The sequence below is a fragment of the Nocardia inohanensis NBRC 100128 genome (assembly GCF_001612945.1).
In the GTDB taxonomy this organism is placed as follows: domain Bacteria; phylum Actinomycetota; class Actinomycetes; order Mycobacteriales; family Mycobacteriaceae; genus Nocardia; species Nocardia inohanensis.
Genome location: NZ_BDBK01000010.1, coordinates 113,927 through 171,597 on the forward strand (window position 1 = coordinate 113,927; position 57,671 = coordinate 171,597).

Here is a 57,671-nt window from a genome sequence, read left to right on the forward strand (position 1 = left end):
GTTCGGCGGCTACCATCGAGGGATCATGAATGCGCATGTCACGATCCACGGTGAGGTGGAATCCGGATTCGGGCCGGTGGCCGATGCTTTCCGGCGGAATTTCGACCGGCACGGCGAGATCGGCGCGGCGGTGGCCGTGTTCGACGGGAACCGGCCCGTCGTGGATCTGTGGGCGGGGCACCGGGATCGGAAGCGGCGGGTGGCGTGGGAGCGCGACACCATGGCCCCGGTGTGGTCGTCCACGAAGGGCATGACGGCGTTCGTGTTCGCGGCGGCGGTGTCGCGGGGGCTGCTGGATTACGAGGCTCCGGTGGCGAAGTACTGGCCGCAGTTCGCCGCGCACGGCAAGGAATCGATCACGGTCCGGCAGTTGCTGGATCATCAGGCGGGGCTGGCGGCGCTGGATCGGCCGGTGCGGCTCGCCGATATGGCGGATCTGGATCGCCTCGCCGGGATCCTGGCGGAGCAGAAACCGTTGTGGCAGCCGGGAACCCGGCACGGGTATCACCCGATCACGGCCGGGCTGTATCAGGGTGAGCTGATCCGGCGGGTGGATCCGGCACAGCGCACCTTGGGCCGAGTATTCGCCGAGGACTTCGCCGCGCCGTTGCACCTGGATTTCTATATCGGCCTGCCGGAGGAGATTCCGCTGGATCGCGTGGCGACCCTGTCCGCCACCGCGGGCCTGGACATTCTGCGCTACGAGCGAGATCTGCCGCTGCGCATCGGAATTCAGCTGTACAGCAAGCAGGGGCTGTCGTTCCGCGCGTTGAACAGCCCGCAGGTCGGCGCACCGGCCCGCGCCGCCCGCCGGGAATTCCTGGAGGTGGAGAGCCCGGCGGCGGGCGGTGTGGGCACGGCGCGGGCACTGGCCCGGGTGTACGGGGCAGCGGCCGGGGAGACCGGCGAATTGCCGATCGACCGAGACCTGCTGCAACGCTTGGCCAGTGCCGATACCGCCGACGACGTCCCGGCCGAGGACCTGGTGCTCCTCACCCCCAGCCGCTACCACCTGGGCTTCCGGAAGTCGCGCGGCAGCTTCCGATTCGGCACCGACAAACGCGCCTACGGCACCACCGGCTACGGCGGCTCGTTCGGATTCGCCGATCCGGCAACGGGTCTCGGCTTCGGCTACGTCATGAACCGCCTCGGCATGGCCGTGCTCGACGACGTGCGCTCGCGCAATCTCCGCGAGGCCCTGCTGCGCTGCGGCTGAAACGCGCTACGCCTGCTCGACGTCGTGCACGTGGTGCACCAGATCGTGCACGAAGTACCGCGCCATGGAATCGATGGTGAATGCCGAACCGTTGCCGCGCAGCGCCGCCCGCTCGCGCTCGGCCTCCGGCACGGATTCGAAGGCGGCCGCTGCGATTTCGGCCACATCCGCGAGTTCCGCCGCGACGGCGCCGGGCTGCTGCGCCGCATAGTTCTCGGCGACGGCGGTGACGTCCTGATCCCAGTTGGAGAACATGGGCACCCCGGATTCGGTCACCGTGACCGCGGCGTCGTATCCGCCGATCTGCGGCCCGGGGCGCGCCGCCGCGGTGCGGGCGATATCGAGGCGATGGGTGAAGATGCGGCACACGTCGCGAACATGGGCGGCGTACTCCAGATCCGACCAGGTCGAATCATCCGGCCGGAGCGCGGCATCCGGTCGTCGCAGGGCCGCGCCCAAGCGCACGGCGCTGTCGCGGACCAGGCCCGGCACCGCCGCGTAGGCGATGGCATCCGGGTCGAATCCGCATTCGGCGCAGGCGCGTTCCAGCACCCAGGTCCAGTCTTTGGTATCGGCGACGATCGGCATGCCACCCACCGTAGGGTGGCAGAAGATTAACTTCCACCGATATCCTGCCAACAGACACCAAGATCGCGACAGGTTTGCCGGGTACGAAAAATCCCTTTCGCACCCGGCCGCCGATTGGCTACCGTCGCAGCCGCAATATTCCCGACGAAAGGACACTCCGGTGAACACGCACACGGCCCTCCGCCGACGACTGCGTTCGCTGCGCGCGGCCGTCGCGCGCGGCGTGCTGCGGACGATCACTGCATGAGTTGATGCGCCTTCTCGAACAATTCGAGCGTGATGGCGTGCAGGAAGTCACCGACCTGCTTGGGCGCCTTGCCCGCGAACGCGCGGGCATGGGTGCCCTCGAGCACGATGCCGAGCTTGAAGCAGGCCAGCACCGTATACCAGGTGACATTGCTCAGATCCCGGTCGGAGAACTTGCCGTAGTGCTCGATCATCTCGGCCGGGGTGGGCAGCCCGCCGGCCGCGCCGAGCGAACCGACCAGCGCCGCACCGGTGGTGCCGGGTTCCGGACGGGTGGCGATCTGCCAGCCCAGATCCAGTAGCGGGTCGCCGATGGTGGACATCTCCCAGTCGACCATGGCCACCACTTCGGGGCCGTCGAAGGAGAACATCATGTTCGCCAGATGGCAATCACCGTGCAGGATGCCGGGTTTCCAGTCGGCGGGGCGATTGCGATCGAGCCACTCCCCCACCCGCTCGACGCCCGGGATCTCCGGTCCGGGGTAGCCCTCGTTACCGCGGTACGAGTCGAGTTCCTTGAGCCAGCGCGGCACCTGACGCTCCAGGAAGCCGGCCGGTTTGCCGTAATCGGCCAGGCCGAGGGCTTCGTGGTCGAGCGACCCGAGCCGCGCGATGGCCTCCACCGCGGACAGTCCCATCTGCCGCCGCACCTCCGGGTCACCGGCATGCAGCTCGGGCAGTTCGTTCTGCGGGTTGAAGCCGATCACCGGCTCCATGAGATAGAACGACGCGCCGAGCACCGACTCGTCCGGGCAGGCCGCGATCACCTTGGGCGCGCGGACGCCGGTGCCGTCGAGCGCGCCGAGGATCCGCGATTCCCGGCTGATCACCGTATTGCTGGCGGCGCGCAGATGCTTGGGCCCGCGCCGCAGCACATAGTCCTGTCCGCCGCGGGTGAACCGCAGCATGATGTTCTGGGTGCCGCCGCCGAGCGGCTGCACCTTCTCGAACTCGCCGCCGGGCAAGCCCTGCTCTTCCATCCATTTGCCGACGATGGCGAAATCGACGACGTCACGATCCACTTCGACCGGCTGCGCTACAGACATGCCTCACATTGTGCCGTAGACCACCCAGCAAACTGAAGGCATATGCCAGCAGTAGTGGCGGCGGCCTCGTTCACGCAGGTCGGAGCGGGGTGTGCGGGCGGGGTTGGCGTAATGTGCGGGATTGAAATGCGCACCCTGCTGATCGACAACTACGACTCGTTCACCTACAACCTGTATCAGCTGATCAGTGAGGTGAACGGGGTCGAACCCGTGGTCGTGCGCAATGACGAGGTGCGCGATATCGACGGGCTGGGGCTCGCGGAATTCGACAATATCGTCGTCTCGCCCGGGCCCGGGCGACCGGATGTGGTGCGGGATTTCGGGATCTCGGCGGCGGTGATCGCGGAGTCGGAATTGCCGTTGCTGGGTGTGTGCCTCGGGCATCAGGGGATCGTGATCGCGGCCGGGGGCGGGGTGGTTGCCGCGCCGCGGGCTCGGCATGGATATCCGGATCGGATCACGCATGACGGGCGGGAGCTGTTCGACGGGCTGCCGCAGGATTTCCCGGCGGTTCGATATCACTCGCTGTGTGCGGCAATGCCGTTGCCGGACAGCCTGGAGGCGACGGCCACCGCGCCGGATGGTGTGATCATGGCGGTACGGCATCGGACGCGGCCGCAGTGGGGGGTGCAGTTCCATCCGGAATCCATTGCCAGCGAACACGGTTCGTCCCTGCTGCGCAATTTCGCCAGGCTGACGGCGAAGCACTGGGCGCGGCGGGATCGACTCGGACCCGCACCTCGTCATCCCGGCGTGCCCTTGGCCGGGATCCACAGTGAGCGTGTGGATTCCGGCCGAAAGCATGCCGGAATGACGGTGGCGGGGGTCGAGTACCGCGTCGAGCAGACGGTGATCGAGCGGGCCGTGGATGCCGAGGCCGTGTTCCTGCGCCTGTACCGGGATTCACCGACCGCGTTCTGGCTGGACAGCGAGCATGTGGAGCCGGGGCTGGATCGCTTCTCCTTCCTGGGTGACGCCTCCGGGCCGCTGGCCGAGGTGGTGCGATATCGGGTGGGCGACGGACAGGTGTCGGTCACCTCCGCCGCGGGGGAACGCACGGTGCCGGGCACCGTACTCGACTATCTATCCGGCGAACTATCCCGTCGCGACATCGAATTCCCGGATGTGCCTTTCGATTTCGCCGGTGGCTATGTCGGCTACCTGGGCTATGAGATGAAGGCCGACTGCGGGGCCGCGACCGCGCATCGGGCCCCGGCTCCGGACGCGCAGTGGGTGTTCGCCGATCGCCTGGTCGTGGTCGATCACGAAGCGGGCCGCACGCACCTGCTGGCGCTGGCCGAGCCGAGCGCGGATTCCCTTGCCGCCGCACAGGATTGGCTGAACACCACGCGCTCGGCGGTGCAGGCCCTGCGGACCTGGGAGAATCCACCGGACCTGTATCTGCGCGCCGAGGAGAGCGCGGTCGCACCGCTGCTGACGCGGGGCCGGGAGCGGTATCTCGCGGATGTGGCGGCCTGCCGCGCGCAGTTGAACGCGGGCGAATCCTACGAAATCTGTATCACCGACAGCGCGTATCTGCCCGCCGACAGCGATGGGCTGAGCGTCTACCGGACCCTGCGCCGCTGCAATCCCGCACCGTACGCGGCCTTTCTGCGTTTCGACGAGCTGGAAGTGGCGTGCTCGTCACCGGAGCGGTTCCTCAAGCTGGACCGGGCGCGCACGGTGGAGAGCAAGCCCATCAAGGGCACCGCGCCGCGCGGGCAGACCCCGGACGAGGACGAGCGGCTGGCGGCGGAGCTGGCCCGCGACCCCAAAACCCGCGCCGAGAACCTGATGATCGTGGATCTGCTGCGCAATGATCTCGGCCGGGTGTGCGAGATCGGCACGGTGCATGTCCCGAAGCTGATGGCGGTGGAGTCGTATACGACACTGCACCAGCTGGTTTCGACCGTGCGCGGGACGCTGCGCCCGGAACTGGACGTCATCGACTGCCTGCGCGCCTGCTTCCCCGGCGGTTCCATGACGGGTGCGCCCAAGCTGCGCACCATGGAGATCATCGACGAACTGGAGACCGAAGCGCGCGGAATCTACTCCGGCACCATCGGCTTCCTGGGATTGGGCGGGACCGCGGACCTGAACATCGTCATCCGCACCGCCGTCCGCTACGACGGCCGCTGGCGGGTCGGGGCGGGCGGCGCGATCGTGCTCGACTCCGATCCCACGCAGGAGTACCACGAGATGGTCTGGAAGGCCGCCGCCGCCCTGCGCGCCCTGCCCGGCGTGGGCGTCGCACCGCTCCCCTCCCCCTGACTCCCTGCCCGCTTCATAAGCAGCATCCTTCCGCGCGGGACGGGCGCGACGCCTACTTGCGGCGGTCGCGGCGCGAGTTCGAGGCGGGCGGTTCGGGTTCCGGTTGCGGGCGGGTGGTGAAGCGCCCGAGCAGCGAGATGCCGGGGAGTTTGTCCAGGCGGGCGAAGACCTCCTCGCCGAGGGCGGTGACCGCTTCGAGCCGGGTGAGCAGCTTGTCGTAGGCGACGAACGCCGGCTCGGCCAGGGCCAGGGTGCGGTCGAGGCGGTCGATGGTGGAGTTGAGCCGCTCCACCGCGGTGGTGAGGTTCTCGATGAGATCGGGGAGCTGGGCGGCCAGCTGGATCGAGGCGGGCGGGAGCCGGACCGCGGTGTCGAAGGCGGTGGTGGCGGTGAACTGGGCGGAATCCAGGGCCTGACCGGCCGCGTTCTGGGCGGCTTCGACGGCGGCCTGCGCGGCGGCGAGGATATCGCCCGCGGTGGGCACGCGGGACGGCTGCGGTTTGCCGCGCGACGGCTCGGGTTTGCGGCTCGGCCCCTTCGGGTTGGTCATGCCTCCACTGTGCCGCAGACCGGACAGTATGCAACCTCCGCACCGACTCGGACGCATATCGATTCGAGCCGGACTCCCCCACCCGCCCCCGGATGCTCGCGGAATGCTGGTTGTCGGAGCCCCGTGGTATAGGTCGAGCACAATGAAACTCACCAAGGGTGGCCATGCGCCGGTTCCGACATCGCTTCTGACGGTTGTCCTTTCGTGGCAGTCCGATCACGAGGTGGACGCGCACGCCTTGCTGCTGACCGGCGACGGGAGAGTCCGGTCGGACCGTGACTTCGTGTTCTTCAACGCACCCCGGCACATATCGCAGGCCGTGACCTTGGATCAGGACCCCGCGCCCGGCACCGCGCGCCTGTCGGTGTCCCTCCCCCGCACCGAGGCCGAGGTGACCCGGATCGTGCTCACCGGCTCGCTCGACGACGGCGCTTTCGCGGAGATCCCGGGGCTGGTGCTCACGGTCTTCGACAATCACCGCCCGGTGGCGTGGTTCGAGCTCGCCGACGCGGAATCGGTGCGGGCCATGATGTTCGGCGAGTTCTACCGCCGCGACGGGGAATGGCGATTCCGGGCCGTCGGACAGGGCTGGGCGAGCGGGCTGGCCGGGATCGTGACGGAATTCGGCGTGCGCGTGGACGATCCGGGACCGGCCGGGACCGCAGGCGCATCGCCGGTCGGGCGCTCCGGAGCAACCGGGCCGGCGGCGGCCGGACGGTCGGAGGCAGCGGGAACCCGCGAGGCAACCGCACCGGGGCGGGCCGGGGCGACCGGGCAACCCGAAGCCGGTGCGCCGGGCGAGGATTCCGGGTCCGAACCGGTGCGGCGGCGCGGGTTCACCCTCGCCCGGCCGGCGCGCGAGCTGCCGCTGCCGCCACCCCCGCGCGCCGAACTCGCGGATTGGCATCCGGATCCGGAGCAGCCGGGCCGGCTGCGATGGTGGGACGGAACCGAGTGGACGGCCGCCGCCCGGGCGATGCCGCCGGCCGACGCCCGGCATTGCCCACGGTGCGGGCGGCCGCGCCGGTTGCGGTTCTTCGGCCGCCCCGCGCCCTGCCGGGAGTGCGCGGCGGAGATCGAGGAGTATCTGGCGGGCTGGCGCGGACGGGCCGAGCGGGTGCTGCGGACGGTCGGCGTGCGCGGCGACGATTGGGCCGGATTGTGGACGGCGCTGCGCTATCAGCGGATCGAGCGCGGGGCCGGGCTGGCGGTGTTGCGGGCGGCCGGGCACGACCATGTCGAGCGGCGGGTGGCGTTCGCGTTCGCGGACGGCGCGATCGAGCAGGCCGAGCTGGACGGGTTCGAGGAGACGGTGGCCGAGCTGGCGCTGTCCGGGCCGTTGATCGAGGATCTGCGGCGGCGAATGGGGCGCGGGCGCATGCTGACTCGATTGCGGGCCGGGGAGCTGCCGGTGGTGCCGACGCCCGGTTTGCATCTGGATCCGGGGGAACAGGTGCATCTGAATGTGCCCGCCATCCACATCCGGCAGCTGGCGCGCGGGCCGAAGCTCACCGAGGGCCGGCTGATCCTGAGCAATAAGAAGCTGCGCTTCACCGGAGCCGATACCGGCACCGAAATGCCTTGGGCGCGAGTGGTTTCGGTGGCCTCCGAGAACGGGAAGGTCGCGATCGCCGCCACCTCGGCGCGCGGCGGGGCCAGCTTCGAAGTGGCGGACCCCGATCATGTCGCCGCCACGGTGGAGGGCGCGCTGCGCGTGGCCAAACGCCTCGCGTTGTCCCCCGGCCGCCGCGACACCCGCTCCATCTCCCAGGAGATCAAAGCCCAGGTCTGGCAGCGCGACGGCGGCAAATGCGTGGAGTGCGGCGAGAGCCACTACCTGGAATTCGACCACATCATCCCGATCAGCCGCGGCGGCGCCACCAGTGCGGCCAACCTCCAGATCCTGTGCCGGGCCTGCAATCGCGTGAAGGGGGCGCGCATCTGAGGCGCGTTACCGGAATCGGTCGCCCGCCGGTACCACCTGTCGCCCATCGCACACCATGCGATGAATCATGTTGAGTAACAATGACCGCGGTTCTACCGTCCCAGAAAAGCGCATCGGGAAAGGGGCTCGGCATGCAGGTGGCGGTAGTGGGCGGAACGGGAACGCTGGGCAGGCCGGTGGTGCGGGAACTGGCGGCGCGCGGGCATACCGTGCGGGTGCTCTCGCGCACCGCGCCCGCCGAACCGGTGCCGGGCGCCACCCATCACGCGGTGGATCTGGTCACCGGAGCCGGGCTCGACGAGGCGCTGGAAGGCGTGCACACGGTGGTGAACGCCGCCAGCCATCGCGGATTGCGCAGCGGCAAGGTCCTGGTCGCGGGGGTGCGGGCGCTGCTGGCGGCCGAGCAGCGGGCGCGCGCCGGGCATCACGTGGACATCTCCATCGTGGGCTGTGAGCGGGTGCCGTTCTCCTACTACCGCACCAAGACCGCGCAGGAACGGGTGGTGACGCAGGGGCAGATTCCCTGGACCCTGTTGCGCGCCACCCAATTCCACGAACTCATCGACGAGACCCTGGCGGCCGCGGCCAAGGCGCGCCTGGAACCCCATGGCGGCCTGCGCTTTCAGCCGGTCGATGTGAACGCGGTGGCGGCGAAGCTGGCCGACGCGGTCGAGGCGGGCCCGTCCGGCCGGGTGCCCGATGTGGGCGGCCCGGCCGTGCACACCCTCACCGAATTGGCGCGGGCCCGCCGCGCGGTGGTCGGCGAATCCCTGCTGGCCCTGCCGATTCCACCGCTCGGCCGGGTGGCCCGACGCGTGCGCGGCGCTGCGCTGTGCCTCGGCGACGACGGCGAGGCGGTGTCGTTCGACTACCCGGAGTGGCTGCGGCGGCGGTACCCGAAGCCGGGCCGCTGACCTGGCTCCAGCTTGCCGCGGCGGCCGTCTCGCGGGTATCGGGAATCACCCCGGGATTCCCCGGATTCGCGGGGTCAGCGCATCAGGCTCAGCACCGCGGGTTCGGCGCAGAAGTGCTCGCGTGCCTGCTCGAGGGTGAGTCCGCTGCCGGACAGGCCGCCGGAATCCTTGACGGTGCACTGGGATCCGGTGACGTGACCGGCGGAGCCGAACAGCTCCACCTCGGCGGTGACGACGGGTTTCAGGCTGTCGCCGCTGAAGGTGAGGAAGTCGACGTAGAAGGTCTTCGCGCTGCCGCGGCCCCAGACCGTGAGATAGCCGGATTCCGATCTGTCGATACCGATTCCGGCGACTTCCCCGGCGCGCTGGAAGTGCTGGGTGTCGCCGCCGGCGTGGTAGATGACCGATCGGGAATTGGCGGTGGCCAGGTAGACCGGCACGATCAACTCGTCGCGATTGTCGCCGTCGAGATCGCGCAGGATGGGCTGCGACGGTGAGCGAGCGTCCTTTTCGACAATGGTCTGGAGCTGGTCGCCGCCGGAATCGAGCACGGTGATGGTCGCGGAGTAACCCTGCGCCTTGCTGCCGGTGTAGCGCACCTCGAAGGACAGGCCGAGGCTGTCGCGGGAGGTCAGCACGCAGGACGGGGGCGGTTCGGCGGCTCCGGGCGTACCGCATTCGGGGAGGTCGGAGGCGGGCGTGGTGACGGGCGGCTCGGTGGTGGCGGTGGTCGCTGGCGGCGGGGTGGTCTCGCCGCCGACGCCGGGCGCGGCGCTGCCGTGCCGGGTGCAGGCCGAGATGGCCAGTGCCGCGAGTACGGCCGCACCGCAGACCGCGAGGTTCCTCCCCATACCGGCGAAGATAGCAGCGGATCGGCGACCTGCCCGAAATTTCCGATCTGGCGGCTAACGGACATCATGTGCATAGCTGCGCACATATTGGCTTATAGTGGTGACGTGATCGACGTTCTGCGCAATCGGGGATTCCGGCGGCTGTTCACCGCACAGGTGGTGGCACTGGTCGGCACCGGACTACTGACCGTGGCACTGGGACTGCTCGCGTACGACCTGGCCGGAAGCGACGCGGGAGTCGTGCTGGGCACCGCGCTGGCCATCAAGATGGTGGCGTATGTGGCTGTGGCGCCGGTCATTTCGGCATCGACCGAGCGGGTACCGCGACGGGTGCTACTGGTCTCGGCGGACGCGGTGCGCGCCGGGGTCGCGCTGCTGCTGCCGTTCGTCGACGCGACCTGGCAGATCTATCTGCTGATCGCGGTATTGCAGGCGGCGTCGGCGACGTTCACGCCCGCCTTCCAGTCGATCATCCCGGCGGTACTGGTGGACGAGGAGCAGTACACCCGCGGGCTCTCGTTGTCGCGGCTGGCATACGACCTGGAGTCGCTGCTGAGTCCGATGCTGGCGGCGGCGCTGCTCACGGTGATCAGCTATCACGCGCTGTTCGCCGGTACCGCAATGGGTTTCGTGGTTTCGGCGGCCATGGTCGTCAGCACCCGGCTGCCTCGCATCGACGCCCCGGAGCGCTCCGCACCGCTGTGGCAGCGCATCACGCTCGGCGCCCGCTCCATGACCGCGCAACCGGTGCTGCGCAGCCTGCTGGCCATGAATCTCGTTGTGGCGGCGGCGACTTCGCTGGTGATCGTGAACACCGTGGTGTATGTGCGCGATCGCCTGGGCGGCTCCAACACCGGCGTCGCGCTCGCGCTGGGCTGCTACGGACTCGGCTCCATGCTGGTCGCGCTGATCGCGCCGCGCGTGCTCGCGCCGGGACCCCGGGCGGCGGGCGAGGCTGGTTCCCGAGCGGCAGGCGAGCACGAATTCACCCCGCCCGCCGACCCCCGGCGCACCCCGCGATCCGACCGCCGGTTCATGCTGCTGGGCTGCCGCGTACTGCCTTTCGGCCTGCTGGCGGCCGCGGCCATCCCGCTGCTGCCGCCCGCCGCGGGAGCCGTGCTGCTCGCAGCGACCTGGGCGCTGCTCGGCGCGGGCACCTCCACCATCAACACCCCGGCGGCGCGATTGCTGCGCGCGCACTCCGACACTCGCACGCGCACGGCGGTTTTCACCGCGCAGTTCTCCCTCTCCCACGCCTGTTTCCTGCTCACCTACCCCATCGCCGGTGTGCTCGGCGCGGCCGCGGGGCTGCCGATCACCGCGATGGTGCTGGCCGGGATCGCTACACTTGCGGGTACGACAGCCGCCCGTTGGTGGCCGGCGACCACCGCGCTCGACGCGGGCGCCGAGGTGGTGGCGGCAGGAAGGTGAGTCATGGCGAGCAAGGGCGACGCGAAGGCCTTGCGCTCCCCCAGCCTCACCCACCCCGCGCAGCCGGATCAGCCGCGATTGGATGCGGCCACCGAAACCTTCCGCATGCTGGCCGACCCCACCCGCCTGCACATTCTCTGGATGCTGACCGAGGGTGAAGCCGACGTCACCGCGCTCACCGAAGCCTGCGGCGCGTCGCGCACCGCGGTCAGCCAGCACCTGGCCAAGCTGCGGTTCACCGGTTTGGTCGAGACCCGCCGGGACGGTCGGCGCATCATCTACAGCATTCGGGACGGGCATCTGGCGCGCCTGGTCCGCGAAGGGCTCAATCACGCCGACCACGTGGTGACCGGCGAACCCCGGCACGGATAACCACCCCCGCACTCCGGTGCTGCCGCGATGACGGCGGGTCCCTCCTCCTGGTCAGTGGGACCAACTCTCGCGGGCTCTCGCATACCCCCTGACGATATGCCTATTCGAAATATCGCTGGACGAATGTTGAGAGGTCACGCATGAGCACCGGGCAGGACAGTCCCCACGATGTGATCATCATTGGCGCCGGTTTCGCCGGGCTCTACGGCGTCCATCACGCGGCGCGGGCCGGGCTGGACGTGCTCGGGCTGGAGACCGGTTCGGATGTGGGCGGCACCTGGTTCTGGAACAAGTACCCGGGCGCGCGCTGCGATGTGGAAAGCGTCGACTACTCCTACTCCTTCGATGAGGAGTTGCAGCAGAACTGGACCTGGACCGAGCGTTTCGCCGCGCAACCGGAGATCCTGGCCTACCTGAACCATGTGGCCGATCGCTTCGATCTGCGCTCGCGCTACCGCTTCGAGCAGACCGTCACCGCCGCGCACTTCGACGACGCGGAATCGATCTGGACACTGCGCACCGAGCAGGGTGGCGAATACCGTTCCCGCTTCGTGGTTTTCGCCACCGGCTGCCTCTCCGCGCCGATCAAGCCGAACCTGCCGGGCGTGGATACCTTCGCGGGCGAGGAGATCTTCACCGCGCGCTGGCCCGAGCAGGGCGTCTCGGTGGCGGGCAAGCGCGTCGGCGTCATCGGCACCGGCTCCTCCGGCATCCAGGTCTCCCCGATCCTGGCCCGGGAAGCGCTGTCGCTCACCGTCTTCCAGCGCTCCCCCAACTTCAGCGTGCCCATCCCGAACCGGCCGTGGACCGACGAGGAGCAGGGCCAGATCCGCGCCACCTACCGGCAGCGGCGCGAGAAGTCCTACTACGCCCCCGCCGCCACCCCGCACGCCTCGATCCAGACCAAGGCCCTGGAGCTGAGCGCGCAGGAGCGCGAAGCCGCCATGGAGGACCGCTGGAATCAGGGCGGGGTGCTGTTCAACAAGGTGTTCCCGGACCAGAACAGCGATATCGCGGCCAATGAGCTGGTGCGCGAGTTCGCGGTCGCCAAAATCCGCGCCAAGGTCGAGGATCCGGCGGTGGCCGACGACCTGATCCCCACCGATCACCCCATCGGCACCAAGCGCATCTGCACCGACTCCGGCTACTACGAGATGTTCAACCGGCCCAATGTGTCGCTGGTGAACCTGCGCCGGGAGCCGATCGAAGAGGTCACGCCCACCGGCGTGCGCACCGCGGACAAGTTCATCGAACTCGACACCCTGGTCTACGCGACCGGTTTCGATGCCATGACCGGTGCGCTGCTGCGCATCGACATTCGCGGCGCGCACGGGGTCCGGCTGGCCGACACCTGGGCCGACGGTCCGGTCACCTATCTGGGCTTCGGCATCCCGGGATTCCCGAACATGTTCAGCATCAACAGCGTCGGCACCCCGTCGGTGATGGCGAACATGGCGCTGCACTCCGAACAGCAGCTGGATTGGGTGCTCGCGCTCGTACAGCACTGCCGCGCCAACGGAATTCGCCAGGCCGCCGCGCGCGAGGACGCCGCGGTGAAGTGGACCGATCACCTCATGGAGGTGGCCGAAGGCACGTTGTTCGTCAAGGCCAACTCCTGGTACCTGGGTGCGAATATCGAAGGCAAGAAGCGCGTATTCATGCCCTACATCGGCGGATTCGGCAACTACCGGCGCTTCTGCGACGAAGAGCGCGAAAACGGTTACCCGAGTTTCGAACTCGCGTGAATCAACACGGCCGCGGTCGGCATCCCCGCCGACCGCGGCCGCGTCTCGTCACCCGCCCGGATCAGGCGGGCAGACCGAGGCCGGCGGCCAGCACCGGCCAAGACTTCTTCAGGTCGTCCTCCCAGTAGCCCCAGGAGTGGGTGCCGGTGGGCTGGAAGTCGAAGGTGGCGGGAATGCCGAGCTGACCCAGCTTGGCCGCGAGATTGTGGCTGCAATAGTTGGTGGCCGCCTCCAGGCCGCCGCCGACCACCATCTGATTGGCCAGGCCGGGCGTGCCGGGCAGGGTGTGCGGGCCGTCGAGGGTGTCCCACCGGCCCGGCAGCCCGGAACCGCTGGAGATGTACAGGTTCAGCCCGCGCAGCTGATCGGCGTGCACGTAGGGATCGTTCTCGGCCCACATCGGATCGTTCTCCGGCCCGTACATATTGTCGGTGTCACCGCCGCCGGCCGCGACCACGGTGCGGACGAAGTTGTAGCCCAGCGGATCGCTGATCTGTGCGCACCCGCTGTAGGCGGCCACCGACCTGTACAGCCCGGGTGCGGCGATCGGCAGCTGGAGCACCGAAGTGCCCGCCATCGACAGACCCGCGATCGCGTTGCGCCCGTTGCTGTTCAGCGCCTTGTCCATCAGCGGCGGCAGCTCCTCGGTGAGGAAGGTCTTCCACATGTTCACCCCGAGCGTGGGATCCGGTGCGCGCCAATCGGTGTAGTAGCTCCACGCGCCGCCGACCGGCTGCACCACATTGACGTTCTTGTCCCGCAGGAACTTCAGCGCGTCGGTCTGCTTCTGCCAGGTGGCGGAGTCGGTGCCGCCGCCGGCGCCGTTGAGCAGGTACAGCACCGGCGTGGGCTGCGAGGTGTCGGCCGCGCGCTGCACATCGATCTCGATGTTCTTGTTCATGGCGGCCGAGAACACGTACACCTTCATGGTGCGATCGTCGATCTGCTTGGTCGAGGAAATATACGACCCGTCGGCCGAGGTGCCCGCCGGGCTCAGCGCGGGCACGGCCGAGGCGGTACCGGCCGCGATCGGTAGCAGGACGGTAGCCGTCAATGCCAGCACCGCACTGCCCCAGATCTTCTTCGAACGCACGCCGGATCTCCTTAGGCAGGTTGATTCAACTCGTAATAGCTAACGGTTCACCTTTACGGAACGCTCTGAACGTTTGCTGGCCCGCAGCTGAGGCTGGGCTGAGAGAGCGTGCTTGATGACCGTCAGCACACCGTGACCGCGCTCATGCGGCCGGTCGCCGACGGCAGCGGTCGGGATGCGGGCCGGGCATTACCCGGGAGGTAATCGACCGGGAGCCCACTGTCGGCCAGAGTCGATCGCATGACCGATATCGCAGCGAATCCCACCGGCGCGCAACTCTTCGCCACCATGCCGTTCACCGCGGGGCTCGGCGTCGAGGTGCTGGAGTGCGGCGCCGACCTGGTGCGCAGCCGACTGGCCTGGAACGAATCCAAGTGCACGCTCGGCGGGGCCATGCACGGCGGAGCGCTCATGTCGCTGGCCGATGCCACCGCGGCGGTGTGCGCGTACTTGAATCTGCCCGAGGGCAAACAGGGCACCACCACCGTGGAATCGAAGACGAATTTCGTGCGCGGGCTGCGCTCCGGGTACGCCACCGCGACCGCACAACCCCTGCACGCGGGCCGCAGTTTCATAGTGGTGGAGACCGAGATTCGCGATGATGCGGGCAAACTGGTGGCGAAGGTGACGCAGACGCAGGCGGTGCTCTAGACGTAGGGCTTGTCAATCACGGTTGGTAGCGAGCCGTGCGGCCACCTCTTCCGCCAGCGCGATGAAGGCTCGTGCCGCCGCACTGCGATAGCCGTTCTCGCGGACCAGAAGCACAATGCGGCGTGGCGGCAGCGGCGGATCCAAGGCGATCGGGACAAGATCACAGCGCGTACGGGTGATCGCGTCGGGCAGCACCGTCGCCAGCGCGGTGCGCCACACGATCTCGGTAAGGGCTTGAATTGAATTGGCCTGCACGATGATTCGCGGTGTCACAGCTTCCCGGGCGAAGTACGCGTCGATGTGGATGCGGGTGGCGAAATCGGCGGTGAGCAGCGCCAAGGGCAAGCGCTCGAGGTGCGCGACGGACATCGGTCGGGCGGTATCCAAACCGTCCCGACCCGGCTCGCCGACCACGAGGCTCAGGCTCTCGACGAACAGCGGCATCGGCGTGAGACCCGGCAGATGCTGGCCAGCGAAGGCGATCCCGATATCCAATTCATCTGCCAGCAGGGCGGATTCGATGTGATCCTGACTCATCTCGCGCACCGTCGCGTCGATGCCGGGGTGCCGTTCGTAGGCCTTTCGGTGGCCTTCGTGACCGCCGCGGTGCTCGGCCAGCACGCGCTGCCCGAACCCGCCGCCGTCGCGGTCGCCGAGCTGCTGGGGCTCGATGACGATGCGGCCCAGCTACTTCGGACCATTCCGACGCGCGGCTCCATCCCCGGCGGCATCCCCACCGATCCCACCATCTACCGCTTCTACGAAATGCTCCAGGTCTACGGCACCACCCTCAAAGCTCTCGTCCACGAAGAGTTCGGCGACGGCATCATCAGCGCCATCAATTTCAAGCTGGATGTCCGCAAGGTAGCCGACCCCGAGGGCGGTGAACGCGCCGTCATCACCCTCGACGGCAAGTACCTGCCGACGAAGCCTTTCTGAAATATGCTGCGCGCGAGCGGGTTCGGCCGGAGAACGACGTGACGGCCGAACCCGCCCCGGTGCGCGTGCAGCTACGCCACCGCACCGATGAAGCCACCGATGGCAGCCCCGATAGCGCATCCGACGATCGCACCGACCAGGAAGAACCAGATCCCGATCACGATCCCGACCAGGCACCCGACCACCGCGCCGGCCAGGATCGCCCCGCCGTTGGCGTCCACGGTGTGAATGAACGGCAGGCTCTGCGAACTGGTGGCCGCCGCCGTCGGCCCGCCGACCGGTGTCAGCGTCAACTGCGTCTCGCTGTTGAGAGTCGGTGTGACAGCGAGGCTTTGACCCGTCTCGACTCTCAGCGTGGTAGGTATGGTCCCCACCACCACCCCGTCATCGGCGATCATCTGGACCCCGTCCGAGGTCAGCGCGAATCGGCCCGAATCCAGATTCACCACCGCATAGGTGTGGTCGGCCGCAAGGGTTGTGGTGTACCCGACCGTCCCGGCGGTCGCCCCGATATCGACGTCCGCGAGGCTGCCCTCACCGTGCGCCGTCGCCATGGTTATTCCGGTGGCCGCGATGGCGAACAACGCTGTCGCCACCATTCTCTTGACAAACATGATCGTTCCATCCGTTCGGGTTTCCTTTTTGACGTTCCCCCGACGAACGGCAACTAAGATCATGATGCGCTTGCACGGCAGTTGCTGTCCATGCCTGTGGCAATAGATTTCTAGGGCACCGAGACCGGGCGCAGGCAACTTTCCGGCGGGGTGATTATCGAGCAGAGCGCCGGGTTGCGAGTCGGGCGGTAATCCGCGGGCACACCGCCCGTGGCGGTGATGCTCCGAAAGGCCGGGACCGCGTCGGTGGGGCGGCGGGTGAGGGCCGGGTCGGACTTCACGTCCACGGTGTAGAGGCCGAACCGCGGTGCGTAGCTGCCCCATTCGTAATTGTCGGTGAGGCTCCAGTAGTTGTAGCCGATCACGTTCATGCCGTCGGCCTTGGCGCGCTGCACCCAGTAGATGGTGTCGCGCAGGTGATCCGCGCGGTCGTAGCCGTCATCGCGCGGGCGCCCGCTGTCGGTGGGCATACCGTTCTCCACCACATACAGCGGCAGGCCCGGAAACTTCTCGGCGTAGCTGCGGATGTAGTAGTAGATGCCCTCGGGCTCGATGGCGTTCTTCCACAGTTCGTCGCCGACCAGTGCCAGGGTCGGCGGATTCGACAGGGACGCACCGTAATAGAAGTCGATGCCGACGTAGTCGAGCTTGTCGCGCACCCGGTCGGCGAACAGCATGTCGGTCAGGTTCTGCACGATCGGGTACTGCGCGACATTGCTCGTCACCAGCGCGCCGGACTGACGAGCGTGAATGTGGTCGTAGATCGCGGAGTGCGCCTGCACCAGCCGATCGAACATGGCCGGCGCGTCCAGCACGCCGATATCGCCGATCTTTATCGACTGCGCGACATACCCCATCGGCTCGTTGATGGTCACCCACAGCGGGTCATAGGAGGCGTACCGATCCACCACCCGCCGCATATTGGCCAGCCAATCGGCGACCATGCCCTTGCTCTTCCACCCGCCCCGATCCAGCTCCCACCCCGGAATCACCCAATGGTCCAGCGTCAGCATGGGCCGCATACCGGCCGCCCGGATCTTCTGCACCACGGCGTCATAGAACCGAAAGTCGTTCTCGTCCCACACATCCGCGCGCGGCTGCACCCGCGCCCACTCGATGCTGAGCCGGTACACCTTCACCCCGAGACCGGCCGCCAGGTCGATATCGTCGGCGTATCGACCGTAGAAATCCACCGAGTCGCCGTACGGGTCGCGGGCCTGCCCCGAGCCGGCATAGCGACTCCAATTGCTGTCGGGCGCATGGCCTTCGGACTGGAATCCGGCCATGGAGACACCCCACATGAACCCGGCCCCGAGCGGCTGCACGGTGCTCGGCGCCGAGCTCCCGGAGGCGGATCCACTGTTACCGCTCGGCGCCGCACCCACCACCGCGGACCCGGCCGCGGTGATGGCGACCGCCGTCAAAAGCGAACAGACCAGCCGAGTTCGTCTCATTCCGCCGATTCCTCCAACGCACCGGAGCGCATCCCCGACATGGCCGCGCACGATCCCCAGACCTTACTGGTCATACGTCCAAAACGTGTGGCATTCGCAATGACGAACTGGTGGCGCGGTCAGGGCGTGTCCACGTATTCACGCTCCGTAGTCGTGCGACCCCGCGCGCGCACGCTGTTCACCAGTGCCAGTAGCACTCCCAAGCCGACCAGGATCAAACCGCGCGCCCAGACCTGCCCCTCGATGCGGGTCGCCAGGAACAGACAGGACGCGAAGCCGAGACAGGGCACGATGGTCGGGATCCGGAAGTGGCCGGGTTCCCCGGGCTCGCGGCGCAGGATGAGGACCGAGCAGTTCACCGCCGCGAACACCACCAAGAGCAGCAGTACCAGCGTCTCCGCCAGGGCCGCGACCTCGCCGGTCAGCGCCAGCACCAGCGAGACCGTCGTGGTGGCGATGGTCGCGACCCACGGGGTGCGCCGCACGGGCAGCACCCGGGCCAGTGCGGCGGGGAGCAGTCCGTCGCGCGCCATCCCGTAGGTCAAGCGCGAGGCCATGATTCCGGTCAGCAGCGCACCGTTGGCGACGGCGACCAGTGCGATCACACTGAACAGCCATTCGGGCACGCCGCCGGCGATACGCACGACCTCCAGCAGAGGTCCACTGGCGCGGGCCAATTCATCGGTGGGAACCGCCGCACTGGCGACCACGCCGATGAGGATGTACATGACGCCCGCGGTGCCCAGCGCGCCGAAGAGCGCCGTCGGGTACGACCGGCGTGGGTCGCGGACCTCCTCGGCCAGATTCACCGAGGTCTCGAAGCCCACGAAGGAGTAGAAGGCCAGCACCGTGCCCGCGAGCACCGCGGACACCACGCTCCGATCGGGCGTGCCCAATTCCGTCAACCGGCCGAGGTCGGCGTCGCCGCGGGCGATGATCCACATGCCCAGCACCACGATCAGCACCAGCCCGCCGAGTTCGATCAGCGTCGCGAAGACGTTGGCGCGCAACGACTCCCTGATGCCGCGAATGTTCAGCGCCGCCAAGGCGCACAGGAAGACGACCACCACGACCAGGGTCGGCACCGTGACCAGAGCCTGGAGGTAGTCGCCCGCGAACGCCCGCGCCAGCGCCCCCACCGATACGACCCCACCGGCGAGCATGCAGAACCCCACCAGCGACCCCGCCGCGGGCCCCAGCGCCCGGGTGGCATAGTGCGCCGACCCGCCCGCCCGCGGATACTTCGTCGCCAGCTCGGCATAGGAGCCCGCACTGAGCGTCGCCAGGATCAGGGCGATCAGCAGCGGCAGCCACACCGCGCCACCGGACACTTTCGCGACCGAGCCGACCAGCACATATACCCCCGCTCCCAGGACGTCGCCCAGGATGAAGAAGTACAGCAGAGGGGTACTCACGGCGCGATTCAGCGGAGTGGACATACCGAGCGTTTACCCCTGCGACGGTCTTCGAATCGATCGCGAGCTATTGCTCAGCGAACCCGCTTCCGGCCCACGAGCTGGACGCCACGACGAGCTCGGAGTAATTTCGCTGTTATACGGCACCGTATAACAGGAGTTGCCATGACACTTCCACCAGGTCAACGCGTCGCCGATGGATTCCCGCGTTTCGGCAAGCATCTGCATCACCCGCCTCCCCCGATACCCGCCGATCCGGTGCTCGCGGTCAGCGGGCCGCTGACCGAGACCATCACCTTGTCGCAGCGTGACCTCGCACAACTGCCGCGGCAAGAGCGCAAAGCCGACTTCCATTGCGTCGCAGGATGGTCCGCCACCGGGCTGCGGTGGGAGGGAACCCCGTTCGAGACGTTCTACCGCACCCGGGTCGAACCGCTGATCGAACCGGGGGCGACCATCACCCATGCGGTGTTCGAAGGTCTGGACGGCTTCAAATCGATCGTGCTGCTCGAGGATGCCCTGGCCGACGATGTCCTGCTCGCCGACCGTCTCGACGGGCAGCCGCTCGACGGCGACCACGGCGCTCCGCTGCGGCTGATCAGCCCCGGACAGTACGGGTTCATCAGCACGAAACACCTGTGCCGCATCGAATTCCACACCTCCGAACCCCCGGTCTCCGATCGTTTGTCACCGATCTCGGGGCACCCCAGGGCGCGAGTATGGCGGGAGGAGCGCAACCGCTACCTCCCCGGGCGGATGGTGCGCCCCGTCTACCACTGGCTGATCGCGCCCATCCGCGCCCTCAGCGCCCGGGGCAGCGTCAAGCCTCCGGTACCGTTGGGCGGTGAACCCAGCTGATACGCGAGCCCTCAAAGACGGCGACCTCGGCACCCGCGAGGAGAATCTGCGGTTGCTGCTGGAACGGGCCGCCGACGGGGACACGTCCGCGGCGGAAGCACTGCGCGGGCTTGTTCGCGACTATCGCGACTACCACCGAGCGCTCTACAGCCGGGCACTGAACCGCGCGGCCGTCTTCGGGGACGACTCACTGCGGGCTCCCCTGCTCGCGGCGCTCGCCGACACCCGATACAACTGCCAGGCCTGGGCCGCAATGGGCTGCGCGGCCCTCGGTTTCCGCGACGCCGTCCCCGGCTTGCTCGCGATGCTGGACCACCCGCAGGAAATGGCGCGCGATCAAGCGGTGATCGCACTGGGCGTACTCGGTGACGAGTCGGTGGTTCCGCAACTCGCGCCCCTGCTGCGCGATCCGGTCGCCGGCATGCGCGAACACACCGCCGAAGCGCTCGGCATGATCGGCGGCGACGCGGCCCTCGCCGCACTCTGGGCAGAATTCGAGCACCGCCGCTACTTCCGCATCGGCTACATCGCCAGCGCCCTATCGAGATTCACCCCCGACATCATCCCGAGGCTGTGCGAAGCAGCCGAGCACGGCGACGCCGATCAACGCTACTGGGCGGCCGTCGCCCTCGGCTCCACCGGCGACGACCGCGCCGTACCGACCTTGGAACGCCTGATGGCCCACGACCGCGGCCAAACAGTCTTCGACGGTGTAGTCGGCGTCGCAGCGAAGAAAGCCCTCCGCACCCTGCGCCGAATCCAGGCCGCCATCGCCGCCCGCGAATCCTGATCGGGCTGCCGACGCCGTCGGCAAGCATCCTCGCGCTCAGCGATCGGATCCGGCCGGGGCGATCCGGGCGTAGCCGATGGGCATTTCGGCGGGACCGCGCAGGGTGACGTGTTCGCGATAGCGCAGACGACCGTTGTCGATGCCGGGCGCCACGACCCGCCGGGCGAAGCAGGTCAGCGCGATCTCGGTTTCCAGGCGCGCGAGGGGTGCGCCGAGGCAGAAGTGCTGGCCGAGACCGAAGGCGAGGTGCCGGTTGGCGCGGGCCGGATCGAAGCGTTCGGGACCGGCGAAGACGTTCGGGTCGTGGTTGGCGGCGGCGAGCAGCATGATCACGGCGTCGCCGGTCCGAATGTCCATGCCGGGCAGCGGAATCGGTCCGGCGGCGATGCGCGGCACCAGTTGAACGGGCGGATCGTAGCGCAGGGTCTCCTCGATCACGGGGCCGACGAAGGCCGGCGCGGTGCGCAGGATGGCGAGCAGATGGCGGTTGCGCAGCAGCGCGAGGCCGGCGTTGGCGATCAGGTTGACGGTGGTTTCGTGCCCGGCGATGAGCAGCAACGCACAGGTCGCGATGAGCTCCTCGTGGGTGAGGGCATCCCCGGACTCTTCGGCCGCGATCAGCGCCGAGAGCAGCTCCTCGCCCGGCCGGGTGCGCCGGTGCCGGATCAGCTGTTCGAAGTAGTCGTGGAGTTCGTTGTCGGCCCGCACCAGTTCGCCCGGATCGGGGCGGCCGGTGGCGGCGGTGGCCGAGATCGGGTCGAGGGTGCGCGCCAGCAGCATCGACCACCGCCGCAGCTGCGGTTCGTCGCTGAGCGGCACGCCGAGCAGTTCGCAGATGACGGTGATGGGCAGCGGATAGGCGAGATCGGCCACCAGGTCGAAGGTCCCGCGTTCGGCGACCCGGTCGAGAGCGGCGTCGGCGATGGCGGTGATGCGCGGGGCGAGGGTGCGCACCGTGGCCGGGGTGAACGCCTTCGCCACCAGCCTGCGCAGCCGGGTGTGGTCGGGGGCGTCCAGGAACAGGAACGAGGTCGCCCCGGTCAGCTCCGCGCATCGGTCGCCGGCGAGGTCGTGAATGGGCATGGGCCCCATCGGAATCGCGGCGTGACGGCGTTCCACCGCCGCGGCCGGATGCCGGAACACGGTGGCGCAGTCCTGGTACGAGGACAGCACCACCACCGGTGAGCGGCCCAGCCGCACCGCGCCGTGTTCGCGGATGCGGTCGAAGAGCGGGTAGGGGTCGGTGCGGTTGGCCGGATCCAGTAGTTCGGTGAAGAAGCCGGGTGCGGGGGTCGCGGTGGTCATGGTCTCCGCCGGTGCTCAGCCGTGCCGGATGGCGCGGTGGGTGAAGGTGGGCGCGGTACCCGGGTTCAGTAGCGCGTCGGTCAGCTCACTGGACGGGAAGAATTGCCGGAATCGCGAATCCCGTTGGGAGACATCGGCGATGGTCTTCTCGATGATGAGCGAGTTGTACTGCTCGTAGGTGGTCTCGATGGTGTTGGCATTGAGCACCACCTCGTGCCCCCAGGACCGGGTGAAGCCGGACAGGCCGGGGATCTTCGAATGCTCCGGCGTGAGACATTCGGTGGCGATGGCGTTCTCGCTGATCACCCAGATCCCGGTGTCGCTGTTCAGCACCAGCGACTGATTGCCCTTGGCGTGGCCGGGTGTGGAGATCAACGCGACGCCGGGACCGAGCAGCACGCTGCCGTCGAGGGGCAGGATCCGCTCCGGCGGCAGGTCCACGAAGGTGCCGGGCTGATACCAGGGCCGCTGGAAGGGGTGCAGATCCGCCATGGCCTCGAGCTCGTCGCGCTGGGCGAGCAGTTTGGCGTTCGGGAAGGCCGCGGCTACCGGCCGGTCCGGGCTGATGTCGGCCTGCGGCGCGGTGGTGCCCAGCCAGCGCCGCACATCCTGGGTGTGCAGGTGGTCGAAGGCGAGAAAGTCGACCTCGGCCGGATCAAGCCCCGCCTGGCGGCAGGCGCCGAGCACATCGGTGTGCGCGTGCACGAACACATTGCGCAGCGGACCCGGGGTGAATTTGGTGAGTTCGGCGAAATACGGTGTGTAGGAGTCGAGTTCGTGATCACTCGGCTCGAACAGCAGAGTGCGGGGCGTGCCGTCGCTGTCGGTCCAGCGCACGATCAGCATGCGGTTGAAGATGGTGACGAACGGCGTGGGACTGATCGCGGCCCGGAACAGCCCGTACCGGGTCGGATACGGCAGCGAGATCAGATCATGGGTGCGCACCGAATCCGGGCGGCCGGTGGCGGCGAACTCGCGCTTGAAATCCAGTGCGGCCGTGCGGCACGCGCGCAGCCGGGCGCCGAACCCACCGGGCGCGGACAGCGCCTTGTCGAAGGTGTCGATGCGGGTGAAGGGGGCGGTGACGGCCGGGCGCGGGACGGCGATGGGTTCGGTGCTGAGGCGTTCGGCGATGCTCATACGATCCTCCTCGGAGCGTTCGGGCGATGGGATGCGTTGCCCGTCAGAGGATCCGGGGCCGCAGGTGGGTCAGGGTGAACAGCGGGCTCAACGGCCGCAGCGGAATCGGCGGCAGGCCGGTGGCGAACAGGTCGACGCGATGCAGGCGAGCCTCGACGACCCGGCCCAGACCCATCTGATCGAGCGGATCACGTTCGGAGCCACCGATTTCCAGGGTGAAGTCCTCGACCCGGCGCGCCTCGATGATCTTCTCGCGCGGAGTGAAGCCCACCACGAAGGACGGGAACAGCGCGCCCATCAATCCCATGACATTGCGGTGCGGACGACCGAGGAACGGCGGCGCGTCCTCGATGACCTCGCCGAGCCGCCCGCTCATGCGCACCAGCTTGTGGCCGCGGCGTCCGGCCTCGGCGCGGATCTCGGTATCGGTCTTGGCCCAGTCGATCTGCCCGAGCTTCTTGGGGTAGCCCGCCCCTTCACGTCCCATGATCAGCGCCACGTCGTCGTCGAGGACCATCCAGACACAGTGGATTCCGGTGCCCTGCAACGTCTTCACGTGCACGAACACGGCTGCCTCGTGATAGGCCTCGGTGCCGTAGTTGTACTCCGGAAAATAGGCGGTGAACACGTCGGCGCGGGCCGGTTCGGCCAGTCGCATCCCGGCGGGCAGCCACTGGCGCATCTTGCCGGGATCGACTTCGACGGTCGCCGAGTAGTAGTGGGCGTCACGGTAGAAGCTGCCGCGCGGATCGGCGATCGCGAGCAGGCGGGTCAGATCCGTGCCGAGCGAGCGCCCGGCGGTGCGGATGGCGGGTTCCCAGTCCATGGTCACTTGACCTTTCCGTAGACGGTGCGCAGGATCGGGCCGATCAGCGCCCGCGGCGTGTACTGGCCGCCGACGGTCTGCACCTTGGCGAACACACCCGGCACCACCCGGCGGCGACCGGCCGCCAGGCCCGAGATCGCTTCCTCGGCAGCCTGTTCCGCGCTCACCCACAGCGGCGCCGGGACCAGCTTGTCGAGCTTCGGCACCTCGGCGACCTCGGCGTATTCGGTCCGCACCGGGCCGGGGGCGAGCAGGGTGCAGCTCACGCCGGTACCCGCCAGCTCGCTGTGCAGCGATTCGGCGAGGGTATTGGCGAAGGCCTTGCTGGCGGCGTAGGTGGTGTTCCCGGGTCCGGGCTGATTGCCCGCGGTGGAGCCGGTGATCAGGATCGCGCCGGCCCCGCGCGCCAGCATGCCGGGCAGTACGGCGAGGACGAGATCATGCACCGCAACGGAGTTCAGTTCCACCTGCTGACGCTCGCGGGCCGCGTTCGCCCGGGCCAGCGGGCCGTAGGTGGCGAATCCGGCGTTGTTGCACAGCACGGTGATCTCGCGATTTTCCAGTTCCGCGCAGAGTTTGCCGCGCGCGTCGCGGTCGGACAGGTCGACGGCCCGGATCTCGACCGCCACCTGGTACGAGATGCTCAGCCGATCGGCCAGATCGAGCAGCCGATCCGCGCGGCGGGCCACCAGGATCAGCGAATATCCGTGCCGGGCAAGCCTTTCCGCGAGGGCAGCGCCGATACCGGAGGAGGCTCCGGTGACGACCGCCCGGCTGCCGGGGGTTGGGTTGGGCAGGCTCATGGGATGCTCCTCGGCGATCAGAATTGGGTGAGCGCGCGGGCGGACACGGTGGTGCCGGCGGCGAGCAGCGTGCGAACGGCCCCGGGTCCGCTCACCTGCCGCTCCCCCGCCGCGATCCGCTGGAAATTGGCTGCGTGCCAGGCGAGTTGGAGGTAGGAGTTGATCGGCGTGGCTCCGGGCATCGGGAGGCGCGGGGCGGTCGGCAGCACCGCCGGTTCCCGGGATCCGGTCAGCAGCGCCGCGGCGATATCGGGCTGGACCGCGAACGGGCGGCCCAGCCCGATCACATCCACCGAGCCCTGGGCGAGCACCTCGTTCATGAAGTCGAGGGTGCGGATGCCGCCGGTGAGCATGAGCGGTATGGCCGAGCGGGCGCGCAATTCCTCGGCATAGCGCAGAAAGTACGCCTCACGCTCGCGCGTACCGTCCTGCACCACACCGGTCATCGCCGGGGCCTCGTAATTGCCGCCCGAGACCTCCAGCAGATCGATGCCGGCCTGCTCGAGAGCGAGCGCGACCTCGAGCGACTCGTTCTCCTCCAGCCCCCTGCGCTGGAAGTCGGCCGAGTTCAGCTTGACCGAGAGAATGGCACCGGGGCCGATGGCCTTTCGCACCTCCGCGACCACCTCGAGCAACAGCCGCCGCCGGTTCTCGGGCGAACCGCCGTACCGATCGGTGCGCTGGTTGGCGATCGGAGACAGGAATTGCGACAGCAGGTAGCCGTGGGCGGCATGCACCTGCACGCCCGCGAACCCCGCCGCCACCGCGAGTTCCGCCGTGCGCGCGAAGCGGCGGCGCAGGCCGGCGATGTCGTCGAGGGTCAGCGCTCGCGGCTTGCGCAGGTTGAACCCGACCGCCTGCGGCCGCAGCGCCGACGGGCCGACGGGGCGGCGGTGCAGCGGACCGACCGCCACGCGCCCCGGATGGTTGATCTGCATGACCATCACCGAACCCTCACGCGCACCCGCCCGCGCCCAGTTCCCGACGGCTTCGAGATGCCGGTCGTCCTCGAGGGTCACATTGCGCGGTTCGACGAAGGCGCGGCGGTCGATCATGACATTGCCGGTGATGAGCAGCCCCGCCCCGCCGCGCCCCCAGGCGCTGTAGAGCCGGGTCAGGGTCTGGCTGGGCGCGCCGGCGATATCGCCGAGTTGCTCGCTCATCGCGGCCTTGGCGATGCGGTTGGGCAGGGTGATGCCGCACGGCAGGGTCAGCGGACTGCCGACTGCGACGATGCGGGGTGTGCGGGTCTTGGGTGCCATGGCTGGACTCCTGGTGTCGCGGAGCGGATGTCGGATCAGGCGATGCCGCGGGCGACGGCGTCGCGGATCGGTCGCAGTACGCTGCCGGACAGGCCCCGCACCGGGCGCAGTACGCTGCCGGGCAGAGCGCGCACCGTATTCGTCTGGGCTGCAACCGGTTTCGGTTCCTCCGCGCCCAAGCCGGAGAGCAGCGCGCGGATCGTCATCAGCTGGGTCATGGTGCGCACCAGCTGCCGGCCGCGCAGCACCTCCCAGCGCAATTCCGGTCCGCCGGCGAAGAATTGGCTGTTCGGCTTGGAGATGTGGGCGTAGAGATCACCGATCGGCGTGCGCATCCGCTGCTGGAGCAGTGCCGACTCGGCGAGCAGCCGGGCACTGTTCATCAGCAGCATGCCCGCGCCCGAGCGCGGCGCTACCAATCCGGCGAAATACAGATCGGCGATCCCGGGGGCGAAGGTGTGCGAGACCAGTCGCGGCTGCCCGTGCTCCCACTCCAGCAGACCGGCGCGCAGGAACGGGAAGGTGGTCTTGAATCCGGTCGCCCACAGGATGGTGTCGTACTCGCCGCTGGTGCCGTCGGTGAAATGTACTGCGCGGCCGTCGAATCGCTCGATCTCCGGCCGGACCGCGATGCGGCCGTGCTTGAGGAAGTACGGCAACTGCTGATTGACCACGATGTCGTGGTCGAGGATCCGATGCCCGGGCTTCTCCAGGCCGAAGCTGCCGTGGCTGCCCATACCGAGCGCGATGATGGACCGCATCACCGCCTCCTGCACCGGCTTCGGCAGCGGCACCGAACCGATATCGAACTTGCCGCTGGGGATTCCGAGCACGTACTTCGGCAGGAACCAGTAGCTGCGGCGCAGCGAGATCTCCGAGTTCCCGAACGTCACCGCGGCCTCCACCGCGAGATCGCAGCCGGAGTTGCCCGCGCCGACCACCAGCACCCGCGGGCCATCCAGGTCGGCCGGGCGCTTGTAATGCTTGGAGTGGATCTGCTTCCCGGTGAATTCGCCCGGGTACGAAGGGATATGAACGTCCCAATAGTGCCCGTTCGCGACCACCACCCCGGCGTACTCGCGCACCTCGCCATTGCCGAATTCGACGCGCCACCCCGCCAGGCCCGTCGCGTCCAACGGGGCGACATCGGTCACCAGCGTGCCGAACTCGATCCGATGGTCGAGGCCGAATTCGGCGGCGAAGGCCCGCAAATAGTCACGCATCTGCGCCGCACTCGGGAAATCGGGGTAGCCGGCGGGCATCGGGTAGTCCGGGTACTCGGTCACGCCCTTGGAACTGATCAGGTACGTCGAGTCGTACACCCCGTGCGACCAATTGCCACCGATGGCGTCCGTCGCCTCGATGTGGTCGTAGTCCAGACCCAGATCCGTGTATGCCTTCGCCACCGCCAACCCGGTGTACCCAGCCCCGATGATGCAGTACCGACGCGCCATTGCGACCTCCACTAATTGCTACAGTCAGTGTAGCTACAGTGAGTGTAGTATTTGCGCCGACGCTTCGAGTTGTCAAGCGCACCGGACCGCAAGAGAGGACGACCGCGATCGTGGCCGAACGCAGAAATCGGGCCTACGCACCACGTATGGCCCCCGAACAGCGGCGCGCGCAGATCCTCGACGCGGTCCTGCGCGTCATCGTCGAACAGGGCATCCACAAGGTGTCCATCGACACCGTGGCCCGGGCAGCGGGCATCAGCCGCCCGGTCGTCTACGGCCTCTTCGACGACTCCGACGCACTGCTACGCGCCTCCCTCGACCGCGAGGAGACCGCGGCACTGGAACAGATGGCCACGGCCATCCCCTCGGCGGGCGCCGGCGACCCGGCCGCCGCCATGGCCGCCGCCCTCGAATCCTTCCTCACCGCAGTGCAATCCGCCCCCGACCGCTGGCGCGCCATCTTCCTGATCGCCGACGCCAGCACCCCCACCTTCCGAGGCCGCCTCGAACGTGGCCGGCAAGCCTTCATCGCCGCCCTGGCAACCTTCGTCCGCGCCGCCTGCCCACCCGAACGCCTCGCCACCGTCGACGTCGAACTCACCGCCCGCACCATGTACGCCCTCTACTGGGAAGCCGGCCGCCTGGTCCTAGCCGACCCCGAAACCTTTCCACCCCAACGCATCCGCGACTTCGCCGACACCCTCATCCCCGCACTCCCCGCCTTCCGCGACCGGACCGCCCAGCACTGACCAGCCGCCGAAACCCTCCGTCAGGATTCCAGGCGGGCGCGGACTTCGGCCGCGGCACGGTAGCCGGAGCGCACGGCGCCGTCCATGTACCCGTTCCACACATCGGAGGTCTCGGCGCCCGCCCAGTGGATGCGGCCGACCGGTTCGGTCAGTGCCGCCCCGTACTGGGTCCAAACCCCCGCGCCCAGCCGGCCGCCGTAGCAACCGCGCGTGTACTCCTCCTCCATCCAGTTCTGCTCGAGGTAGTCGATCGGTTCCGCGGCTTGCGGTCCGAAGAGTTCGGTCAAGGTCGCGACGGCGGCGGCGCGGCGTTGCTCCGCGCTCCAACGCGCCGCGGTCCGAGCATGTGCCCCTTCGAAGAAACCGACGATCACTCCGCACGATCCGTCGGGCGGCGAGTTGTCGAGGGTGACGCAGAGCGGGTCGTCGAGGCTGAAGGCGAAACCGTTGAGCCCGGCCTCCCGCCAGAACGGCGTCCGATAGGCCAGCTGGATCTTGATGACCGATCCCATCGGAATCTGCTGGGTGAGGCCGTCCCTGGTGGCGGGCAGGGCCGGTCGGTAGTCCAGCCGGCCGGCCAGGGTGGGCGGAATCGCCACGATCGCATACCCGGCGGTGACCGTGCCGCCCGGATAGCTCACCCGCACACCGTGTTCGTCGTGCGCGATCGAACGCACCGGGGCCTCGAGCGTCACGACGTCGTCGCCGAGTTCGGCGGCCAACGCCTCGGCGATCCGATGAGCGCCGCCGACGACACGCAACTCCTGCGCCCCGCCGGTGACGCCCAGCAGGATGTCGAGCATGCCTGCGGATTTGAGATAGAACAGGAAGTGCAGCAGGGACAGCTCCGAAGTCTCCGCGGAGAAGAGCGCGGGCACGACCGCCGCCCAGAACGCCAGCACCTCGGGCTCGCTGGTATTCGCCCGCAGCCACTCGTCGACGGTCCGGCGATCGAGTTCGGTGGCCTGCGGCGAGTTCCACGGCGCGGACAGCGATACCGTTTCGGCCATCGCTTCGAGTTCGGCCTGTAGGCGGCCCACCTCCACGGCAGCCTGCTCGGACATACCGAAGGTCTCGTCGCCGTAGCGGGTCAGGATGCCGTTGTAGCGGGTTACGGACTCCCCGTCGTCATAGGTGCCGAAGGTCTTCAGCCCGAGTTCGTCGACCAGCCGCAAGACCTCGGTCTGAGTCCGGCCGATCCACTGCCCGCCCATCTCCACCGACACTCCGTTCGACAGCGTGCCCCCGAAGTTGCGTCCCCCCACCCGGTTTCGCGCCTCCAGCACTCGAACGCTGCGGCCGGCGGCCACGAGCGCCCTGGCCGCCGTCAAACCGGCGAGACCGGCGCCTATCACCACTACATCGATTTCGGTCATATTCGGTACCTCAGCCCTAAAAGTCAGTCAGTCGTACGACTGTAAGCTAAGCCACGCAGGCGTGGTATGCAACAGTTGTGGCGAAGTTCGCCGGTCCGGTGGAGTGAGGAGAACCCGTGGTTTACGTCAAAGCGCCCGCACGCGAGGATCAGGTCATCGCGGCCGCGATCGCCGTGCTCAGCGACGTGGGCGTGCCGGCCATGACGATGCGCGCGGTCGCCGCCGAGGCGGGCGTGCCCCTGGGAACGTTGCAATATGTGTTTCCGGCCAAGGACCAGCTACTTCGCGCCGTCATCACCAGGGTCATCCACGACGTCTCCGAAGTGCTGCGCACCGAGGTCGAGATCGACAAGGGCGTCGAGCACGCCCTGCGCCACGGTGTAACCACCTTCTGGGAGAAGCTGGTCGACGATCACGTCGGGCTCCAGATCATGCAGTACGAACTGCTCACCTATTCCCTGCGCAACGAGGCCGGGAACCTGGCGCGGGCGCAGTACGAGAGCTACACCGCGGTGGTCACCGAGTTCTGCGAGCGGGCCGCCCGGTCCACCGGCGAGCGCTGCGCGGTCGGCTTCGACACCCTCGGCCGCCTCGCCCTCGCCCAGATCGACGGGCTGATTCTCCAGTACATCGCCGAGCCTGATGCCGCCCGCGCCCGGCGCGACCTGGACCAGGCATTGGACATGCTGGTCATCTTCGCCGACCCGCAACCGGTGGCGCGCAGCACCAAGCGACGGGCGACCACGACCGGCACCGATTAGCCGCACCCGGCAACTCCGCGTTCCGCTGCCTATTGCGTCCCGGATAACCTCGGTTCTATCGTGATTCATACAGCCGACTGACTTTTTCGAGCAGGAGCGGCCCGCGGTTCCGATTCCGGAGTGTGACGAGATGACCCAGCAGCAACCCAACGACCTGTCCGATGGCCGGCCACCCATACCGGTCGTCGTGATCGGCGCCGGAATGGCCGGGCTGGTGGCCGCCCGGGAACTGCACCGGCAAGGCACCGAGGTGCTGGTGCTCGAGGCCGCATCGCGACCGGGCGGGCGCGTACTGGCCGAAACCACGGCGCTCGGGTCGCGAGTCGACCTGGGTGGCCAGTGGATCGGGCACGGGCATCACCGGTTCGAAAGGCTGGCGGCCGAACTCGGCACCACCGTCTTCGCCATGCACACGCCGAAACGGCCCACGATCGCCGAAGGCGTTGCCACCGTGCGGAATTCGGGCCTCACCGCCGCGGCCGCCAACGCGACCCTGGCATACTGGGAAGTCGTGGCCCGGCTCGGTGCGCCACGGTCCTGGAAACAGCAGAGCGTGCGATCCTGGCTGCGGCGCGTGCCGAATCGCCGCGCCCGGCGCCTGCTGGAAGTCCTGGTCTCGATCTCCACCACAGCCGATCTCGAGCGCTACTCGATGCACGCCTTCCTCGACATGGTCCGCTTCCAGGGCGGACTCTCGACGATGCTCGCCACCGCGGGCGGCGCGCAGGAACGCCTCGTCACCGAAGCCGCGGGGACCCTGGTCGAACGGCTCGCCGCCGGACTCGACGGGAAGATCGTGTACGACAGCGCGGTCACCGCACTGCATCGCGACGACACCGGCGTCACGATCCATTCCGCCTCGGGCGTTCATCGCGCCACCGAGGTGATCATGACCGTCCCGCCGCCGGTCGCCGCCACCATCGAGCATCATCCACCGCTGCCCGCCGACCGAATTCGCTTGCAGGACAACACCTATATGGGATCGGTGTACAAGGCGATCGCGGTCTACCCGGATCCGTTCTGGCGTGAATACGGGCATGCCGAACTGATGTTGCTCACCGAGCCCGGCATGGCGGTATTCGATACCTCCCCGCCGGACGGACCGGGACACCTGTGCGTGCTGGTCGCCGGACCCGAAGCACGGGCGCTCGACTCACTCGGCCTCGACACGCGCCGCGCGACCATCCTGAACGCCCTCGCAGAACAGCTGGGCCCAGCCGTATTCGAGCCTCGCGACTGGCACGAAAAGGCGTGGCATCAGGACCGCCATGTCGGCGGCGGCTATTCGGCGCTGCCGACCATCGGATACGAAGAGGGCTACTACCCGGCTTCCGCCCAACCCACCGGGCACATCCATTGGGCGGGAACCGAAACCGCCCACGAACACGCCGGCTACATCGAGGGCGCCATCGAATCCGGCGAACGCGCAGCCCGGGAGGTCCTCGACGCCCGCACCCTCCTGCGACGCTGATCGGCGAAAGCGACCGGACCGCCACGTGACCGTGCCCCGAACCGTACGGTCCCGGCTCACTAGCCGGTGGCGCACCCATTCACGACGGTCACGGCCAGCTGCTCGATCTCGGCGGTCACGGCCGCCGGGTCTTGCAGATTGCTGCAATGCCCGAGCCCGGGCAGGACGACGAAGCGCGGCGTATTGCCCGCCGCCGTGAGCATCGCCGCCATCTGACGGGAGGCACTGGGCGGGGTCAGCCGGTCGGCGGAACCGACGACGATGCTCACCCGAACTAACCGGCCACCGAAACCGATCGCCCCCAGCGAGGGTCCCACAGGATCAGCCGGGACAGACGGCTTCACAAGGCGGGCATTCGAATCAGGCCGACGGCCAGGCGGATCCGGGCTCGCGCCAGGGCAGCCAGTCCGGAAGATCTTTGGAGACCGTGCCGGGAAACCGGGGTGCACGCCGTTGCAGGAAGGCCATGACTCCTTCGATGGCGTCGGGGTCTGTCGGCAGGTTCGCGATGAGGCGGGAGTCCACGCGTTGGGCGTCGTAGGGGGACGGCAGGGCCGAGAGGCGGTAGACCATCTGCCTGATCAGGGCGGCCGATACGGGCGCGGTAGTGGCAACCAGTTCCGCGGCGAGTTCGTACGCGCGGTCGAGTACCTCTTCGGGTTCGGCCAGGCTGTGCACCAACCCCTTCGCCAGCGCTTCGGGGGCGTCGATCATGCGGCCGCTGAGCATCCAGTCCAGTGCGGCGCCCGTGCCGACCAGGCGGGGCAGGAACCAGGTCGAGGCACCCTCGGGTACGAAACCTCTACGGCTGAAAAGGAATCCGAAGCGGGCGTCGGTGGACGCGATGCGGTAGTCGGCGGGTAGCACGATGGTGGATCCGGCGCCCACGGCCGCACCGCGAATCGCGGCAATGACCGGTTTGCGGGAGTCGAAGATGCGCAGGGCGCAGCGCCCGGCGGGTTCGATCCACGGGCTGCCGTCCGCTTCCGGCGCGATACCCAGATCGAAGCCGTTGTCGGTGAAGTCCGCGCCGACGCAGAAGTCCTTGCCCGCGCCGGTGAGCACCACGCATCGCACCTCGTCGTCGAGGTCGGCGGCGGTGAAGGCCGCGGCCAGTTCGTGCGCCATGGCCACGGTGTAGCCGTTGCGGCGGTCGGGCCGGTTCAGCGTGATCGTCGCGATCCGGTCGGCGACTGCGTACTCGATGGCGTGGAAGTCGGTCATGGCGTGCGGTGGACTCCTCGGATTTGCTGCGGGTGGTTGCGATGACCCACTGGTGACTTTACGATCGAACTACAGACAATACAGTTGTATCGTCCGATCGGGAAGAGTTCAACGATGACCACATCCCCGAGCGCGCTACCACGCACGCTCTGCGAGGCCTTCGCAATCACCGCGGCCGCACAGCCCGACGCCATCGCCCTGCGCACCCCGGGCGGCACGGTGACGATCACGTGGCGGGAGTACCGGGAACGGGTGCGCGCCATCGCGAGCGGACTGTCCGGGCTCGGACTGCGACCGGGCGACACGGTGGCGATCATGCTCACCAATCGACCGGAGTTCCATCTCTGCGATACCGCGGTGCTGCACGCCGGCGGGACGCCGTTCTCGGTGTACAACACCAACCCGGCCGAGCTGCTGGCCTACCAGTTCGACAATGCCGAGACCCGCCTGGTCATCTGCGAAAGCCAGTTCCTGCCAGTGGTTCTCACCGCCGTGGCCCAGGGCGGCAAGGTCGAGCACATCGTGTGCGTGGACGGCACCCCGAACGGCACCGTCGGATTGGCGGAGCTGGAGAATTCCCCGGATCCGGACTTCGACTTCGACGCCGCGTGGTGTGCGGTGCGGCCCGACGATGTGCTCACCATCGTCTACACCTCCGGGACCACCGGCCCGCCCAAGGGCGTCGAACTGACCCACACCAATTTCCTCGAGAACTCGCGCACGATGGGCGATTTCGGCGGCGTCGACAGCTCGGACAGCACGCTGTCCTACCTGCCCGATGCGCACGCGGCCAACCGCTGGTTCGCGCATTATCACAATCTGCTGTGCGGAGTGCAGACCACGACCGTCGCCGACATGCGCGACGCCGTCGGCGCCTTGACCGACGTGCGGCCGACGATTTTCGTGGCGGTGCCGCGCGTCTGGGTGAAGATCAAGGCGGCGCTGGAGGCGAATGTCGCGGCACAGCCGAGTGTCAAACGCGCACTGGCGAACTGGGCGCTGGAGGTCGGGCGCGCCAAGGTACGCGCGGAGTCGGACGGGCGTGCGCTGTCCCTGCTCGACCAGGTGCGATATGGGATCGCCGACCGGCTGGTGCTCTCCGGCATCCGCGCGCGAATCGGCTTGGACCGGTTGCGCATCGGCGTCACCGGGGCCGCGCCGATCGCTCCGGAAATCCTGGAATTCGTACTGGGACTGGGCCTGCCGATCTGCGAGGCGTACGGCATGACCGAGGCCACCTTGGGCGCGACCATCAACCGGCCGGGCCGGATTCGGCTCGGCACCGTCGGAACACCGCTCACCGGAACCGAAGTCACCCTCGCCCCGGACGGCGAAGTGCTGGTGCGCGGCGCGAATGTCATGCGCGGCTACCGCAAACAGCCCGACAAGACCGCCGAGGCGATCGATGCGGACGGCTGGCTGCACACCGGTGACATCGGCGAATTCGACGCCGACGGCTATCTGCGCATCATCGACCGCAAGAAGGAGATCATCATCAACGCGGCGGGCAAGAACATGTCGCCCACCAATATCGAGAACGCGATCATCGCGCACACCCCGCTCGCCGGGCCGGTCGTGGTGATCGGCGATGGCCGCCAATACAATACGGCGCTCATCACCCTCGACCCCGATACCGTTGCCGCCCTGGCCGACAAGTTCGGGCTCACCGATCGATCTCCGGACGCCGTGGCCGCGCACCCCGAGATCGTGGCGGCCGTGGCTGCGGGAGTGGCTGCCGCCAATCGCGGGCTCTCGCGCGTCGAGCAGATCAAGAAGTACACGCTGCTGGCCGAGACCTGGGAACCCGGCAGCCCGCATCTGACCCCGACCGGGAAACTGCGCCGCAAGCCCATCGCCGCCACCTATGCCGAGGTGATCGAGCACATGTACACCGCGACACAGGGATAGGAACCATCGTGCCCGCACCGGACTCCGCGGTCTTCGACCGCCTGCGACGACTCGTCGCCCTCGACGATCCCGAGGCTCGCCCGGCACTCGATGTCGAGACGGTCTTCACCGGAGAACCCTTGTCCACCATGCCCATCGGCACCGCCGAGGATGTCGCGTCGGCCATGCGCAAAGCCCGTCGCGCCGCCGCGGCGTGGGCCGCGACATCACCGAAACACCGGGCCGAGATCATCGATCGATATCGCGTGCTGGTCCTGCGCAATCGAGACGCGCTGCTCGATCTGGCTCAGGCCGAGACCGGGAAATCTCGCGCGGCGGCATTGGAGGATGTGCTCGCGCTGCTCATGCAGTCCCGGTACTTCGCCCGCATCGCGCCCCGGCTGTTGAAGCCGCGGCGGGTGCCCGGCATGATGCCCGGCCTCACCAAAACCGTTGTGTATCAACAGCCCAAGGGCGTGGTCGGGGTCATCTCGCCGTGGAACTATCCGATGGCGCTGGCCATCGGAGACGCCATCCCGGCGCTGCTGGCCGGAAATGCCGTGGTGCTCAAGCCGGACAGCCGCACCCCGTACTGCGCTCTGGCCAACGCCGAACTGCTCTACGAGGCCGGATTGCCGCGCGAGCTGCTGGCCATCGTCCCGGGTCCGGGTTCGGTGGTCGGCACGGCGATCGTGGAAACCTGTGACTACCTGATGTTCACCGGCTCCTCGGCCACCGGTCGGCTGCTGGCCCAGCAGTGCGGTAGCCGGCTCATCGGCTTCTCCGCCGAACTGGGCGGCAAGAATCCGATGATCGTCACCGCGGGCGCGAACCTCGACACCGTGGCCAAAGCCGCGGCGCGTGCCTGCTTCGCCAATGCCGGGCAGCTGTGCCTGTCGATCGAACGCATCTACGTGCAGGATTCGGTGGCCGACAGCTTCACCGGCAAGTTCCTGGACGCGGTCGCCGAGATCCGGTTGGGCGCGGCCTACGACTTCGACACCGATATGGGCAGTCTCATTTCGGCCGCACAGCTCGCCGAGGTGTCCAAGCATGTCGAGGACGCCCGCGACAAGGGCGCGACAGTGCTCGCGGGCGGGCGCGCACGGCCGGATCTGGGCCCGTACTTCTACGAGCCCACCGTGCTGACCGGCGTCACCGACGACATGCTGTGCGCGCGAGCCGAGACCTTCGGCCCGGTGGTGAGCATCTACCCGGTCGCCGATGCCGAAGCGGCGATCGCGGCCGCGAACGACAGCGAGTACGGGCTCAATGCCAGCGTCTGGGCCGCGACCCCGGCCGCCGGGCAGGCGATCGCCGCGCGCCTGCACAGCGGCATCGTGAATGTGGACGAGGGATACGCCCCGGCCATCGGCAGTCTGGCCGCACCCATGGGCGGCATGGGTTCCTCCGGCATCGGCCGCCGGCACGGGCCACAAGGATTGCTGAAATACACCGAACCCCAGACCATCGCGTTGCAGCGACTGCTCACCCTGGATCCGCCACCGGGACTGTCCAATTCGCGATGGCAGCGCCTACTGGCCCCGGTGGTGAATGCGATCGGCGCGCTGCCGCGCAGCTGACCCGCCACGTGACTGTGCCCCGAACCGTATGGGTTCGGGGCACTTTCGTCGTTTTCGCCTTCCCGGCTCGCTATCCGGTGGCACGCCCGTTCGCAGCGGTCACGGCCAGCTGCTCGATCTCGGCGGTCACGGCCGCCGGGTCTTGCAGATTGCTGCAATGCCCGAGCCCGGGCAGGACGACGAAGCGCGGGGGATTGCCCGCCGCCGTGAGCATCGCCGCCATCTGGCGGGAGGCGCTGGGCGGGGTCAGCCGGTCGGCGGAACCGACGACGATGCTCACCGGTACCGTCAGGGCAGACAGCCCCGGCCCGACGTCGAGGGTGCTGAGCACCTTGACGGCGCGGGTTCGGAAGGGGTTCGGGCAGGCTGCGAAAATGGCTGCGGTGAAACGTAATTCGTCCCGGGTCGCACGTGCCGACAAGCCGTGGGTGCGCAGCACCGGGCCGAACAGCGAAGGGTCGGGCATCGGCAACTGCCCGGCCCAGCGGTTGACCAGATAGGCGTGCAGGGGGCGCAACCGTTCGGGTAATGGCAGTAGGCGGGTGTGCAGCGCGAAATCCCGGGCCACGGTGTCGATCAGAACGGCGGCACGGGCGTAGCGGGACACTTCATCGGGATGCTGTGCGGCCCAGGACATGATGGCGATGCCGCCCAGGCTGTGCCCGGCCAGGACGGCCCGCTCGCCCGCGCGCACGGTGGCGGCCAGCACCGCCGAGAGATCACTGCCGAGTACGTCTACCCCGAACGGGAGTTCCCCCTGCGAACTCCGTCCGAAGCCGCGCTGATCGAAGACGATGACCCGGAAGCGGTCGGCGAGCGCGTTGATCTGCGGATTCCAGTATTCGATCCGGCAGGCCCAACCGTGCACCAGCACGATGGGCGGCGCACCGGGCGGACCGTATTCGCGGACGTGCAGCAGCGCCCCGTCGCTGGTTTCGACTGTTGTGGCTTCGTGGGGAATTCGAGGATTGCGCAACAGCCCCGGCGCGGTTTCACCGTGCACGAAGGGGTCGGGAGCCGGGCCCGGACGCGACTTCCGCAACAGTGCGGCCAGTCGGCCGTCCACGCCGAATTCGGCCCCGATCTGATTCCAGCTCACGTGAATACGCTCCTTTGCGTACTGTCGCGCGTTGCCGCAACGCGTGGTAACACCGAGATACATTTGAGCAGATTGCGATACGATTGTATAGTTGCGCCGGTGGGCCGCCCCCACACCGGCGGGTACGTGAACCACCGTCCACGTACCCGCCGTGGGGCTCGCGATCACTCGTACATGCCCGCGATCCGCTCGGCGTAGCCCGCGGCGATGGGCTTGCGCTTGAGCTTGTTGGTCGGGGTGAGGTAGTCCCCACCGGGTTCCCACGCCTCCGCCAGCACGGTGAACTTCTTGATCTGCTCGACCCGCGACAGGGTGGCATTGGCCGCGGCCACACCCTGCTCGATGGCGGCGCGCACCGTCGGATGCGCCGCCAGGTCGGCCGGTGTGCCCGAAAGCCCTTCGCGCAGTGCGAAAGCCGCGAGCGCGTCCGGATCGAGGGTGATCAGCGCGGTGTTGTACTGCCGCCCGTCGCCGATCGCCACCACCGGTCCGGCCAGCGGGGTGTACGTGGTGATCGCGTTCTCGATATTGGCCGGGGACATGTTCTTGCCCGCGGCATTGATGATCAGTTCCTTCTTGCGATCCACGATCCGCAGGTATCCGTCGGCATCGAATTCGCCGATGTCCCCGGTGTGCAGCCAGCCTTCGGCATCGATGGCCGCCGCGGTCTGCTCGGGCGCTTTGCGATAGCCCCGCATGATCATCGGTCCCCGCGCCAGGATCTCACCGTCGGCGGCCAGCCGGATCTCGGCTCCGGGCACCGGCGTGCCGACCGTACCCACCCGGATGCCGTCCGCCCGGTTGATGGTGAGCCCGCAGGTGCCCTCGGTCAGTCCCCAGGCTTCGCAGATCGGAATACCCAGTCCGAGTACGAAAGTGAGGATCTCCGGGGGCACCGGCGCGGTGGAGGACACCGCGATACGGACCCGATCCAGACCCAGCTGGGCCCGCACCTTCGCGAGCAGCAGGTCCGCCACCGCGAACTGGGCGCGATCCGCGATATCAGGCTGCCGCCCTGCCAGTTTCGCCGCGGCCACGCGCCGGCCCACCGCCAGCGCCCAGCCGAGCAAGGCGCGCTCGAGCGGCGACTTGGCCGCGATGACCGCCTCGACGCCGACCTTCAGTTTCACCCACACCCGGGGCACTCCGAGGAACAGCGACGGCCGTACCCGGGGCAGCGCCGCGGCCACCTGTTTGAAGTCCGGCACGGTGGTGATCTCCACCCCGTTGCGCATGGCCGGATAGTGGGTGAGCCAGCGATTGGCCATATGCGCGTCGGGCAGATACGACAGCACCCGATCACCGGGCTCGAACCCCACTTCGTCGAGCACCGCGAGACTGGCCAGCAGATTCGCGTGGGTGATCTCGACGCCCTTGGGCATGCCGGTGGTACCGGAGGTGTAGACGATGGTCACCAGATCCGTGCCGCGGACCGCACGCCAGCGCGCGTCGAAGTCGAAACCTGGTGCGGGAGCGGACTGTACATCGGCGAGCGCGAGTACGTCCGCTTCCGCGCCCTCCACGCACACGATGTGCTCGACCTTGCCGCCGCGCGCGACTCCCGCCCGCACCGCGGGCAGCAGGGATCGTTCGCAGATCACCACTTTGGCATCGGCGTTGTCGAGCTGATAGCCGATCACGTCGGGCGGATTGGTGTTGTAGATCGAGAACGGCGTCGCCCCGGTGTGCAGCACCGCGGTATCGCACAGGTGGAACTCGGGGCGGTTGCTCATCATCAGGGCCACGGTGTCGCCGGGCTCGACGCCGAGCGCCGCCAGCCCCGTGGCGATCGAACGCACCCGCTGCGCGTACTCACGCCAGGTGATCGTGGTGTCACCGTCGATCGAGCGCAGCGCCACCGCGTCGGGGCGGGCCGCCGCGGTCTTCTGGAACGCCTCGCACAGGGTGGCGCTCGGCGCCGTGCCGGAAGTGGTCATCTCGCAGCCTTTCGATGAAACTCGCTGGGATCGAATCGCATTCAGCTGCGCAGGCTCGCGGGTGCGTCGTAGCGTTCGCCGTAGTGCTGCGCCAGATAGTCGGCACGGGCCAGGAACGCTTCGCGACCGCCGGGGTAGCCGGCGACGAACTGGTGCACACCACCGGTCCAGGCCGGGTAGCCGATGGCGAAGATGGAGCCGATATTGGCGTCCGCGGTGGATTCCAGTACGCCCTCGTCGAGGACGCGCTGGGTTTCCAGGGCCTGGGCGAACAGGAACCGGTCGATCAGGTCCTGGAACGGGAACGCCAATTCCGTTGCGGTTCCGTAGATCTCACGAAGCGACGGCCAGAGTCCGGCCCGCTTGCCGTCGGCGTATTCGTAGAAGCCAGCGCCGCCCAGCTTGCCGGAGCGGTCGTGCTCGGTGAGCATCGCGCCGAGCACCCGCAACGAGGCCGCCAACGGAGCGCTGACCGGCAGGCCCGCGTCCCGCATCGCCGCCGCGGTCTCCTTCTCGATCTTGTTGACGGTCTGGAAGTTCAGCTCGTCGAGCAGCTGCAAGGGTGCGGCGGGGTAACCGGCTTGCAGGCCCGCCTGCTCGATGGTCTGCGGGTCGATGCCCTCCTCGAGCATGAGCGTGGCTTCCTGGATGAAGCTGCCGAAGATGCGGGAGGTGAAGAAGCCGCGCGAGTCGTTGACCACGATCGGGGTCCGCTTGATGGCCAGCACGTAGTCGAAGGTGCGGGCCAGGGCCTCGTCGGAGGTCTTGTCGCCCTTGATGATCTCGACGAGCATCATCTTGTCCACGGGCGAGAAGAAGTGGATGCCGATGAAGTCCTGCTGGCGTTCGACGCCGGTGGCGAGTTCGGTGATGGGCAGGGTGGAGGTATTGGAGCCCAGCACCGCGTCCGGAGTGACGATGTCCTGGATCTCCTGGAACACCTTGTGCTTGAGTTCCGGATTCTCGAACACGGCCTCGATGACGAAGTCCACGCCCGCGAAGTCGGCCGGGTCGGCGGCGGGCACGATACGGTCCAGCAGCGCTTTGGATTTCGCTTCGGTGGTGCGCCCCTTGGCGAGGGCCTTCGCCTCCAGCTGCTCGGCGTAGCCCTTGCCGCGCTGCGCGGCCTCGAGCGATACGTCCTTGAGCACCACGTCGATACCGGCCTTGGCGGTCACGTAGGCGATGCCCGCGCCCATCATGCCCGCGCCGATGACGCCGACCTTCTTGATCTCCCGCTTCGGCACGTCCTTGGGACGGGAGCCGCCGTTGTTGATGGTCTGGAGGTCGAAGAAGAACGCCTGGATCATGTTCTTGGCGACCGGACCGGTCAAAAGCTCGACCAGGTAACGGGTTTCGATGAGCTGCGCGGAGTCGAAGTCGACCTGCGCGCCCTCGACCGCGGCGGCCAGGATGGCGCGCGGGGCTGGCATGTTCTGGCCCTTGAGCTGCTTGCGCAGGTTGGCCGGGAACGCGGGCAGATTGGCGGCGAAGGCCGGGGTGGACGGGCTGCCGCCGGGGATCTTGAACCCCTTCTTGTCCCAGGGCTGGACGCCGCCTTCGGGATTCGCCTTGATCCACGCCTTGGCGGCGGGCACCAATTCCTCGATGCTGCCGACGATCTCGTCGATCAGGCCGGTTTCCTTGGCCTTGGCGGGCTTGAATCGCGTGCCCTGCAACAGCACGCCCATGAGCGCGGCTTGCAGACCGATCATGCGCACGGTGCGGTTGACGCCACCGGCTCCCGGCAGCACGCCCAGCTGCACTTCGGGCAGGCCGATCTGGTTGCCGGGCACATCGGCGGCGATGCGGTGATGGCACGCGAGGGCCAGTTCCAGCCCGCCGCCCATGGCCGCGCCGTTGATGGCGGCCACGACCGGCTTGCCGAGCTTCTCCAGGCGGCGCAGGTCGTTCTTGACGTCGGTGAGCATGGCGGACAGCCGCCCGGCGTCCTCGGGCCCGATGGCCTTGAGCTCGTCGAGGTTCGCCCCGGCGACGAAGGTCTTCTTGGCGGAGGTGATCACCGCACCGGCGATCTCGTCGCGTTCAGCCTCGAGCCGGTCCACGGTGGCCTTCAACGAGGCGCGGAAGCCCTCGTCGAAGGTGTTAGCACTGCCGTTCGGGTTGTCGATGGTGAGCAGGACGATGCCGTCGCCGTCACGTTCCCAGGCAAAGATGTTGTCGCTCATGATGAGTGGTTCTCCTCGTTGAAATCCGGTGCGGCTCAGACCCGCTCGATGATGGTGGTGACGCCCATACCGCCGCCGACGCAGAGCGTGATCGCGGCGTAGCGCCCGCCGCGGCGCTCGAGTTCGTCGACCATGGTTCCGGTGATCATGGCTCCGGTGGCCCCGAGCGGATGGCCCATGGCGATGGCCCCGCCGTTCACGTTCAGCTTCTCGTCGGGGATGTTCAGGTCCTTCTGGAACTTGAGCACCACCGCCGCGAACGCCTCGTTGAGCTCGAACAGGTCGATGTCCTCGACCGTCAAACCCGCTACCGCCAAAGCCTTTTCGGTCGACGGGGTGGGACCGGTGAGCATGATGGTGGGTTCCGCGCCGCTGGTCGCGGTCGCGACGACGCGGGCGCGCGGGGTCAGCCCCGACGCCGCACCCGCCTCTTCGGAGCCGATCAGCACCAGCGCCGCGCCGTCCACGATGCCCGAGCTGTTGCCCGCGTGGTGCACGTGGTTGATCTGCTCGATCCAGTGGTATTTCTGCAACGCCACCGCGTCGAAGCCGCCGAACTGACCCATCACGTCGAACGACAGCGGCAGCTTCGCCAGATCGGCGGCCGTGGTGCCCGGCCGCATGAACTCGTCGTGGTCGAGAATCGTCAGCCCGCTCCGGTCGGTCACCGGCACAACCGATTTGGCGAAGTAGCCGCCCGCCCAGGCGGTGGCGGCCCGATCCTGGGACCGTACCGCGAAGGCGTCCACGTCGTCGCGGGTGAAGCCCTCGACGGTGGCGATCAGATCCGCCGACACGCCCTGCGGCACGAAGTAGGTGTCGTAGTTGGTGGCCGGGTCCATGGCCCACGCGCCGCCCTCGGACCCCATCGGCACCCGCGACATGGATTCCACGCCGCCGGCCAGCACCATGTGCTCGAATCCCGAACGCACCTTCTGCGCGGCGATATTCACCGCCTCCAGCCCGGAGGAGCAGAACCGGTTGAGCTGCACACCGCCCACGGTGTGCGGGAGCCCGGCGGCCAGCACCGCGGTGCGGGCGATGTCCATGCCCTGATCGCCGACGGGGGTCACCACGCCGAGCACCAGATCCGAGATCCGGGACTCGTCCAGATCCGGGTGCCGCCTGCGCATTTCGGCGATGAGCCCGGTGATCAGATCGATGGGCTTGACCGTGTGCAGCGATCCGGTCTTCTTGCCGCGCCCGCGCGGAGTGCGGATCGCCTCGTAAATGTATGCCTCGTTGCTCATTCCGAGGAGCTCCTTCCTGTCTTGATCGCCACCAGCGGCAAACGCAGTGCGCCGGAAGCGGTTTCGGGCACGATGGGATTGCGGGGCGGTACCGGCGCGATGGGCCGGTACGCGTCCCCCAGCCGCGGCCGGGGGTCGGCGTCGCCCTTGTTGGGCCAGAACGCCATGGCCCGCTCGGCCTGGGCGGTAATGGTCAGAGACGGGTTCACACCGAGGTTGGCGGTGATGGCCGAGCCGTCCACCACGTGCAATCCCGGGTGGCCGTGCACCCGCTGGAAGAGGTCGACGACCCCCGTCTCGGCACTCTCCCCGATCACACAGCCACCGATGTAGTGGGCGGTGGCCGGGATATTCACCAGTTCGGTGTAGAGCGCCCGGGCCTCGCCGTCCGCCTTGGCGGCATAGCGGCGAGCGACCTCGTGCCCGACCGGAATCCAGTCCGGATTCGGTTCGCCTCGCCCCTGCCGGGTGGTCATGTGCCAGCCGAAGACTCCGCGCTTGCGATAGGAGGTCAGCGAGTTGTCCAGGGTTTGCATGACCAGCAGCACGACCGATCGATCGGCCGCCCCACGCAGGTTCAGCAGGCGCAGGAATCGCAGCGGGTGAGTGAGCACCATCAGCAGGAACCGCAGCACCCGCCACGGCCCGCCGTCCACCATGAAGGTGGTTCCGGCGTGCAGCGCAGTGTGCCCGGATCCGTAGCGGCACACCTCGACGTGCGTGACCGGCTCGGGATGGATCGAGGAGGTGATCGCCACGCCCTGCGCGAAATCGCTTCTGCTGCGGCTGGTCACACCGATACCGGCTTCGGAGTTGGTGCGCGACAGCTCACCCAGACGCGGCGAGATGGCGGGCAGTGCGCCGGTGTCGCGCATATCGTGCAGCAGTCGCTGGGTACCCAGCGCGGCGGCGGAGAACACCACCTGCCCGGCCGTGAACACGATCTTCCGTGTCCGCGTCCAGGCCCCGCTGCGCACCGCGTGCACCTCGTATCCGCCGCCGGCGCGGGGCCGCACCGCGGTCACCGTGGTGAGCGGATGGATGACGGCCCCGAGCTTCTCGGCCAGATGCAGGTAGTTGGTGGGCAGCGTGTTCTTAGCATTGTGCGGACAGCCGCTGAAGCAGTTCGCGCAATGGGTGCACCCGGTCCGGTCCGGACCCTCCCCTCCGAAATAGGGGTCCGCCACGGTCTTTCCGGGCTCACCGAAGAACACGCCGACATTGGTGGGTGTGAAGGTCTCCCCCACGCCCATGTCCTCCGCGACTTCGCGCAGCAGATCGTCGGCCGGGTGCAGGCGCGGATTGGCCGCCACACCCAGCATGCGTTCGGCCTGGTCGTAGTAGGGCGCGAGTTCGGCCCGCCAGTCGGCCAGGTCCGCCCAGGCCGGATCGTCGTAGAACGCCGCCGGGGGCCGGTAGAGAGTATTGCCGTAGATCAGCGACCCGCCACCGACCCCGGCGGCCGTGAGCAGCACGGCCTTGCCGAGGAGGGTGAAGCGCTGAGTTCCGTTGAGCCCCAAGCGCGGAGCCCACAGATACTTGCGCAGATTCCAATCGGTGCGCGGGAAATCCTGCGGCTCCCAGCGTCGCCCGGCCTCCAGAACCGCTACCCGGTAACCCTTTTCGCTCAGGCGCAGCGCGGAGACGCTGCCGCCGAAACCGGATCCGATGACGACCACGTCGTAGTGGCCGCCATCGCTGTGCCCCACCGATTCACACCCTCTCGATGATGGTGGCCACACCCATGCCGCCAGCCACGCAGAGCGTGATCAGCCCGTAGCGGCCGCCGGTGCGCTCGAGTTCGTCGAGGACCGTGCCCAGCAGGATGGAGCCGGTCGCACCGAGCGGATGCCCCATGGCGATGGCTCCGCCGTTGACGTTGTACTTCTCGTCGGGAATCCCGAAGTGCGCCTGCACTTCCAGGGCTACCGCGGCGAACGCCTCGTTCATCTCGAACACGTCGATATCGGCGATGGTGAGACCGGCAGTCGCGAGGGCCTTCTCGACGGCCGGAATCGGCCCGGTGAACATGAGCACCGGGTCCGCGCCGCTGGTGGCGGCGGCGACGATGCGCGCCCGCGGCGTGAGACCCGAAGCCCGCCCGGCTTCTTCGCTGCCCACGAGCACCAGTGCCGCGCCGTCCACGATGCCGGAGCTGTTGCCGCCGGTGTGCACGTGGTCCAGGCGCTCGAGGTGGTGATACTTCTGCAAAGCGACCGCGTCGAAACCGCCGAATTCGCCGATGCCCGCGAAGGCGGGCGCGAGCTTGCCCAGGTCGGCGACGGTGGTCTTCGGGCGCATCAGCTCGTCGTGATCGAGGATGGTGAGCCCGGACCGGTCCCGCACGGGCACAACCGATTTCGCGAAGTAGCCGCCGGACCAGGCCGCCGCCGCGCGCCGCTGGGAGCGAATCGCGTAGGCATCGACATCGTCGCGGGTGTATCCGCGCAGCGTGGCGAGCAGATCGCAGGCCACGCCCTGCGGAATGAAGTAATTGTCGTAGGCGGTGGCCGGGTCGTAGGCCATGGCTCCGCCGTCACTACCCATCTGCACCCGCGACATGGATTCCACGCCGCCGGCCAGCACGAGCTCGTCGAAGCCGGACCGCACCGATTTCGCGGCCAGGTTCACCGATTCCAGGCCGGAGCCGCAGAACCGGTTGACCTGCACGCCGCCCACGGTGTCGGGCAGTGCGGCCAGGTTCACCGCGGTCCGGGCGATATCCATGCCCTGATCGCCGACCGGGGTCACCACGCCGAGGATCAGATCCGAGATCCGCTCCTCGTCCAGGTCCGGAAAGCGCACGCGCAGTTCGGAAATCAACCCGACGACCAGGTCGATGGGTTTGACGGTGTGCAGCGAACCGGTGGCCTTGCCCTTGCCGCGCGGCGTCCGGATCGCTTCGAAAACATATGCCTCGGTGGTCATTCGATCGTCCTTCCGGCCACTCACAACGAGCGCGAGATGATTTCCTTCATGATTTCGCTGGTACCGCCGTAGATCTTGTTCACCCGGGCGGCGGCGTACATGCGCGCGATCGGGTACTCGATCATGTAGCCGTAGCCGCCGAAGAACTGCACACAGCGGTCGACGATGTCGACGGCCTTGTCGGCCGCGATCAGCTTGGCCATCGAGGCCGTGGCGGGATCGTTCTTGCCGGCGATGTACTCGCCGATGCAGTAGTCGACGGTGGTCTTGATCGACAGCACCTCGGCCTTGAGCTGCGCGAGCTCGAACTTGTTGTGCTGGAACTTGATCAGCTCACGGCCGAACGCCGTGCGTTCCTTGCTGTAGCGCAGCGCCTCGAGCAGGGCGGCCTCGGCCATCCCGGCACAGAGCGCGGCGATGATCAGCCGTTCCCGCGCCAGCTGCTCCATGAGCTGGTAGAAGCCCAAACCTTCTTGCGCGCCGAGCAGGTTGGTCACCGGCACCCGCATATCGGAGAAGAACAGCTCCCGGGTGTCCTGCCCGTGCTGGCCCACCTTCTCCAGCACCCGGCCGCGTTCGAAGCCGGGCAGATCCTTGGTCTCGGCCACGAGCAGCGACACCCCGGCCGCCCCCTGCGACGGGTCGGTCTTGGCGACGATCACCAGCAGATCGCAGTGGGATCCATTGGAGATGAACGTCTTCGAGCCGTTGACGACATAGTGGTCGCCGTCGCGGATGGCCGTGGTGCGCACCGCCTGGAGATCGGATCCGGTGCCCGGTTCGGTCATGGCGATGGCCAGCACGAGGTCACCGCTGATGATGCCCGGCATCCAGCGCGCCCGCTGCTCGTCATTGGCGTAGGTGTTCACGTAGTGCGCCACGATCGGCGAGTGCACGATCCACCCGGAGGCCGAATCGTGGGCCAGCGCCAGCTCCTCCGCGATCACGGCGGAGAGCCCGAAATCGCCTGCGAGGCCGCCGTATTCCTCGGGCAGGTCCACCCCGAGCAGCCCGGCCGCGCCGAGCTTGTTCCAGAACGCGCGGTCGACCTGGTGCTCCTTGGCCCAGCGTTCCTGGTTCGGGGTGGCTTCCTTGCGGAAAAACTCGGCGGCGTGCTTGCGCAGTTCGCGGTGCTGCTCGGTTTCCCAGCTCGCGCGGTAATCGGGGAACAGTTCGGACATCGTCGTTCTACTTTCCTGGTGCCTGGGCTAGGTGAATGCCATTGAGCGGCAGGTCTTCTCGTTCGGCGATGGCTTCGAGCTCGGCGATCGTCCGGCCCGCGAAAGCCTCCTGGAAGCTGCGGTGATCACCGGTCGCGCCGAAGACCTCGACGGCCTTCATGAAGAAGTGCGGTTCCACCGCGCCGAGCGCGACGTAACCGTCGGCGCACGGGTAGATGCCATAGCCCGGGAACGCGCCGCCGAGGACGGCGGCCGGACCCATGAGCCGGTAGCGCACCGCGTCGCCCGCGCGGGCGGCGGCTTCCTCCAGCGCGACCCGATAGGGCGCTCCCACACCGGTGTTCGCGCGCCGCACCAGCGCGGCCAACGCGGTGGACACCGCGCGTTCCGCGCCGAGCATGTCGGCGATCGGCACCGTCGGCATCTGCGGCGGAGTGAGCGTGCCGTGCACCGCCTGATAGTTCAGGTCGTGGCCGGGCACCTCGGGATCGGCTGCGTGCCCGACGATTTCGATCAGCGAGAGCCCGGAAAAGCGGTCCTGCGGCTGATTCAGTCCCAACCGGACCAGCGCGGTGGGTCGCATGGAAGTGATGAGCAGATCCGCGGTGGCCAGGAGTTCGTCCAGCTTGGCACGGTCCCCCGGCGACTTCACATCGAGGCTCAGCACCTGCTGCCCCGCGACCAGCCGCTCGTACCACCCGGGCGCGGCGGCCGCGAGCGGGTCACCGGCGGGCGGTTCGACCTTGGTAACCGACGCGCCGAGTTCGGCGAGCCGCGCCGCGGCCAAGGGCCCGGGCAGGTTCACCGCCAGCGAGACGACTTCGACACCGTCGAGCGGTTGCATCGTTGCGACCTCCATGGAAAGACTATACATGTGTATTGTAGACATGTCGCGTGTAGTAAATCCAAGTGGGACGTGTCACATTCACTACGCGGCGTAGGATCACCGAACACACGACAGGTGAGGGCTGATGCAGAATCCACGAGCGACCAACGACGATTTGACCGCCAAGGCCCGCATCCGCAATGCGGCCATGGACCTCTTCGCGCAGTACGGGGAGTCCCGGGTGTCCTTGCGCGCGGTGGCCGCCGAGGCCGGTGTCACCCTCGGCCTCGTCCAGCACCACTTCAAAACCAAGGCCGGCCTGCGCGATGCGGTGGACCAGCTGATCGTCGACTATTTCGCCAGCGCTGTCGGTTCGGTGCCCGCGACGGGCACCGTCGGCGAGGTCGCCGCCGCCCGGGACGAGGCGGTACGCGCCATGCTGCGCGAGAACCCGCCGGTCGTGAACTACGTGCGCCGCGCCGTGCTCGAGCCCTCCGAAACCCGCCTGCACCTGCTCGATTCGCTCATCGATCTGACCCGCCGCGAAGTCAGCGGTCTACGGGAGGCGGGCCTGGCCTCCACCGAACGGGCGGAGTCCAACCAGATCGTCTCGGTCCTGGTCCGCCAACTCGGCGAATTGCTGCTCGCCCCACTCGTCGACGCCGTCTGGGAGCGGGTGGCCGACCCCGACGACGCGTCCAAGCCGGAGCTCGCGATCACGCTGCGGACCTGATCGCACCTGCCCCGCGCTGTCACCTCCGAAGCGGGAACGGCGCGGGTTGATTCGCTACTTCAGCGGGAGTGCGCTGTTCATGCCGCCGACATCGGTGATCTTCCAGTCCGCGCCGGAATCGACGGTGATGGTGTAGGTGACCGTGGTCTGGCCGCCGTCGGGGGTTTGGGCGTTGGTGGAGGCGACGTCGAGGAAGACGTTCACCTTGTAGACGCCGCCGGTGCTGGAGGTGACCACGGCATTGATCGGGGTGGCGCTCGAGGTCCACTTCAACGGGACCAGTACCTGTTGTAGTGCGGGGGCGGTGGTGTCGAACTTGCCGGCCAGCTGGGAGCTGGTGTTGGCCTTGAGTTTCGTCACCCAGGTGTCGTAATGCTGGAAGTCGATGGTGGAGGCGCCGACCGCGTAGTCGGTGGCGACCTGCTCGGCGCGGCGGACGTCGGCGGCAGCGGCATCGCGGTCGGCGAGATCGCTTCGGGCCGAGAGCCACAGGCCCGCGAAGGACACCGCGGCGACTACGAGGAGCAGGGCGGCGAAGCCGGTGGCGAGGGTGGACGGGCGGAATGAGATGGTGCGGGATTCGTTCGTCATGGGAGCTTTCCTTGTCAGGTCGGGGGCGGTCATTTGACGGCGATCTGGAGGCGGACCACCCCGTCTCCGGTATCGGCGAGCGCCTGAGTGATCAAGGCGCTCAGGTCGATTCGGCTCAGCGCGCCGGTCACTTGGACTGCCAGCGGCGAGAGCACGGGGGTGAGTTTCGCCAGGTCGGGGCCCATGCGGTCGAGGACGTCGGTGAGCTCGTGGGTGAAGGGGATCAGGCCCGTGCCTTCGGTGTACATCTCCGGGACTCGGCCGGTTCGCACGATCTTGGCGATGGCGTCGGCGATGGAGTCGAAGGAGCCGCCCAGCGCGGTCCAGCCGGGTGCGGCGGCGCTCATGGCGGGGCCGGTCCACTCCATCCGGCCACCGATGGTCTGGAGGTCGGTGAACATGGTGCGGACCGCGTCGGTGCGGGCGAGCAGGGTGGCCGCGAGCAGGCTGGTGGCTCGGGAGAGTTGTGGCACAACGGTTTCGGTGCCCGCGAGCCCCTGGGCGAAGGTGTCGATCACCGAGGCGATGGTCTGCGGGTCCAGCTGGCCCATCAGATGGGTGACCTGGCGAGCCACCTCCGGAATCGAGGTGGGGGTGCGAACCGCGCGGGTGTCGATCTGCTGTCCGTCGCTCAGATACGGTGCGGCGCTGCCCTTTTGCGGGGTGAACTGTACGTAGGGCTCGCCCAGTGCCGACAGGTTCTCGATGGTCACGGTGCTGGCCACCGGGATGCGGTGGTCGTCGCGCACGCGCATCCGCACCTGCACTCCGCCGTCGCCATTGCGCACCGAGGTGATCTCGCCGACCCGCACGCCCGACAGCAGCACCGGCGATTTCGCGCCCAGACTGCCGGAGTTGGTGAGCATCATGGTCAGGTTGGTGTAGCGGGCGAACCAGTCGACGCCGACCACACCGAAGGTCAGATAGCCGAGGCCGAGGATCAGCACCGCGGCGATGGCGGCCAGCGAAAGATACGGTCCCACTGGGCGTCCGGTCATCGAACGGCTCCGATCATGCGCAGGGTGTCGACGATGCGGGCGGCCTGGTCCGCGGGCGATAGACCGTTGCCGAGGTCGACACCGGTGAGGTTCACCTTCGCGCCGTGCTCGGCGAAGGGAATCACCTTGTCCCGCAACAATGTCACCAGCTTGTTCAGGTTCGAGGGTGCGCTCAGGTCCAGCGGGCGCGTGGTGAACAGCAGTGGCACCAGCGCTTTGGCGGCGGCGTCGCCCGCGGTCGCCAGCGGGGTGATCCATTCCAGCGCGTGCGCGATAGTGCCGATCGCCCCCGCGACACCCAGCACCAGGATCAGCGATTCCACCGCCGAGGTCACATGCGTGGCGCCCTCCTCGGTCAGCAGCGCGCTCAGCGCCGGGCCGTGATCGACGAGGGTTCGGGTGTTGGCCTCCATGGCGTCGAGGAACGCGCCGACAGTCTCCACATGGGCGGCCACATCGGACAGATCCGCCCCGACTACCTGCGCGATGCGGGCACTGTCGGCGGGCTGGGCCGGGAGTACGGCGTTCACCCGGTTCACCAGTTGCTGGAATTGCCCGACCGCACCGCCCTGCACGAATACCGCGAGTCCGGACAGGGCGTCTTCGACCTGTACCGCCGGGGTGGTCGCGGTGATCGGGATGCGGCCGCCGTCGGTCAGTGGCTCGGCGAAACCGTCCGGGGGCGTGGTGAGTTCGATGAAGACATCGCCCAGGATGGTGTTCTGCCGCAGCTGCGCGGTGGTGGCGGCGGGCAGCCGCACGCTCTCGTCGATATCGATATCGGCGAGCACATGACCGGGTGCGGCGGCGGTCGGATCGACGACCGTGGTGCCCGAGAGGTGACCCACCTGCACGCCGTTGGCCATTACTTTCGCGCGGCCCGGCAGATTGAGGGCATTGCCGAATTCGATATGCACCCTGTAGGTGTCGCCGCCGGTGCCGGGCACGGTGATCGCCGAGGGATCGACGGCACAGCCGGAGAGAGCGATCGCGGTGACCGCCAAGGCGGCGAGTCGGGTTCCGGATCTCATTGCGCACCTGCCATTCCGAGGACGAGGGCCGCCAGATCGATGGTGGCCAAACCGTTTTCGGCTCCGGCGCAATGTCCGGGAGCCGCGGCGTTCACCGCCGCACACACCGCCTCCGCATCCGGTTGCGCCAGCGTCACTCGCGGCGGCGCGTAATTCAGCGAGGACTGGCCGGTAGCGGGATCCACCGCGTTGTGGAATGCGGCGGCGAGGGTGGGCGCCATGCCGATGAGCTGTTGCAGCGAACCGACATTCGCGCCGACCCAGCGGGTCAGCGGCACCGCGGCCTGCGCCAGGTCCAGCAGCGGACGGCCGAAGGTCGTGGTGATGTCGTTGAACCACGGCAGCAGCACCCGCAGGCCGTCGACGACGCCGATGATCGGGGGAACCACCTCGGTATTGACCTGATCGAGCACCGGGCCCAGCCGGGTCAGCATGCGTTCCAGGTCGCCCCAATTGTTCGTCAGTACCGCACCCAAACGGGAGATCGCATCGATGAGTTGTCCGATCCTGCCGATGGCGGCGTCCGGTGCCCGCAGCGCGTCGCCGAGCTTGGTGATGAGTTCGTTGAGAGCGGCCCCGGTCCCGGACGTGGCGGTGTTCAGGGCGGACAGGCCCGAGGCGACGCGGTCCGCGGCGGCCGGGTCGTCGGCCGCACCGAGTTCGCCGGAGAGCTTGGACAGCGCATCCAGGGTTTGCGTCATGCTCTTGGGGGTCAGCGCCCGGGTCACGCAGCGGCTCGAATCCCATTGCGGCGCGGGGGAAGCCGCCGACAGCAACGCCAGATTCCGATCCGCGACCAATGTATCGGACAGCGTCACGGCCGCGACGTCACCGCGCAGCGGATGGTCGGCGTCGACGGTGAAATCGACACGCACACCGTCTGATCCGGGCTTGATGGCGGTGATCGAGCCGACCGGGACGCCCAGCATCGTGATGTGGCTGCCGGTGAACAATCCGATGGCGTCGGGCAGTACGGCGCAGTAGGAGCGGGTGGCCTTTCCCGCACCGGCCACCACCGCATAGGCCGAGGCCGCCACCACGACCAGTACGAGCACGGCCGCGATCGACATGAAGCCGCGGGTCGCGAGCAATCGTTTCATCTCAGCACCCCCGCCCCGGCACGGGCACGCACAGCTGCGGCACGGTGACGCCGGAGTGATCCACCCCGGGTCCGCCCGGCGCACCGGCGATCTGCCCCAGCTTTCCGCCGATGCTCTGCACGCTGGTCACCACCTGATCCAGGCGACCGGTGAGCCGCTCGAGCTCCGGGACCGCCTCGGCGACCTTGTCCAGCATGGGTTTCAGCGTCGTCTGATACGCGGGTTCGATCGCCGCCACCCGCGACAACAGTGTCGAGAGCAGATTCAGCGAGACCCGCAGTTCGGCGCGTTTGTCGACGAGAATATCGGCGACCAGATTCAATTCGGAGTTGAGCCGCCCGTACAGGGCGGTGGAGCCGCCGATCGCGGACAGGTACTCCTGCGAAACCGCCAGGGCGCGTGAGACATCGGAGTTCTGCCGGTCCAGGATGTTCACCACCGAGTCGACCGCGCGGCCCATTTCACGCAAGTCGTCCGGACTGCGGGTCAGCGCGGTCTGCAATTCGGTCAGGTTCTGGCGCAAGGTCACCCCGTTCACCTCGCGCACCGGGGTGACCGCGTCCTGGAAGGCTTGGCCGAGCGTGTAGGGCAGCCGCACCTTGTCACGCGCGATCGCCATGCCGCCCAGGGGTTTCGACCCGGCCGAGGTGAGCGCGACATAGTGTCCCCCGGCGATGGTCAGCATGCGGATATCGAGGGTGGACTGGTCGCCCACGAACATCCCGCCGTCCACGGTGAAGCTCAAACGCACCCGATCGTCCTGCAAATCAACCGCTTTCACGGTGCCGACGTTCACTCCGGCGACCCGGACGTCCTCACCGACCCGGATGCCGCCGGCCTCGGCCATATCGGCGAAGTACTCGGACTTGCCCAGCGGCAGCGTGTACAGCACACCGCAGGCCGCCAGCACGACCACGACACCGGCCGCGCCCAACAGGCCGAGGCGCAGCTCCCGCCGTCTGGTGGCGGCGGCGTCGGCCACCGGCCGGTCGTCGCCGAATCGGAAACGATTGCGCCACCGACTCTTTCGTGCCTCTGTCGATGGCTTCGCGCTCATCGATTGCATAGCGTGATCCTCTGCCCGCCGATGAAGACCCGAAGCGGTGCCGGCATGGTGGCCGCGCCGTTCGAGCAGGTGGTTTCCATTCCCGGCTGAGCCGCCGGGAGCAGCGCGTCGAGCGCTTGAAGCAAGCCGGGCAGTTTGCCCAGCACCTCGGTGGCGGCCTGCGGATCCGGGAAGGCGGCGCGCAGGGCGGCATCGAGGTCGGGGTTGGTGCCCGGGGTGAAGCCGAGAGTGGCCAGCAGATCGTCGATCGGTCCCAGCACCGGCGGTGCGGCCAGGGCGAAGTCGACCAGCCCTTGCAACTTCTCCTCCAGCACCGTGAACAGATTGGTCAGGCCCTGGATGAGGGTCTCCAGATGCGGTGAGCGGCCGCCGATCCGATCGTCGATATCCTTCAGATTCCGCATCAAGGTGGAGATGATCAGCTGCCGGTCGCTGACATAGCGGCTCAAACGCTCCACCGCGTCGAGTGCCGGGCCGATACCGGTGCCATTGCCCTCGATGACCGCCAGCACGCTCTCGGTGAGCTGATTGAGCGCACCGGGCGAGAATTCGCCGAGCACCGGCTGTAAACCGTTGAACAGACCGGTGATATCGAAGGCGGGCACACTGTGCTCGGTCCCGACCGTCGCCGCCGCGACCAGCCGAGTGCCCGGCGCGGTGGGCTGACGGACATCGACATAGCGCTGGCCGGTGAGCGTCTGATAGCGAATGGCCCAGGTGGATTCGGTGTACACCGGATGGTCGCGCTGCACGCTCAGGTGCACCACCGCCTGGCCGGCGTCGAGTTCCACCGCACTCACCTTGCCGACCTGCACACCGAACATGCGCACGTCGTCACCGGCTTTGAGGCCGTTGGCGTCGGTGAACCGCACCTGGAAGCCGTCGGTGTCGCCGGAGACCGGGCGTTGGATGACCGCCACGACACCGGCCAGCAGCAACGCCATGGCGGCGGCGAAGACGACCAGTTTCAGGCTGACCCGCAGTGTCGATTTCACCTGTCCCCCTTCTGGTTTGCGCTCCCGAGCAGCGGCACCGCCACCGCAGGAGCCCCGCGCAGCGCCACCTCCAGTTGCAGCACCGGACCGTCGGGAGTGTCGACGAAGGAGCGGTCGATGCGGGCGAGGAGTTCGCGCAACTCGGCGCTGGAACGCTGCGGCGCGGGCACCATTTGGGCGGTGACATCCAGCAATGGTGTGAGCATGTCGGCATAGCCGGTGTAATGCTTGGCCCCGACCTTGCCGATTCCGGTGATGGCCGGGAAGAATTTGTTGGCCACCAGATCGATCCCGGTGTCGAACAGCTGCTGATCGTTGCGCAGGATCTCGATATTGTTGATGCGATCGAGCAGATCCACTGTGGCGCCGCTGAATTCGGCCGCGCCGCGCAAGGTGGCGGCGTACTGGGCGATCAAATACGAAGGGTCGTAGCGTTGCGTGTCCGCGACCGCCCGTCCCAGCATGACGATCGCCTCCAGGATCGGCGCGAAAGCCTTGGCATCCGTGGCGAATTGGGTGAGCACCTCGGTCAGGCGCGGGGTGAGCACCTGGTTGGTCGTTTGCCCCAGCGACCGGATGAGCGCGCCCATGGTCGCGTCGGTGACCCGGCCCGCGCCGGTGAGGTCGATATTCGCGCCGGCACGCAGCGGCACGCCACCGGTCCCACGGCGCAACTCCACCTCGCCGATACCGAACAGGTTCGCGGGCGCGTAGTCCACCAGCAGGCTGTCGGTGAGCCCCGGCAGCTGGGATGCGTCCAGCCGCATGGTGATTCGCTGCTGCCCGCCGCCCGCGCTCGCGATATCGGCGACCTCGCCGACGGCGACCCCGTCCAGGCGCACCGTAGTCCCTGCCAGCACGCCGTCACCGATGTGCTGGGTACGCAGCACCACCTCCATGCGGTCGTCGGCCCGCGCGGCGCGATATCCCGCCCCGCCGACCGCCACCGCGACGACCAGCGCCAAGACCGCCGATCCCATTCGGCGCGAAGCCTTCTCGGTGGTGGATACCCCTGGCAATCCGTATTTCGGCATCTCTCCCCTACCCCGTGAACGTGACCGACGAACTGAAGCCCCACAGCAGCAGGCTCAGCAGCATGTCGAGTGCGATGATCGCGACGAAGCTGGCGCGCACCGCCCGCCCGGAAGCGACCCCGACCCCTTCCGGGCCGCCGGTGGCGAAAAAACCTTGGTAGCAATGGATCAGGATGATGGCGACCCCGAACACCAGCACCTTCAGCACCGCCGCCGCGATATCGGGACCGCTGACGAACTGATTGAAGTAGTGCTCGTACACCCCGCTCGCCTGCCCGCGCAAGCCCACCACCACGGCCATGCACGACAGGTAGCTCAGGATCAGCGTGATCAGGAAGGTCGGCACCACGGCCACCGCACCCGCGATCACCCGGGTGGTGACGACGAAGGGAATCGACCGCAGACCGAGGCATTCGATGGCGTCGATCTCCTCGGAGATGCGCTGCGAACCGATCTCGGCGGTCATCCGGCAACCGGCCTGCGCGGCGAATCCGATGGCGGCGATGATCGGGGCCAGTTCCCGGGTATTGGCGAACGACGACACGATCCCGGTCATGGGCCCCAGCCCGATCAGGTTCAGCGTCCCGTACGCCTCGATGCCCACGCCCGCGCCCAGCACCAGACCCAACACGATGAGCATCGGCACCGTGCCGCCGCCGACGATCAGCGAGCCGCGCCCCCAGGTCATATCACTGATGGCGCGCAGCGTCTGAGCGCGATAATGCTTGAGCGTCAACGGAATCGCCGACAGCACCTGCCAGCAGAAGCTCAGCGCGAATCCCATCGAATCGATGGGCGCGAAAATCCGTTCCCGATTACGGAACAGCCGGAAAGCCCAGTGCAATCCCCGCGGTGAATATCCGGTCGCCGTCATCTCAGGCCAGCCTCGCCGGTACGAACATCTGCACCAACTGCGTGATGACCAGATTCACCACCAGGATGCAGACCACCGACAGCACCACCGACGCGTTCACCCCATCGGCGACGCCCCGCGGCCCGCCCTTGGCCTCCAGTCCGCGCTGACACGAGATCACCACGACCAGGAATCCGAACAGGATCGCCTTCAGCAGCGAGATACCCACATCGGTGACGGTGGTGAAGGAACCGAAAGTGGCCCAATAACTTCCGGACGTCACCCCCTGCGCGGTAACCGCCACGGTGTAGCCCGCCACCACCCCGGTAACGATGATCAGCACATTCAGCAGCGGCGCGACCAGCACCATGGCCACCACGCGCGGAATGACCAGGCGGTGAATCGGACTGATCCCCATCACCCGCAGCGCGTCGACCTCCTCCCGAATGGTGCGCGCCCCCAGGTCCGCGGCAATGGCCGCCGCCCCCGCCCCACCGAGCAGCAGCCCCGTGGTGATCGGCGCCCCCTGCTTGATCACCCCCAGCCCACTGGCCGCACCCAGTAGCGAATCCCCGCCGAGCTCACGAATCAAATTGCCGATCTGCACCGACACGATCACCCCGAACGGCACCGCCATCAGAATCGCCGGCAATGCCGTGACAGTGATCAGATACCAAGCCTGGTGCAGCATCTCCCGCCACTGAAACCGCCCGCGCACGATATCGACCACCGCACCGCGCACCGATTCGGCCGCGATATCCACCATTCGTCCGGTCGTGCACACGCCCGCGACCACCGTGCCGGAGAAGTTCCCCCGCACAACCGCCCATGCCGTCGGCTCCGCCCGCCCCGAGACGTCGACTGCCGTTGTTTTCACCGGTGAACTACCTCCTGCGCTACGGCCCTGCCCGACGAGCCCCTCCATCCGCCGTGACGCCGGACACATGCTGGGCTATGCAAGTGTAATTGCTACAAGTCATTTGTAAAGTCATCAAGGCAAGCGTATAGCCGACCGGCGGGATGTCACGAG

The 57,671-nt window shown here is 68.0% G+C and carries 51 protein-coding genes and 1 pseudogene; 17 read left to right on the top strand and 35 right to left on the bottom strand.

Features of this window, described 5'->3' with window-relative positions:
- Nucleotides 1–25: 25 nt before the first annotated feature.
- Entirely contained in the window at nt 26–1,216 is a 1,191-nt protein-coding gene (locus NI1_RS20200) for a serine hydrolase domain-containing protein (RefSeq protein WP_067823089.1), read from the top strand.
- Nucleotides 1,217–1,222: 6 nt separating this feature from the next.
- Here the strand turns inward: NI1_RS20200 and NI1_RS20205 are convergent, their stop codons facing one another.
- Both NI1_RS20205 and NI1_RS20210 read right to left on the bottom strand, forming a co-directional pair.
- Nucleotides 1,223–1,804, bottom strand: coding sequence for a DinB family protein (locus NI1_RS20205; RefSeq protein WP_067823838.1), 582 nt, complete (start codon nt 1,802–1,804; stop codon nt 1,223–1,225).
- Nucleotides 1,805–2,040: 236 nt separating this feature from the next.
- Nucleotides 2,041–3,096, bottom strand: a complete 1,056-nt coding sequence (locus NI1_RS20210; RefSeq protein WP_067823092.1) for a phosphotransferase family protein — start codon at nt 3,094–3,096, stop codon at nt 2,041–2,043.
- A gap of 126 nt (nt 3,097–3,222) precedes the next feature.
- Between NI1_RS20210 and pabB the strand changes: the two genes are divergently transcribed.
- Entirely contained in the window at nt 3,223–5,367 is a 2,145-nt protein-coding gene (gene pabB, locus NI1_RS20215; RefSeq protein ID WP_067823841.1) for an aminodeoxychorismate synthase, read from the top strand.
- Nucleotides 5,368–5,419: 52 nt separating this feature from the next.
- Here the strand turns inward: pabB and NI1_RS20220 are convergent, their stop codons facing one another.
- Nucleotides 5,420–5,917 (bottom strand): hypothetical protein, encoded by a 498-nt coding sequence (locus tag NI1_RS20220; RefSeq protein WP_245663317.1) that lies wholly within the window; start codon nt 5,915–5,917, stop codon nt 5,420–5,422.
- A 142-nt stretch (nt 5,918–6,059) separates the two neighbouring features.
- Between NI1_RS20220 and NI1_RS20225 the strand changes: the two genes are divergently transcribed.
- Both NI1_RS20225 and NI1_RS20230 read left to right on the top strand, forming a co-directional pair.
- On the top strand, nt 6,060–7,862 hold the full coding sequence (locus NI1_RS20225) for a TerD family protein (protein ID WP_067823094.1): 1,803 nt from the start codon (nt 6,060–6,062) through the stop codon (nt 7,860–7,862).
- Nucleotides 7,863–7,993: 131 nt separating this feature from the next.
- Nucleotides 7,994–8,776: an SDR family oxidoreductase gene (locus NI1_RS20230; protein WP_067823097.1), complete on the top strand. Its 783-nt coding sequence runs from the start codon at nt 7,994–7,996 to the stop codon at nt 8,774–8,776.
- A 74-nt stretch (nt 8,777–8,850) separates the two neighbouring features.
- Here the strand turns inward: NI1_RS20230 and NI1_RS20235 are convergent, their stop codons facing one another.
- A complete protein-coding gene (locus tag NI1_RS20235; protein WP_067823099.1) occupies nt 8,851–9,627 on the bottom strand; it encodes a hypothetical protein in 777 nt (258 codons plus the stop codon).
- 105 nt (nt 9,628–9,732) lie between these two features.
- On the opposite strand from NI1_RS20235, the gene NI1_RS20240 reads away from it, so the two are divergent.
- The 3 genes from NI1_RS20240 (at nt 9,733) to NI1_RS20250 (ending at nt 13,175) form a co-directional block, all read left to right on the top strand.
- Complete coding sequence (locus tag NI1_RS20240) at nt 9,733–11,058, top strand: MFS transporter (protein WP_067823102.1); 1,326 nt, start codon at nt 9,733–9,735, stop codon at nt 11,056–11,058.
- Between the two features lie 3 nt (nt 11,059–11,061).
- Nucleotides 11,062–11,430 (top strand): ArsR/SmtB family transcription factor, encoded by a 369-nt coding sequence (locus NI1_RS20245; protein ID WP_067823104.1) that lies wholly within the window; start codon nt 11,062–11,064, stop codon nt 11,428–11,430.
- 140 nt (nt 11,431–11,570) lie between these two features.
- On the top strand, nt 11,571–13,175 hold the full coding sequence (locus tag NI1_RS20250; protein ID WP_067823106.1) for a flavin-containing monooxygenase: 1,605 nt from the start codon (nt 11,571–11,573) through the stop codon (nt 13,173–13,175).
- Between the two features lie 61 nt (nt 13,176–13,236).
- Here the strand turns inward: NI1_RS20250 and NI1_RS20255 are convergent, their stop codons facing one another.
- Complete coding sequence (locus NI1_RS20255) at nt 13,237–14,268, bottom strand: alpha/beta hydrolase (RefSeq protein ID WP_439957284.1); 1,032 nt, start codon at nt 14,266–14,268, stop codon at nt 13,237–13,239.
- Nucleotides 14,269–14,508: 240 nt separating this feature from the next.
- Between NI1_RS20255 and NI1_RS20260 the strand changes: the two genes are divergently transcribed.
- Entirely contained in the window at nt 14,509–14,919 is a 411-nt protein-coding gene (locus NI1_RS20260) for a PaaI family thioesterase (RefSeq protein WP_067823109.1), read from the top strand.
- 12 nt (nt 14,920–14,931) lie between these two features.
- Here the strand turns inward: NI1_RS20260 and NI1_RS20265 are convergent, their stop codons facing one another.
- The gene (locus NI1_RS20265) at nt 14,932–15,456 is read right to left on the bottom strand and encodes a LysR substrate-binding domain-containing protein (protein WP_084523516.1); all 525 of its coding nucleotides are present in this window, start codon (nt 15,454–15,456) and stop codon (nt 14,932–14,934) included.
- A gap of 39 nt (nt 15,457–15,495) precedes the next feature.
- Between NI1_RS20265 and cynS the strand changes: the two are divergent.
- Nucleotides 15,496–15,858, top strand: a pseudogene (cynS, locus tag NI1_RS20270) (cyanase); the annotation flags it as partial.
- A 71-nt stretch (nt 15,859–15,929) separates the two neighbouring features.
- On the opposite strand, the gene NI1_RS20275 reads toward cynS, so the two are convergent.
- The 3 genes from NI1_RS20275 to NI1_RS20285 form a co-directional block, all read right to left on the bottom strand.
- Nucleotides 15,930–16,472, bottom strand: coding sequence for a DUF8020 domain-containing protein (locus NI1_RS20275; RefSeq protein ID WP_067823114.1), 543 nt, complete (start codon nt 16,470–16,472; stop codon nt 15,930–15,932).
- 110 nt (nt 16,473–16,582) lie between these two features.
- Entirely contained in the window at nt 16,583–17,926 is a 1,344-nt protein-coding gene (locus NI1_RS20280; RefSeq protein ID WP_067823117.1) for a family 1 glycosylhydrolase, read from the bottom strand.
- A gap of 119 nt (nt 17,927–18,045) precedes the next feature.
- Nucleotides 18,046–19,341 (bottom strand): APC family permease, encoded by a 1,296-nt coding sequence (locus NI1_RS20285; protein ID WP_369690149.1) that lies wholly within the window; start codon nt 19,339–19,341, stop codon nt 18,046–18,048.
- A 165-nt stretch (nt 19,342–19,506) separates the two neighbouring features.
- On the opposite strand from NI1_RS20285, the gene NI1_RS20290 reads away from it, so the two are divergent.
- Together NI1_RS20290 and NI1_RS20295 are read left to right on the top strand one after the other, a co-directional pair.
- The gene (locus NI1_RS20290) at nt 19,507–20,199 is read left to right on the top strand and encodes a molybdopterin-dependent oxidoreductase (RefSeq protein ID WP_067823122.1); all 693 of its coding nucleotides are present in this window, start codon (nt 19,507–19,509) and stop codon (nt 20,197–20,199) included.
- Nucleotides 20,186–20,989: a HEAT repeat domain-containing protein gene (locus NI1_RS20295; protein ID WP_067823125.1), complete on the top strand. Its 804-nt coding sequence runs from the start codon at nt 20,186–20,188 to the stop codon at nt 20,987–20,989. Before NI1_RS20290 ends, NI1_RS20295 begins: the two co-directional genes overlap by 14 nt.
- 36 nt (nt 20,990–21,025) lie before the next feature.
- Here the strand turns inward: NI1_RS20295 and NI1_RS20300 are convergent, their stop codons facing one another.
- Genes NI1_RS20300 through NI1_RS20325 form a run of 6 tightly spaced genes read right to left on the bottom strand, consistent with a single transcriptional unit; the run spans nt 21,026 to nt 27,779 of the window.
- Nucleotides 21,026–22,294 carry a cytochrome P450 gene (locus NI1_RS20300; protein WP_067823128.1) on the bottom strand — a complete coding sequence of 423 codons (1,269 nt, stop codon included), beginning with the start codon at nt 22,292–22,294 and terminating at the stop codon, nt 21,026–21,028.
- 15 nt (nt 22,295–22,309) lie between these two features.
- Nucleotides 22,310–23,434: an MBL fold metallo-hydrolase gene (locus NI1_RS20305; protein WP_218026790.1), complete on the bottom strand. Its 1,125-nt coding sequence runs from the start codon at nt 23,432–23,434 to the stop codon at nt 22,310–22,312.
- A gap of 43 nt (nt 23,435–23,477) precedes the next feature.
- A complete protein-coding gene (locus NI1_RS20310) occupies nt 23,478–24,260 on the bottom strand; it encodes an acetoacetate decarboxylase family protein (RefSeq protein WP_067823855.1) in 783 nt (260 codons plus the stop codon).
- 2 nt (nt 24,261–24,262) lie between these two features.
- Nucleotides 24,263–25,063, bottom strand: coding sequence for an SDR family NAD(P)-dependent oxidoreductase (locus NI1_RS20315; RefSeq protein WP_067823131.1), 801 nt, complete (start codon nt 25,061–25,063; stop codon nt 24,263–24,265).
- Nucleotides 25,064–25,080: 17 nt separating this feature from the next.
- Nucleotides 25,081–26,325 (bottom strand): NADH:flavin oxidoreductase/NADH oxidase family protein, encoded by a 1,245-nt coding sequence (locus NI1_RS20320; RefSeq protein WP_067823134.1) that lies wholly within the window; start codon nt 26,323–26,325, stop codon nt 25,081–25,083.
- A 35-nt stretch (nt 26,326–26,360) separates the two neighbouring features.
- Complete coding sequence (locus NI1_RS20325) at nt 26,361–27,779, bottom strand: flavin-containing monooxygenase (RefSeq protein WP_084523459.1); 1,419 nt, start codon at nt 27,777–27,779, stop codon at nt 26,361–26,363.
- A gap of 110 nt (nt 27,780–27,889) precedes the next feature.
- Here NI1_RS20325 and NI1_RS20330 point away from each other — a divergent pair, with 110 nt between their 5' ends.
- The gene (locus NI1_RS20330) at nt 27,890–28,528 is read left to right on the top strand and encodes a TetR/AcrR family transcriptional regulator (RefSeq protein WP_245663320.1); all 639 of its coding nucleotides are present in this window, start codon (nt 27,890–27,892) and stop codon (nt 28,526–28,528) included.
- Between the two features lie 20 nt (nt 28,529–28,548).
- Here the strand turns inward: NI1_RS20330 and NI1_RS20335 are convergent, their stop codons facing one another.
- A complete protein-coding gene (locus NI1_RS20335) occupies nt 28,549–29,904 on the bottom strand; it encodes a flavin monoamine oxidase family protein (protein ID WP_067823140.1) in 1,356 nt (451 codons plus the stop codon).
- A gap of 116 nt (nt 29,905–30,020) precedes the next feature.
- Here NI1_RS20335 and NI1_RS20340 point away from each other — a divergent pair, with 116 nt between their 5' ends.
- Entirely contained in the window at nt 30,021–30,665 is a 645-nt protein-coding gene (locus NI1_RS20340) for a TetR/AcrR family transcriptional regulator (RefSeq protein ID WP_067823143.1), read from the top strand.
- Nucleotides 30,666–30,795: 130 nt separating this feature from the next.
- Complete coding sequence (locus tag NI1_RS20345; protein ID WP_067823146.1) at nt 30,796–32,136, top strand: flavin monoamine oxidase family protein; 1,341 nt, start codon at nt 30,796–30,798, stop codon at nt 32,134–32,136.
- A gap of 59 nt (nt 32,137–32,195) precedes the next feature.
- Here the strand turns inward: NI1_RS20345 and NI1_RS20350 are convergent, their stop codons facing one another.
- Both NI1_RS20350 and NI1_RS20355 read right to left on the bottom strand, forming a co-directional pair.
- A complete protein-coding gene (locus NI1_RS20350; RefSeq protein WP_067823148.1) occupies nt 32,196–32,405 on the bottom strand; it encodes an alpha/beta fold hydrolase in 210 nt (69 codons plus the stop codon).
- Between the two features lie 91 nt (nt 32,406–32,496).
- The gene (locus NI1_RS20355) at nt 32,497–33,360 is read right to left on the bottom strand and encodes an enoyl-CoA hydratase-related protein (RefSeq protein ID WP_067823151.1); all 864 of its coding nucleotides are present in this window, start codon (nt 33,358–33,360) and stop codon (nt 32,497–32,499) included.
- Between the two features lie 114 nt (nt 33,361–33,474).
- Between NI1_RS20355 and NI1_RS20360 the strand changes: the two genes are divergently transcribed.
- A complete protein-coding gene (locus tag NI1_RS20360) occupies nt 33,475–35,268 on the top strand; it encodes an AMP-dependent synthetase/ligase (protein ID WP_067823154.1) in 1,794 nt (597 codons plus the stop codon).
- Nucleotides 35,269–35,276: 8 nt separating this feature from the next.
- Nucleotides 35,277–36,830 (top strand): succinic semialdehyde dehydrogenase, encoded by a 1,554-nt coding sequence (locus NI1_RS20365; RefSeq protein ID WP_067823156.1) that lies wholly within the window; start codon nt 35,277–35,279, stop codon nt 36,828–36,830.
- A 70-nt stretch (nt 36,831–36,900) separates the two neighbouring features.
- Here NI1_RS20365 and NI1_RS20370 read toward each other — a convergent pair whose 3' ends face one another.
- From NI1_RS20370 to NI1_RS20405, 8 genes are all read right to left on the bottom strand, one after another.
- Entirely contained in the window at nt 36,901–37,929 is a 1,029-nt protein-coding gene (locus NI1_RS20370) for an alpha/beta fold hydrolase (RefSeq protein WP_169815602.1), read from the bottom strand.
- 164 nt (nt 37,930–38,093) lie between these two features.
- Complete coding sequence (locus NI1_RS20375; RefSeq protein ID WP_067823160.1) at nt 38,094–39,866, bottom strand: AMP-dependent synthetase/ligase; 1,773 nt, start codon at nt 39,864–39,866, stop codon at nt 38,094–38,096.
- Nucleotides 39,867–39,907: 41 nt separating this feature from the next.
- Nucleotides 39,908–42,055, bottom strand: a complete 2,148-nt coding sequence (locus tag NI1_RS20380; protein WP_067823162.1) for a 3-hydroxyacyl-CoA dehydrogenase NAD-binding domain-containing protein — start codon at nt 42,053–42,055, stop codon at nt 39,908–39,910.
- Nucleotides 42,056–42,090: 35 nt separating this feature from the next.
- Entirely contained in the window at nt 42,091–43,305 is a 1,215-nt protein-coding gene (locus NI1_RS20385) for an acetyl-CoA C-acetyltransferase (RefSeq protein WP_067823165.1), read from the bottom strand.
- On the bottom strand, nt 43,302–45,014 hold the full coding sequence (locus NI1_RS20390; RefSeq protein WP_067823168.1) for a GMC oxidoreductase: 1,713 nt from the start codon (nt 45,012–45,014) through the stop codon (nt 43,302–43,304). Before NI1_RS20390 ends, NI1_RS20385 begins: the two co-directional genes overlap by 4 nt.
- Before the next feature lie 4 nt (nt 45,015–45,018).
- Complete coding sequence (locus NI1_RS20395) at nt 45,019–46,233, bottom strand: acetyl-CoA C-acetyltransferase (protein ID WP_067823171.1); 1,215 nt, start codon at nt 46,231–46,233, stop codon at nt 45,019–45,021.
- A gap of 20 nt (nt 46,234–46,253) precedes the next feature.
- On the bottom strand, nt 46,254–47,414 hold the full coding sequence (locus NI1_RS20400) for an acyl-CoA dehydrogenase family protein (RefSeq protein WP_067823173.1): 1,161 nt from the start codon (nt 47,412–47,414) through the stop codon (nt 46,254–46,256).
- Nucleotides 47,415–47,421: 7 nt separating this feature from the next.
- Nucleotides 47,422–48,258, bottom strand: coding sequence for a CoA transferase (locus NI1_RS20405; protein WP_067823176.1), 837 nt, complete (start codon nt 48,256–48,258; stop codon nt 47,422–47,424).
- A 127-nt stretch (nt 48,259–48,385) separates the two neighbouring features.
- Here NI1_RS20405 and NI1_RS20410 point away from each other — a divergent pair, with 127 nt between their 5' ends.
- Nucleotides 48,386–48,973 carry a TetR/AcrR family transcriptional regulator gene (locus tag NI1_RS20410; protein ID WP_067823178.1) on the top strand — a complete coding sequence of 196 codons (588 nt, stop codon included), beginning with the start codon at nt 48,386–48,388 and terminating at the stop codon, nt 48,971–48,973.
- A 54-nt stretch (nt 48,974–49,027) separates the two neighbouring features.
- Here NI1_RS20410 and NI1_RS20415 read toward each other — a convergent pair whose 3' ends face one another.
- From NI1_RS20415 to NI1_RS20455, 9 genes are all read right to left on the bottom strand, one after another.
- Nucleotides 49,028–49,564 (bottom strand): hypothetical protein, encoded by a 537-nt coding sequence (locus NI1_RS20415; RefSeq protein WP_067823181.1) that lies wholly within the window; start codon nt 49,562–49,564, stop codon nt 49,028–49,030.
- A 29-nt stretch (nt 49,565–49,593) separates the two neighbouring features.
- Nucleotides 49,594–50,562, bottom strand: a complete 969-nt coding sequence (locus NI1_RS20420; RefSeq protein ID WP_067823184.1) for an MlaD family protein — start codon at nt 50,560–50,562, stop codon at nt 49,594–49,596.
- Nucleotides 50,559–51,593: an MlaD family protein gene (locus tag NI1_RS20425; RefSeq protein ID WP_067823187.1), complete on the bottom strand. Its 1,035-nt coding sequence runs from the start codon at nt 51,591–51,593 to the stop codon at nt 50,559–50,561. The genes NI1_RS20420 and NI1_RS20425 overlap by 4 nt, the downstream gene beginning before the upstream one ends.
- Nucleotides 51,590–52,693, bottom strand: coding sequence for an MlaD family protein (locus NI1_RS20430; RefSeq protein ID WP_067823190.1), 1,104 nt, complete (start codon nt 52,691–52,693; stop codon nt 51,590–51,592). Before NI1_RS20430 ends, NI1_RS20425 begins: the two co-directional genes overlap by 4 nt.
- 1 nt (nt 52,694) lies before the next feature.
- Entirely contained in the window at nt 52,695–53,675 is a 981-nt protein-coding gene (locus tag NI1_RS20435; RefSeq protein WP_169815603.1) for an MlaD family protein, read from the bottom strand.
- Between the two features lie 71 nt (nt 53,676–53,746).
- Nucleotides 53,747–54,754 (bottom strand): MCE family protein, encoded by a 1,008-nt coding sequence (locus NI1_RS20440; protein ID WP_157535225.1) that lies wholly within the window; start codon nt 54,752–54,754, stop codon nt 53,747–53,749.
- Nucleotides 54,751–55,734 (bottom strand): MlaD family protein, encoded by a 984-nt coding sequence (locus NI1_RS20445; protein ID WP_157535226.1) that lies wholly within the window; start codon nt 55,732–55,734, stop codon nt 54,751–54,753. Before NI1_RS20445 ends, NI1_RS20440 begins: the two co-directional genes overlap by 4 nt.
- Before the next feature lie 61 nt (nt 55,735–55,795).
- A complete protein-coding gene (locus NI1_RS20450; RefSeq protein ID WP_067823196.1) occupies nt 55,796–56,662 on the bottom strand; it encodes an ABC transporter permease in 867 nt (288 codons plus the stop codon).
- 1 nt (nt 56,663) lies between these two features.
- Complete coding sequence (locus NI1_RS20455; protein ID WP_245663346.1) at nt 56,664–57,407, bottom strand: MlaE family ABC transporter permease; 744 nt, start codon at nt 57,405–57,407, stop codon at nt 56,664–56,666.
- Nucleotides 57,408–57,671 lie beyond the last annotated feature (264 nt).

Excerpts from the sequence above, each read along its gene's own strand:
- NI1_RS20200 (WP_067823089.1), top strand. The coding sequence starts at position 26 with ATGAATGCGCATGTCACGATCCACGGTGAGGTGGAATCCGGATTCGGG.
- NI1_RS20205 (WP_067823838.1), bottom strand. The coding sequence starts at position 1,804 with ATGCCGATCGTCGCCGATACCAAAGACTGGACCTGGGTGCTGGAACGC.
- NI1_RS20210 (WP_067823092.1), bottom strand. The coding sequence starts at position 3,096 with ATGTCTGTAGCGCAGCCGGTCGAAGTGGATCGTGACGTCGTCGATTTC.
- pabB (WP_067823841.1), top strand. The coding sequence starts at position 3,223 with ATGCGCACCCTGCTGATCGACAACTACGACTCGTTCACCTACAACCTG.
- NI1_RS20220 (WP_245663317.1), bottom strand. The coding sequence starts at position 5,917 with ATGACCAACCCGAAGGGGCCGAGCCGCAAACCCGAGCCGTCGCGCGGC.
- NI1_RS20225 (WP_067823094.1), top strand. The coding sequence starts at position 6,060 with ATGAAACTCACCAAGGGTGGCCATGCGCCGGTTCCGACATCGCTTCTG.
- NI1_RS20230 (WP_067823097.1), top strand. The coding sequence starts at position 7,994 with ATGCAGGTGGCGGTAGTGGGCGGAACGGGAACGCTGGGCAGGCCGGTG.
- NI1_RS20235 (WP_067823099.1), bottom strand. The coding sequence starts at position 9,627 with ATGGGGAGGAACCTCGCGGTCTGCGGTGCGGCCGTACTCGCGGCACTG.
- NI1_RS20245 (WP_067823104.1), top strand. The coding sequence starts at position 11,062 with ATGGCGAGCAAGGGCGACGCGAAGGCCTTGCGCTCCCCCAGCCTCACC.
- NI1_RS20250 (WP_067823106.1), top strand. The coding sequence starts at position 11,571 with ATGAGCACCGGGCAGGACAGTCCCCACGATGTGATCATCATTGGCGCC.
- NI1_RS20260 (WP_067823109.1), top strand. The coding sequence starts at position 14,509 with ATGACCGATATCGCAGCGAATCCCACCGGCGCGCAACTCTTCGCCACC.
- NI1_RS20265 (WP_084523516.1), bottom strand. The coding sequence starts at position 15,456 with ATGAGTCAGGATCACATCGAATCCGCCCTGCTGGCAGATGAATTGGAT.
- NI1_RS20275 (WP_067823114.1), bottom strand. The coding sequence starts at position 16,472 with ATGTTTGTCAAGAGAATGGTGGCGACAGCGTTGTTCGCCATCGCGGCC.
- NI1_RS20280 (WP_067823117.1), bottom strand. The coding sequence starts at position 17,926 with ATGAGACGAACTCGGCTGGTCTGTTCGCTTTTGACGGCGGTCGCCATC.
- NI1_RS20290 (WP_067823122.1), top strand. The coding sequence starts at position 19,507 with ATGACACTTCCACCAGGTCAACGCGTCGCCGATGGATTCCCGCGTTTC.
- NI1_RS20300 (WP_067823128.1), bottom strand. The coding sequence starts at position 22,294 with ATGACCACCGCGACCCCCGCACCCGGCTTCTTCACCGAACTACTGGAT.
- NI1_RS20305 (WP_218026790.1), bottom strand. The coding sequence starts at position 23,434 with ATGAGCATCGCCGAACGCCTCAGCACCGAACCCATCGCCGTCCCGCGC.
- NI1_RS20310 (WP_067823855.1), bottom strand. The coding sequence starts at position 24,260 with ATGGACTGGGAACCCGCCATCCGCACCGCCGGGCGCTCGCTCGGCACG.
- NI1_RS20315 (WP_067823131.1), bottom strand. The coding sequence starts at position 25,063 with ATGAGCCTGCCCAACCCAACCCCCGGCAGCCGGGCGGTCGTCACCGGA.
- NI1_RS20320 (WP_067823134.1), bottom strand. The coding sequence starts at position 26,325 with ATGGCACCCAAGACCCGCACACCCCGCATCGTCGCAGTCGGCAGTCCG.
- NI1_RS20325 (WP_084523459.1), bottom strand. The coding sequence starts at position 27,779 with ATGGCGCGTCGGTACTGCATCATCGGGGCTGGGTACACCGGGTTGGCG.
- NI1_RS20335 (WP_067823140.1), bottom strand. The coding sequence starts at position 29,904 with ATGACCGAAATCGATGTAGTGGTGATAGGCGCCGGTCTCGCCGGTTTG.
- NI1_RS20345 (WP_067823146.1), top strand. The coding sequence starts at position 30,796 with ATGACCCAGCAGCAACCCAACGACCTGTCCGATGGCCGGCCACCCATA.
- NI1_RS20355 (WP_067823151.1), bottom strand. The coding sequence starts at position 33,360 with ATGACCGACTTCCACGCCATCGAGTACGCAGTCGCCGACCGGATCGCG.
- NI1_RS20360 (WP_067823154.1), top strand. The coding sequence starts at position 33,475 with ATGACCACATCCCCGAGCGCGCTACCACGCACGCTCTGCGAGGCCTTC.
- NI1_RS20375 (WP_067823160.1), bottom strand. The coding sequence starts at position 39,866 with ATGACCACTTCCGGCACGGCGCCGAGCGCCACCCTGTGCGAGGCGTTC.
- NI1_RS20380 (WP_067823162.1), bottom strand. The coding sequence starts at position 42,055 with ATGAGCGACAACATCTTTGCCTGGGAACGTGACGGCGACGGCATCGTC.
- NI1_RS20385 (WP_067823165.1), bottom strand. The coding sequence starts at position 43,305 with ATGAGCAACGAGGCATACATTTACGAGGCGATCCGCACTCCGCGCGGG.
- NI1_RS20395 (WP_067823171.1), bottom strand. The coding sequence starts at position 46,233 with ATGACCACCGAGGCATATGTTTTCGAAGCGATCCGGACGCCGCGCGGC.
- NI1_RS20400 (WP_067823173.1), bottom strand. The coding sequence starts at position 47,414 with ATGTCCGAACTGTTCCCCGATTACCGCGCGAGCTGGGAAACCGAGCAG.
- NI1_RS20405 (WP_067823176.1), bottom strand. The coding sequence starts at position 48,258 with ATGCAACCGCTCGACGGTGTCGAAGTCGTCTCGCTGGCGGTGAACCTG.
- NI1_RS20410 (WP_067823178.1), top strand. The coding sequence starts at position 48,386 with ATGCAGAATCCACGAGCGACCAACGACGATTTGACCGCCAAGGCCCGC.
- NI1_RS20415 (WP_067823181.1), bottom strand. The coding sequence starts at position 49,564 with ATGACGAACGAATCCCGCACCATCTCATTCCGCCCGTCCACCCTCGCC.
- NI1_RS20420 (WP_067823184.1), bottom strand. The coding sequence starts at position 50,562 with ATGACCGGACGCCCAGTGGGACCGTATCTTTCGCTGGCCGCCATCGCC.
- NI1_RS20425 (WP_067823187.1), bottom strand. The coding sequence starts at position 51,593 with ATGAGATCCGGAACCCGACTCGCCGCCTTGGCGGTCACCGCGATCGCT.
- NI1_RS20430 (WP_067823190.1), bottom strand. The coding sequence starts at position 52,693 with ATGAAACGATTGCTCGCGACCCGCGGCTTCATGTCGATCGCGGCCGTG.
- NI1_RS20445 (WP_157535226.1), bottom strand. The coding sequence starts at position 55,734 with ATGGGATCGGCGGTCTTGGCGCTGGTCGTCGCGGTGGCGGTCGGCGGG.
- NI1_RS20450 (WP_067823196.1), bottom strand. The coding sequence starts at position 56,662 with ATGACGGCGACCGGATATTCACCGCGGGGATTGCACTGGGCTTTCCGG.
- NI1_RS20455 (WP_245663346.1), bottom strand. The coding sequence starts at position 57,407 with ATGGTGGATATCGCGGCCGAATCGGTGCGCGGTGCGGTGGTCGATATC.